The organism is Sinorhizobium saheli (genome assembly GCF_001651875.1).
In the GTDB taxonomy this organism is placed as follows: Bacteria; Pseudomonadota; Alphaproteobacteria; order Rhizobiales; family Rhizobiaceae; genus Sinorhizobium; species Sinorhizobium saheli.
Genome location: NZ_LNQB01000061.1, coordinates 1 through 57671, shown reverse-complemented (window position 1 = coordinate 57671; position 57671 = coordinate 1). Strand labels below are relative to the sequence as shown.

At 60.2% G+C, this 57671-nt stretch carries 52 protein-coding genes and 1 riboswitch (1 of these 53 running past the window's edge); of the genes, 35 read left to right on the top strand and 17 right to left on the bottom strand.

The window, feature by feature from the left end; genetic code table 11:
• On the bottom strand, positions 1-1228 hold the 5' end (the start) of the coding sequence (gene gyrA / locus ATB98_RS06215; protein WP_066870640.1) for a DNA gyrase subunit A. Its footprint begins 1574 nt before the window's first position; 1228 of the gene's 2802 nt are visible here — the first part of the coding sequence; it begins with the start codon at positions 1226-1228; its stop codon lies beyond the left edge, outside the window.
• Here gyrA and ATB98_RS28795 point away from each other — a divergent pair.
• Together ATB98_RS28795 and ATB98_RS06210 are read left to right on the top strand one after the other, a co-directional pair.
• A complete protein-coding gene (locus tag ATB98_RS28795; RefSeq protein WP_153435776.1) occupies positions 1228-1395 on the top strand; it encodes a hypothetical protein in 168 nt (55 codons plus the stop codon). The genes gyrA and ATB98_RS28795 overlap by 1 nt on opposite strands.
• Positions 1396-1625: 230 nt before the next feature.
• Positions 1626-2255 (top strand): MarC family protein, encoded by a 630-nt coding sequence (locus ATB98_RS06210; RefSeq protein ID WP_066870637.1) that lies wholly within the window; start codon positions 1626-1628, stop codon positions 2253-2255.
• 375 nt (positions 2256-2630) lie between these two features.
• Here the strand turns inward: ATB98_RS06210 and ATB98_RS06205 are convergent, their stop codons facing one another.
• A complete protein-coding gene (locus ATB98_RS06205; RefSeq protein WP_066870634.1) occupies positions 2631-3146 on the bottom strand; it encodes a single-stranded DNA-binding protein in 516 nt (171 codons plus the stop codon).
• Positions 3147-3433: 287 nt separating this feature from the next.
• Between ATB98_RS06205 and uvrA the strand changes: the two genes are divergently transcribed.
• From uvrA to ATB98_RS06160, 9 genes are all read left to right on the top strand, one after another.
• The gene (gene uvrA, locus ATB98_RS06200; protein ID WP_066870631.1) at positions 3434-6355 is read left to right on the top strand and encodes an excinuclease ABC subunit UvrA; all 2922 of its coding nucleotides are present in this window, start codon (positions 3434-3436) and stop codon (positions 6353-6355) included.
• Between the two features lie 229 nt (positions 6356-6584).
• Complete coding sequence (locus tag ATB98_RS06195) at positions 6585-7388, top strand: DUF72 domain-containing protein (RefSeq protein ID WP_066870731.1); 804 nt, start codon at positions 6585-6587, stop codon at positions 7386-7388.
• Between the two features lie 870 nt (positions 7389-8258).
• Entirely contained in the window at positions 8259-12044 is a 3786-nt protein-coding gene (locus ATB98_RS06190; RefSeq protein WP_066870628.1) for a vitamin B12-dependent ribonucleotide reductase, read from the top strand.
• Positions 12045-12329: 285 nt separating this feature from the next.
• Positions 12330-13628, top strand: coding sequence for a nucleotidyltransferase domain-containing protein (locus tag ATB98_RS06185; protein ID WP_202879851.1), 1299 nt, complete (start codon positions 12330-12332; stop codon positions 13626-13628).
• Entirely contained in the window at positions 13625-15340 is a 1716-nt protein-coding gene (locus ATB98_RS06180; protein WP_066870622.1) for a ThiF family adenylyltransferase, read from the top strand. The genes ATB98_RS06185 and ATB98_RS06180 overlap by 4 nt, the downstream gene beginning before the upstream one ends.
• Positions 15337-15804, top strand: a complete 468-nt coding sequence (locus ATB98_RS06175) for a Mov34/MPN/PAD-1 family protein (RefSeq protein ID WP_202879850.1) — start codon at positions 15337-15339, stop codon at positions 15802-15804. The genes ATB98_RS06180 and ATB98_RS06175 overlap by 4 nt, the downstream gene beginning before the upstream one ends.
• A 5-nt stretch (positions 15805-15809) precedes the next feature.
• Positions 15810-16889: an SAVED domain-containing protein gene (locus tag ATB98_RS06170; RefSeq protein ID WP_066870616.1), complete on the top strand. Its 1080-nt coding sequence runs from the start codon at positions 15810-15812 to the stop codon at positions 16887-16889.
• Between the two features lie 594 nt (positions 16890-17483).
• Positions 17484-19217 carry an ATP-dependent nuclease gene (locus ATB98_RS06165; RefSeq protein ID WP_066870613.1) on the top strand — a complete coding sequence of 578 codons (1734 nt, stop codon included), beginning with the start codon at positions 17484-17486 and terminating at the stop codon, positions 19215-19217.
• Positions 19210-20643 carry a UvrD-helicase domain-containing protein gene (locus ATB98_RS06160; RefSeq protein WP_066870610.1) on the top strand — a complete coding sequence of 478 codons (1434 nt, stop codon included), beginning with the start codon at positions 19210-19212 and terminating at the stop codon, positions 20641-20643. The genes ATB98_RS06165 and ATB98_RS06160 overlap by 8 nt, the downstream gene beginning before the upstream one ends.
• 45 nt (positions 20644-20688) lie before the next feature.
• On the opposite strand, the gene ATB98_RS06155 is transcribed toward ATB98_RS06160, so the two are convergent.
• Complete coding sequence (locus ATB98_RS06155; RefSeq protein WP_234781871.1) at positions 20689-21483, bottom strand: DUF429 domain-containing protein; 795 nt, start codon at positions 21481-21483, stop codon at positions 20689-20691.
• A 222-nt stretch (positions 21484-21705) separates the two neighbouring features.
• Here ATB98_RS06155 and ATB98_RS29645 point away from each other — a divergent pair, with 222 nt between their 5' ends.
• The gene (locus ATB98_RS29645; protein WP_066870607.1) at positions 21706-22146 is read left to right on the top strand and encodes a hypothetical protein; all 441 of its coding nucleotides are present in this window, start codon (positions 21706-21708) and stop codon (positions 22144-22146) included.
• A gap of 56 nt (positions 22147-22202) precedes the next feature.
• Positions 22203-22874 (top strand): hypothetical protein, encoded by a 672-nt coding sequence (locus tag ATB98_RS06145; RefSeq protein WP_066870604.1) that lies wholly within the window; start codon positions 22203-22205, stop codon positions 22872-22874.
• 42 nt (positions 22875-22916) lie between these two features.
• On the opposite strand, the gene ATB98_RS06140 is transcribed toward ATB98_RS06145, so the two are convergent.
• The 5 genes from ATB98_RS06140 to ATB98_RS06130 all read right to left on the bottom strand — a co-directional run bounded on the left by ATB98_RS06140 (position 22917) and on the right by ATB98_RS06130 (position 26197).
• On the bottom strand, positions 22917-24236 hold the full coding sequence (locus ATB98_RS06140; RefSeq protein ID WP_153435775.1) for a hypothetical protein: 1320 nt from the start codon (positions 24234-24236) through the stop codon (positions 22917-22919).
• Positions 24237-24504: 268 nt separating this feature from the next.
• On the bottom strand, positions 24505-24681 hold the full coding sequence (locus ATB98_RS28785) for a hypothetical protein (protein WP_153435774.1): 177 nt from the start codon (positions 24679-24681) through the stop codon (positions 24505-24507).
• Positions 24681-25028, bottom strand: coding sequence for a beta/alpha barrel domain-containing protein (locus ATB98_RS06135; protein WP_066870599.1), 348 nt, complete (start codon positions 25026-25028; stop codon positions 24681-24683). The genes ATB98_RS28785 and ATB98_RS06135 overlap by 1 nt, the downstream gene beginning before the upstream one ends.
• Before the next feature lie 19 nt (positions 25029-25047).
• Positions 25048-25182, bottom strand: a complete 135-nt coding sequence (locus tag ATB98_RS30330; protein ID WP_268801777.1) for a hypothetical protein — start codon at positions 25180-25182, stop codon at positions 25048-25050.
• Positions 25183-25333: 151 nt separating this feature from the next.
• Positions 25334-26197 (bottom strand): hypothetical protein, encoded by an 864-nt coding sequence (locus ATB98_RS06130; RefSeq protein ID WP_066870596.1) that lies wholly within the window; start codon positions 26195-26197, stop codon positions 25334-25336.
• A gap of 183 nt (positions 26198-26380) precedes the next feature.
• Here ATB98_RS06130 and ATB98_RS06125 point away from each other — a divergent pair, with 183 nt between their 5' ends.
• From ATB98_RS06125 to ATB98_RS06120, 3 genes are all read left to right on the top strand, one after another.
• Positions 26381-27121: a metallophosphoesterase gene (locus ATB98_RS06125; protein ID WP_066870594.1), complete on the top strand. Its 741-nt coding sequence runs from the start codon at positions 26381-26383 to the stop codon at positions 27119-27121.
• 69 nt (positions 27122-27190) lie between these two features.
• A complete protein-coding gene (locus tag ATB98_RS27840; protein WP_084435321.1) occupies positions 27191-27769 on the top strand; it encodes a papain-like cysteine protease family protein in 579 nt (192 codons plus the stop codon).
• A gap of 36 nt (positions 27770-27805) precedes the next feature.
• The gene (locus ATB98_RS06120; RefSeq protein ID WP_066870590.1) at positions 27806-28354 is read left to right on the top strand and encodes a hypothetical protein; all 549 of its coding nucleotides are present in this window, start codon (positions 27806-27808) and stop codon (positions 28352-28354) included.
• A gap of 327 nt (positions 28355-28681) precedes the next feature.
• On the opposite strand, the gene ATB98_RS06115 is transcribed toward ATB98_RS06120, so the two are convergent.
• Positions 28682-29137 (bottom strand): very short patch repair endonuclease, encoded by a 456-nt coding sequence (locus ATB98_RS06115; RefSeq protein WP_066870587.1) that lies wholly within the window; start codon positions 29135-29137, stop codon positions 28682-28684.
• 68 nt (positions 29138-29205) lie between these two features.
• On the opposite strand from ATB98_RS06115, the gene ATB98_RS06110 reads away from it, so the two are divergent.
• The 3 genes from ATB98_RS06110 (at position 29206) to ATB98_RS06100 (ending at position 34177) form a co-directional block, all read left to right on the top strand.
• Positions 29206-30735, top strand: a complete 1530-nt coding sequence (locus ATB98_RS06110) for a DNA cytosine methyltransferase (protein WP_066870730.1) — start codon at positions 29206-29208, stop codon at positions 30733-30735.
• Positions 30736-30809: 74 nt separating this feature from the next.
• Positions 30810-32303 (top strand): ATP-binding protein, encoded by a 1494-nt coding sequence (locus ATB98_RS06105; RefSeq protein ID WP_066870584.1) that lies wholly within the window; start codon positions 30810-30812, stop codon positions 32301-32303.
• Positions 32300-34177: an AAA family ATPase gene (locus tag ATB98_RS06100; RefSeq protein ID WP_234781870.1), complete on the top strand. Its 1878-nt coding sequence runs from the start codon at positions 32300-32302 to the stop codon at positions 34175-34177. Before ATB98_RS06105 ends, ATB98_RS06100 begins: the two co-directional genes overlap by 4 nt.
• A gap of 69 nt (positions 34178-34246) precedes the next feature.
• On the opposite strand, the gene ATB98_RS06095 is transcribed toward ATB98_RS06100, so the two are convergent.
• Positions 34247-34873, bottom strand: a complete 627-nt coding sequence (locus ATB98_RS06095; protein WP_066870581.1) for a hypothetical protein — start codon at positions 34871-34873, stop codon at positions 34247-34249.
• 171 nt (positions 34874-35044) lie between these two features.
• Here ATB98_RS06095 and ATB98_RS06090 point away from each other — a divergent pair, with 171 nt between their 5' ends.
• From ATB98_RS06090 to ATB98_RS06080, 3 genes are all read left to right on the top strand, one after another.
• On the top strand, positions 35045-35563 hold the full coding sequence (locus ATB98_RS06090; RefSeq protein ID WP_066870578.1) for a 2'-5' RNA ligase family protein: 519 nt from the start codon (positions 35045-35047) through the stop codon (positions 35561-35563).
• Positions 35564-35686: 123 nt separating this feature from the next.
• Positions 35687-36103 carry a MerR family transcriptional regulator gene (locus ATB98_RS06085; RefSeq protein ID WP_066870575.1) on the top strand — a complete coding sequence of 139 codons (417 nt, stop codon included), beginning with the start codon at positions 35687-35689 and terminating at the stop codon, positions 36101-36103.
• 7 nt (positions 36104-36110) lie between these two features.
• Positions 36111-37013: a hypothetical protein gene (locus ATB98_RS06080; protein ID WP_066870572.1), complete on the top strand. Its 903-nt coding sequence runs from the start codon at positions 36111-36113 to the stop codon at positions 37011-37013.
• A 421-nt stretch (positions 37014-37434) separates the two neighbouring features.
• Here ATB98_RS06080 and ATB98_RS06075 read toward each other — a convergent pair whose 3' ends face one another.
• Positions 37435-37623 carry a hypothetical protein gene (locus tag ATB98_RS06075; RefSeq protein WP_064842674.1) on the bottom strand — a complete coding sequence of 63 codons (189 nt, stop codon included), beginning with the start codon at positions 37621-37623 and terminating at the stop codon, positions 37435-37437.
• Between the two features lie 105 nt (positions 37624-37728).
• Between ATB98_RS06075 and ATB98_RS06070 the strand changes: the two genes are divergently transcribed.
• Complete coding sequence (locus tag ATB98_RS06070) at positions 37729-38292, top strand: PIN domain-containing protein (RefSeq protein WP_066870569.1); 564 nt, start codon at positions 37729-37731, stop codon at positions 38290-38292.
• A gap of 7 nt (positions 38293-38299) precedes the next feature.
• On the opposite strand, the gene ATB98_RS06065 is transcribed toward ATB98_RS06070, so the two are convergent.
• A complete protein-coding gene (locus tag ATB98_RS06065) occupies positions 38300-38980 on the bottom strand; it encodes a hypothetical protein (protein WP_066870566.1) in 681 nt (226 codons plus the stop codon).
• A gap of 789 nt (positions 38981-39769) precedes the next feature.
• Here ATB98_RS06065 and ATB98_RS06060 point away from each other — a divergent pair.
• The 6 genes from ATB98_RS06060 (at position 39770) to ATB98_RS06040 (ending at position 46226) form a co-directional block, all read left to right on the top strand.
• Entirely contained in the window at positions 39770-40177 is a 408-nt protein-coding gene (locus ATB98_RS06060) for a hypothetical protein (RefSeq protein WP_066870563.1), read from the top strand.
• A 12-nt stretch (positions 40178-40189) separates the two neighbouring features.
• Complete coding sequence (locus tag ATB98_RS28780; RefSeq protein WP_153435773.1) at positions 40190-40351, top strand: hypothetical protein; 162 nt, start codon at positions 40190-40192, stop codon at positions 40349-40351.
• A 64-nt stretch (positions 40352-40415) separates the two neighbouring features.
• Entirely contained in the window at positions 40416-41033 is a 618-nt protein-coding gene (locus ATB98_RS06055) for a hypothetical protein (protein ID WP_153435772.1), read from the top strand.
• On the top strand, positions 41030-43300 hold the full coding sequence (locus tag ATB98_RS06050) for a Mu transposase C-terminal domain-containing protein (RefSeq protein ID WP_066870557.1): 2271 nt from the start codon (positions 41030-41032) through the stop codon (positions 43298-43300). The genes ATB98_RS06055 and ATB98_RS06050 overlap by 4 nt, the downstream gene beginning before the upstream one ends.
• An 11-nt stretch (positions 43301-43311) precedes the next feature.
• Positions 43312-44343: a TniB family NTP-binding protein gene (locus ATB98_RS06045; RefSeq protein ID WP_167354057.1), complete on the top strand. Its 1032-nt coding sequence runs from the start codon at positions 43312-43314 to the stop codon at positions 44341-44343.
• Positions 44343-46226: a TniQ family protein gene (locus ATB98_RS06040; RefSeq protein ID WP_066870550.1), complete on the top strand. Its 1884-nt coding sequence runs from the start codon at positions 44343-44345 to the stop codon at positions 46224-46226. Before ATB98_RS06045 ends, ATB98_RS06040 begins: the two co-directional genes overlap by 1 nt.
• A gap of 178 nt (positions 46227-46404) precedes the next feature.
• Here the strand turns inward: ATB98_RS06040 and ATB98_RS06035 are convergent, their stop codons facing one another.
• Positions 46405-47097, bottom strand: coding sequence for a hypothetical protein (locus tag ATB98_RS06035; RefSeq protein ID WP_066870547.1), 693 nt, complete (start codon positions 47095-47097; stop codon positions 46405-46407).
• A 12-nt stretch (positions 47098-47109) separates the two neighbouring features.
• On the bottom strand, positions 47110-47979 hold the full coding sequence (locus ATB98_RS06030; protein WP_153435771.1) for an endonuclease/exonuclease/phosphatase family protein: 870 nt from the start codon (positions 47977-47979) through the stop codon (positions 47110-47112).
• A gap of 472 nt (positions 47980-48451) precedes the next feature.
• Between ATB98_RS06030 and ATB98_RS06025 the strand changes: the two genes are divergently transcribed.
• Positions 48452-48880, top strand: a complete 429-nt coding sequence (locus ATB98_RS06025) for a GNAT family N-acetyltransferase (protein ID WP_167354056.1) — start codon at positions 48452-48454, stop codon at positions 48878-48880.
• A gap of 48 nt (positions 48881-48928) precedes the next feature.
• On the opposite strand, the gene ATB98_RS06020 is transcribed toward ATB98_RS06025, so the two are convergent.
• Entirely contained in the window at positions 48929-49147 is a 219-nt protein-coding gene (locus ATB98_RS06020; RefSeq protein WP_066870538.1) for a GcrA cell cycle regulator, read from the bottom strand.
• Positions 49148-49475: 328 nt separating this feature from the next.
• On the opposite strand from ATB98_RS06020, the gene ATB98_RS28775 reads away from it, so the two are divergent.
• Both ATB98_RS28775 and ATB98_RS06015 read left to right on the top strand, forming a co-directional pair.
• On the top strand, positions 49476-49637 hold the full coding sequence (locus ATB98_RS28775) for a hypothetical protein (RefSeq protein WP_153435770.1): 162 nt from the start codon (positions 49476-49478) through the stop codon (positions 49635-49637).
• A 1276-nt stretch (positions 49638-50913) separates the two neighbouring features.
• Positions 50914-51303, top strand: a complete 390-nt coding sequence (locus ATB98_RS06015) for a hypothetical protein (RefSeq protein ID WP_066870535.1) — start codon at positions 50914-50916, stop codon at positions 51301-51303.
• 63 nt (positions 51304-51366) lie between these two features.
• Here the strand turns inward: ATB98_RS06015 and ATB98_RS06010 are convergent, their stop codons facing one another.
• Together ATB98_RS06010 and ATB98_RS06005 are read right to left on the bottom strand one after the other, a co-directional pair.
• Complete coding sequence (locus tag ATB98_RS06010; RefSeq protein ID WP_066870532.1) at positions 51367-52335, bottom strand: DUF1775 domain-containing protein; 969 nt, start codon at positions 52333-52335, stop codon at positions 51367-51369.
• 97 nt (positions 52336-52432) lie between these two features.
• Complete coding sequence (locus tag ATB98_RS06005; RefSeq protein WP_066870529.1) at positions 52433-52825, bottom strand: hypothetical protein; 393 nt, start codon at positions 52823-52825, stop codon at positions 52433-52435.
• A gap of 161 nt (positions 52826-52986) precedes the next feature.
• Positions 52987-53074, top strand: a riboswitch (glycine riboswitch).
• Positions 53075-53217: 143 nt separating this feature from the next.
• Between ATB98_RS06005 and gcvT the strand changes: the two genes are divergently transcribed.
• The 3 genes from gcvT to gcvP are packed head-to-tail and all read left to right on the top strand — an operon-like array spanning position 53218 to position 57599.
• A complete protein-coding gene (gcvT, locus tag ATB98_RS06000; protein ID WP_066870526.1) occupies positions 53218-54357 on the top strand; it encodes a glycine cleavage system aminomethyltransferase GcvT in 1140 nt (379 codons plus the stop codon).
• 15 nt (positions 54358-54372) lie between these two features.
• Positions 54373-54735: a glycine cleavage system protein GcvH gene (gene gcvH, locus ATB98_RS05995; RefSeq protein WP_066870522.1), complete on the top strand. Its 363-nt coding sequence runs from the start codon at positions 54373-54375 to the stop codon at positions 54733-54735.
• Positions 54735-57599, top strand: a complete 2865-nt coding sequence (gene gcvP / locus ATB98_RS05990; protein WP_066870518.1) for an aminomethyl-transferring glycine dehydrogenase — start codon at positions 54735-54737, stop codon at positions 57597-57599. The genes gcvH and gcvP overlap by 1 nt, the downstream gene beginning before the upstream one ends.
• Positions 57600-57671: the final 72 nt, after the last annotated feature.

Sequence of the window (57671 nt, the reverse complement as noted above, 5' to 3'; positions counted from 1 at the left end):
GGTCCGGCGCCTGGCGGATCAGCTTGATCACCTCGTCGATATTGGCGACGGCGATGGCAAGGCCGACCAAGACATGCGCCCGCTCGCGCGCCTTGCGCAGGAGGTATTTCGTTCTCCGGCTAACGACTTCCTCGCGGAACGAGACGAAGGCGCGCAGCATGTCGAGCAGCGTCATCTGCTCCGGCTTGCCGCCGTTCAGCGCCACCATGTTGCAGCCGAAGGAGGTCTGCAGCGGCGTGTAGCGGTAGAGCTGGTTGAGGATGACCTCGGCATTGGCGTCGCGCTTCAGCTCGATGACGACGCGATAGCCCTGGCGGTCGGATTCGTCGCGCAGGTCCGAGATGCCCTCGATGCGCTTCTCGCGCACGAGCTCGGCCATCTTCTCGATCATCGTCGCCTTGTTCACCTGGTAGGGAATTTCGGTGATGATGATCTGCTCGCGGTCGCCGCGCATCGGCTCGATATGGGCGCGCCCGCGCATGATGATCGAGCCGCGGCCGGTCTCGTAGGCCTGGCGGATGCCGGAGCGGCCGAGGATCAGCGCGCCGGTCGGGAAATCCGGCCCCGGAATGACTTGCATCAGCTCCGGCAGTTCGATCGCCGGATTGTCGATTAGCGCGATGCAGCCGTCGATGACCTCGCCGAGATTGTGCGGCGGGATATTGGTCGCCATGCCGACGGCGATGCCGCCGGCGCCGTTGACCAGGAGGTTGGGAAACTTCGCAGGTACGACGACCGGCTCCTGCAGGGTGCCGTCGTAGTTGTCGCGGAAGTCGACGGTTTCCTTGTCGAGGTCGTCGAGCAGCGAATGCGCCGCCTTCTGCAGCCGGCACTCGGTGTAGCGTTCGGCCGCCGGCGGGTCGCCGTCGACGGAGCCGAAATTGCCCTGGCCGTCAATGAGCGGAAGCCGCAGCGACCAGTCCTGAGCCATGCGCGCCAGCGCATCGTAAATCGCCATGTTGCCGTGCGGATGGTATTTACCCATCACGTCACCGGTGACGCGGGCGCACTTGACGTATTTCTTGTTCCAGTCGATGCCGAGCTCGCTCATCCCGTAGAGGATGCGCCGGTGAACCGGTTTCAGGCCGTCGCGCACATCGGGAAGCGCGCGGGAGACGATCACGCTCATGGCGTAATCGAGATAGGACCGCTGCATTTCCTCGATGATGGAAATCGGCTCGATGCCTGGCGGAGTTTTTCCGCCGCCTGGAGTGCTTTGCTCAGTCAATGTCGATCACGATCTTTGTTAAGAATCAGTCGGTTTTTTATAGCCGAATGCCGCTTGGTGCGCCAATTTCGGCCGGTGGTTTTGAACAGTCTTTTGCCGCCGGAGCGGGCCTTTACTACAGCGCCGCGCGTCCCATCAAACGCGCGAAGGTCGCTGCAGCACTTTGAACTACGGCATGTCTTTGTCCGCAAATCGAGGTCGATTTAAGGAGACATGCAGTGGGCGGCTGCCCGCGGTATCGCGACGTCTTCGCAAGGCTCGATCAGGCCTCGGGCTGACCCGGTTTAAGCCATCGCGCGGCGCTTGGCTACCCGCCCCTTTCCAAGCCCGCATCACTTGCCTAACAATGACGCGACACAACCGGGAATACCGGACAAAATCCGCAAGGGGACTAGGGATGTTCAACCTCGATCTCTTGGTCAACGCGCTGACGACGCTGCTCGTCACGCTTGATCCGCCCGGTCTGGCGCCGATCTTTCTGAGCCTGACCGTGGGCATGAGCCGACAGGACCGTCTTCAGGTCGCGACCCGCGGCTCGCTGATCGCCTTCTTCATCCTCGCCGCCTTCGCGCTCTTCGGCGACGGCATTCTCGGCCTGCTCGGCATCTCGATCGGCGCCTTCCGCATCGCCGGCGGCCTGCTTCTGTTCTGGATTTCCTTCGAGATGATCTTCGAGAAGCGCCAGGAGCGGAAGGAGAAGACCGGCGAAACCGCGATCACCAGGGACCATCTCCACAACATCGCCGTCTTCCCGCTCGCCCTGCCGCTGATCGCCGGCCCAGGGGCGATTTCCGCCACCATCCTCCTCGGCAGTTCCTTTCCCGCGGTCATCGACCGGGCGCAGCTTCTCGCCGTCATCGCGGTCTCGATGGCCCTGCTGTTCCTGGCGTTGATGATCGCCGAGCGGATCGATCGTTTCCTCGGCGCCACCGGGCGAGCGATCCTCACCCGTCTCCTGGGCGTCATCCTCGCGGCGCTTGCCGTGCAATTCGTCGTGGACGGCGTGCGCTCGGCCTTTCAGGTTTAGTTCTGCTGTTTGTTCGTGCCGGCTGCCACCCCCTCTGCCCTGCCGGGCATCTCCCCCATGAGGTCCCACAAGGGGGGGGGAGATCGGCAGCAGCGGCGTATCGCTCGCGCCGATAGAGCATTTTGCAGTCAGGTGGAATCACCTGAAGTCGCACAAATGCGGCAAAAACAAAAAGATAGAGCGGTGGCGCGAGCGCATGTGAGTGCATCTCGCTCTAAGTCTTGAGTCGTTTATTACGCTTAGGCTTCGCAATGCCGGCATTTGTGTCGGGCGGGATCTCGCGCCGAGCGCGCCCCCTTCGTGCGGGAGACGCCCGGCAAGGCAGAGGGGGTGAGGCGGTTCCCCCGTCCATCAACCGTCGCTTCCCACCGGAAATCAGAACGGGATGTCGTCGTCGAGATCGCGCGAGAAGTTGCCGCCGCCCTGGTTCGACTGGCCACCGGAGCGTCCGCCGGAAGATTGCCGCGGCTGATCGTAATCGTCGTAGCCACCGCCACCGCCGAAGTCGCTGCTGCCACGCCCTGCCCCACCGCCTTCGCCGCGGCCGTCGAGCATGGTCAGCGTCGAGTTGAAGCCCTGCAGGACGACCTCGGTCGTGTAGCGGTCATTGCCGTTCTGATCCTGCCATTTGCGGGTCTGCAACTGTCCTTCGACATAAAGCTTGGCGCCCTTCTTCACATATTGCTCGACGACCTTGCAGAGGCCTTCGTTGAAGACGACGACATTGTGCCATTCGGTCTTCTCGCGGCGCTCGCCGCTGTTGCGGTCGCGCCATGTCTCCGAAGTGGCTATCCTCAGATTTGCGATCGGCCGGCCGTCCTGCGTGCGCCGGATTTCCGGGTCCGCCCCGACATTTCCGATCAAGATTACCTTGTTGACGCTACCAGCCATATCGCTTTTCCCATGTTTGCCGCCGGACCGCCGGTCCGACTTTCCAATCTCTCAAGAGCGCGCATCTTAACGACCCGCCATCGACGTTACGCCCTGCGTTACACATAATCCACAGCTCATTTGGCGAACCGCCGCTCATGTTTGTTCTTTCTTTGTTCTAGTATTGCCCTATTATCCTGTCAACCGAATCGCAATTGATCCGCCTCTTTGGCGATTGCGCCTCGACATGGGCGTTGTCGTCATTACATAGGAGGCTTTCAAACCGACATGCAAAAGCTGGCCTTCCGATGAGCGAACTCAAGACCATCTCCATTCGCGGCGCGCGCGAGCACAATCTCAAGGGCATCGATCTTGAACTGCCGCGCAACAAGCTGATCGTGATGACCGGTCTTTCGGGCTCGGGCAAATCCTCGCTCGCCTTCGACACGATCTATGCCGAGGGCCAGCGCCGCTATGTCGAGAGCCTCTCGGCCTATGCCCGCCAGTTCCTGGAGATGATGCAGAAGCCGGATGTCGACCAGATCGACGGGCTGTCGCCGGCGATCTCGATCGAGCAGAAGACGACCTCGCGCAACCCGCGCTCGACGGTCGGTACGGTCACGGAGATCTACGATTACCTGCGCCTGCTCTTCGCCCGCGTCGGCGTACCCTATTCGCCGGCGACCGGGCTGCCGATTGAAAGCCAGACCGTCAGCCAGATGGTCGACCGGGTGCTGGAATTCGGCGAAGGCACACGGCTCTACATCCTTGCTCCGCTCGTTCGCGGCCGCAAGGGCGAGTACAAGAAGGAACTCGCCGAGCTGATGAAGAGGGGTTTCCAGCGCGTCAAGGTCGACGGCCAGTTCTATGAGATCGCCGACGTGCCGACGCTCGACAAGAAGTACAAGCACGACATCGATGTCGTCGTCGACCGTGTGGTCGTCAGGCCGGACCTCGCCACGCGGCTGGCCGACAGCCTCGAGACCTGCCTGACGCTTGCCGACGGTCTGGCGGTTGCCGAATTCGCCGACAAGCCGCTGCCGCCGGAAGAAACGGCGGCCGGCGGTTCGGCCAACAAGTCGTTGAACGAGACGCATGAGCGCGTGCTGTTCTCCGAGAAGTTCGCGTGCCCGGTCTCGGGCTTCACCATTCCAGAAATCGAGCCGCGGCTTTTCTCCTTCAACAACCCGTTCGGCGCATGCACGACCTGCGACGGTCTCGGCAGCCAGCAGAAGATCGACGAGGCGCTGATTGTCCCGGAGCCCAACCGGACGCTCCGCGACGGTGCGATTGCGCCCTGGGCGAAGTCTACCTCACCCTATTACAACCAGACCCTCGAGGCGCTGGGCAAGGTCTTCGGCTTCAAGCTCGGCAGCCGCTGGAGCGAGCTTTCCGATGAAGCGCAGAGGGCGATCCTCCACGGCACGGAGGAGAAGATCACCTTCCACTATCAGGACGGCGCCCGCTCCTATAATACGACGAAGACCTTCGAGGGCATCGTGCCCAATCTGGAGCGCCGCTGGAAGGAGACCGACAGCGCCTGGGCGCGTGAGGAGATCGAGCGCTTCATGTCGGCGGCGCCCTGCCCGGCCTGCGCCGGCTACCGGCTGAAGCCGGAGGCGCTCGCGGTCAAGATCAACCGGCTGCATATCGGCGAAGTCACCGAGATGTCGATCCGCGCCGCCCGGGACTGGTTCGAGGCGCTGCCCGGGCATCTCTCCGTCAAGCAGAACGAGATCGCCGTTCGCATCCTCAAGGAGATCCGTGAGCGGCTGCGCTTCCTGAACGACGTCGGCCTCGAATATCTGAGCCTGTCGCGCAATTCCGGCACGCTTTCCGGCGGCGAAAGCCAGCGCATCCGGCTCGCCTCGCAGATCGGCTCGGGACTCACCGGCGTGCTCTATGTCCTCGACGAGCCGTCGATCGGGCTGCACCAGCGCGACAATGCCCGCCTGCTCGACACGCTGAGGCACCTGCGCGACATCGGCAACACGGTCATCGTCGTCGAGCATGACGAGGATGCGATCCTGACGGCCGACCACGTTGTCGACATAGGCCCGGCCGCCGGCATTCATGGCGGCGAGATCGTCGCCGAAGGCACGCCGTCGGACATCATGTCCAATCCGAAATCGCTGACCGGGCGGTATCTCTCGGGCGAACTCTCCGTGGCCGTCCCGAGCGAGCGGCGGAAGCCAAAAAAGAAGAAGGAAATCACCGTCGTAGGGGCGCGGGCTAACAATCTGAAGAATGTCACCGCGTCGATCCCGCTCGGCATCTTCACCGCGGTTACCGGCGTCTCGGGCGGCGGCAAGTCCACCTTCCTCATCGAAACGCTCTACAAGGCTGCCGCGCGCCGCATCATGGGTGCGCGGGAGAATCCGGCCGATCACGACCGCATCGACGGCTTCGAGCACATCGACAAGGTGATCGACATCGACCAGTCGCCGATCGGCCGCACGCCGCGCTCGAACCCGGCGACCTATACCGGCGCCTTCACGCCGATCCGCGACTGGTTCGCCGGCCTGCCGGAGGCGAAGGCGCGTGGTTACCAGCCGGGCCGCTTCTCCTTCAACGTCAAGGGCGGGCGCTGCGAGGCCTGCCAGGGCGACGGCGTCATCAAGATCGAGATGCACTTCCTGCCGGACGTCTACGTCACCTGCGACGTCTGCCACGGCAAGCGCTACAATCGCGAAACGCTCGACGTGCATTTCAAGGGCAAGTCGATCGCCGACGTGCTCGACATGACCGTGGAGGAAGGCGTCGACTTCTTCTCCGCCGTGCCGGCAGTGCGCGACAAGCTGGTGACGCTGAACCAGGTGGGCCTCGGCTACATCAAGATCGGCCAGCAGGCGAACACGCTTTCGGGCGGCGAGGCCCAGCGCGTGAAGCTTGCCAAGGAACTGTCGAAGCGCTCCACCGGACGCACGCTCTACATCCTGGACGAGCCGACGACCGGCTTGCATTTCCATGACGTAGCCAAGCTTCTTGAAGTACTGCATGAGCTCGTCCACCAGGGCAATTCGGTGGTCGTCATCGAGCACAATCTCGAAGTCATCAAGACGGCCGACTGGATCCTCGATTTCGGCCCGGAGGGCGGCGACGGCGGCGGCGAGGTGATCGCGAAAGGAACGCCGGAAGACGTGGTCAAGGAACCGCGCTCCTATACCGGCCAGTTCCTGAAGGAGCTGCTGGAGCGCCGCCCGGTCAAGAAGATTGAGGCTGCGGAATAATCATGCGGCGCGCGCGACTTGCCCCTTCTCCCCGTCATGACGGGGAGAAGGTCGCGGCAGCGGGATGAGGGGCTGCGCAGGATGGAATCGCGGCCACCTGGTTCCCGTGTTGTAGCGCTGACCACTGCTACCAGCGCAGCGGCTTCTGTCGAAAGCGGGTGGCGGCTCTCCGGTCCGCAGAGCAAACGAACCGGCACGACCCATGCGTAGGGACATCAAGGAGGAGATGATGGCAGCATCCGGAAAAATCCGCGTCGGCATCGGCGGCTGGAGCTTCGAGCCGTGGGAGGGCAGCTTCTACCCTGCCGACCTCGCGAAAAAGCGGCAGCTCGAATTTGCCGGCAAAGAACTGCGCACGATCGAGGTCAACGGCACCTATTACAGCTCGCAGAAGCCGGAAACCTTCGCCAAATGGGCGGCGGAGGTGCCGGACGGTTTCGTCTTCTCGCTGAAAGCCAGCCGCTTCGTGACCAACCGCAGGGTCCTTTCCGAAGCCGGTGAATCCATGGAGCGCTTCTTGACCCAGGGACTGACGGAGTTGGGCGACCGGCTCGGCCCCATTCTCTGGCAGTTTGCGCCGACCAAGAAATTCGATCCGGAGGATTTCGAGGGTTTTCTGAAGCTGCTGCCTGAAAAGCAGGACGGTGTGAAACTGCGTCACGTGGTCGAGGTCCGCAATCCTTCCTTCCAGACCCCGGAGTTCGTGACGCTGCTCGACAAATACAAGGTGGCCGTCGTTCTGGCCGAGCACGCGGATTATCCGATGATCGCCGATATCACCGCCGATTTCGTCTATACGCGGCTGCAGAAGGGCAGCGACGAGGTGAAGACCTGCTATCCGCCGAAGGAACTCGATCACTGGGCCGAGCGACTGAAGACCCTTGCCGCCGGCGGCGAGCCGGACGACCTCGAGAAAAGCGCGCCCGAGCGCAAGCCCGAAAAAGCCCCGCGCGACGTCTTCGCCTTCTTCATCACCTCTGGCAAGGTCAATGCGCCGAACGGCGCGCGGGAATTGCAGAAGCGCGTGGATTAGCGGTGCGGGGTCTTGCGGCGGCGCTGAAGCCACTTCGAAAGCGCCGCTGATCGCCCTCTGGGCTGCCGGCCATCTCCCCCACCAAGGCCCACAAGGGGGGAAACAGATGTGACACGCTTTACCTCGATGCGACCGTTCTGCTTGCAAAAACGATTCGGTGGAGCGAGTGGCCCCCGCGCGTATTCTCACCCCTTGTGGACCCCTTGTGGGGGAGATGGCCGGCAGGCCAGAGGGGGTCACGCCGCCTCCTCCCGACTCCCGGCCCGTACCGCGGCCGAATCACGGCGAGGACGTCACATCGCTGTGCCGTTCGCAATCGCGAGTAGCCTCGCGGCACGATTTGTACCCGCTTTTTCATCCATAAAAATTTTGATTTTCGGCCTGCCGCTACGGCGCCTTTCGAGGCAAGCGCTCGAAGTCCCTGATTTTCAAGGGCTTGCTCGATGTCCCCGTTTTCCACAGTCCGCGGACACAAGATATAGCGCTCGAACTTCGGTCACAAACCACCCCTTGACGCCCCAAGGCGATTCACGGTTAATGGATTTCACGTTGCGACGGCGGCGGACCGGAAAGTTGAGAGGCCGGTTCACACCCCCAAATCGTCGGTTCTGACAAGCGGCCAAGGCGGATGATCCCGATCGGCTGCAATGGCGGAATTTTGTGCGAATTTTGGGCTGCCGGAGTGGCATTCAGGGCTGGCATAAAGAACTTGTTAATACTATATTTAGTGTTTGCAGCCAGCATCACCACAAGATAAAGGGCGACCCAGAACTGGGTTTCCTCACATCGATGAAGCCGAAGCTGGCTGCGGGATCCTCGCGGCCGGTTGGGTTAACTGCGCCCTGGCGCATGGCAACAAAGGACGGGACAATGAAGATCGAGCGTCGTTTCACGAAGGCAGGGCAATCCGCCTATGCCGAGATAGAATTCCGCAAGGCGACGAGTGAGATCAAGAATCCGGATGGGTCGATCGTCTTCCGCCTGGAGAACATCGACGTGCCGGCGCAGTTTTCGCAGGTTGCCGCCGATATTCTCGCGCAGAAATATTTCCGCAAGGCGGGCGTGCCGGCGAAGCTGAAGCGCGTCGAAGAGAATGACGTCCCCTCCTTCCTCTGGCGCTCCGTTCCCGACACGGAGGCGCTGAAGGCGCTGCCGAAGGAAGAGCAGTACGGCTCCGAAACCGATGCCCGCCAGGTCTTCGATCGCCTGGCCGGCACCTGGACCTACTGGGGCTGGAAGGGCGGCTATTTCGACACCGAGGAAGATGCGTCCGCCTTCCGTGACGAACTCGCCTACATGCTCGCCACCCAGCGCGTCGCGCCGAACTCGCCGCAATGGTTCAACACCGGGCTCCACTGGGCCTATGGCATCGACGGCCCCGGCCAGGGCCACTTCTATGTCGACCCCTTCACCGGCAAGCTGACGAAGTCGAAGTCCGCCTACGAGCATCCGCAGCCGCATGCCTGCTTTATCCAGTCGGTCGGCGACGACCTCGTCAACGAGGGCGGCATCATGGACCTGTGGGTGCGCGAGGCGCGCCTGTTCAAATACGGCTCGGGCACCGGCTCCAACTTCTCGCACCTGCGCGCCGAAGGCGAAAAGCTCTCGGGCGGCGGCAAGTCCTCCGGCCTGATGAGCTTCCTGAAGATCGGCGACCGCGCCGCCGGCGCCATCAAGTCCGGAGGCACGACGCGGCGCGCCGCCAAGATGGTCGTCGTCGACATCGACCATCCGGACATCGAGGAATACATCAACTGGAAGGTCAAGGAAGAGCAGAAGGTTGCCGCTCTCGTCACCGGCTCCAAGATCGTCGCCAAGCACCTGAAGGCGATCATGAAGGCCTGCATCAATTGCGAAGGCAGCGACGATGCCTGCTTCGACCCCAAGCAGAACCCGGCGCTGAAGCGCGAGATCCGCGCCGCCAAGCAGGCGCTGGTTCCGGAAAACTACGTCAAGCGCGTCATCCAGTTCGCGCGCCAGGGCTACAAGGACATCGAGTTCAAGACCTATGACACGGACTGGGATTCGGAAGCCTACCTCACCGTCTCCGGCCAGAACTCCAACAATTCAGTCTCGATCAAGGACGACTTCCTGCGCGCCGTCGAAGCGGATGGCGAATGGCGCCTGACCGCCCGCAAGGATGGCCGGGTGATGAAGACGCTCAAGGCCCGCGACCTCTGGGAGTCGATCTCCTATGCCGCCTGGGCTTCCGCCGATCCCGGCCTGCACTTCAACACGACGATGAACGACTGGCACACCTGCCCGGCCGCGGGTCCGATCCGTGCGTCGAACCCGTGCTCGGAATACATGTTCCTCGATGACACGGCCTGCAATCTCGCCTCGCTCAACCTGATGCAGTTCAAGGACGCGGCGACCAAGCGGATCAATATCGGCGACTACGAGCACGCCGTTCGCCTGTGGACGGTCGTCCTCGAGGTCTCGGTGATGATGGCGCAGTTCCCGTCGCGCGAGATCGCCGAGCTCTCCTATGAATACCGCACGCTCGGCCTCGGTTACGCCAATATCGGCGGCCTCCTGATGTCGTCCGGCATTCCCTATGATTCGCCGGAAGGCCGCGCCATCGCCGGCGCGCTGACCGCGATCATGACCGGCGTCGCCTATGCCACCTCGGCCGAGGTCGCCGCCAAGCTCGGCCCCTTCCCCGGCTTCGCGCCGAACCGCGACAACATGCTGCGCGTCATGCGCAACCATCGCCGCGCGGCGTATGGCGAGACCACGGGCTATGAGGGCCTGTCGGTCAACCCCGTCGCGCTCGTCCATGCCGATTGCCCCGACCAGGATCTGGTCGTCCACGCCAAGAGCGCCTGGGACAAGGCGGTCGAGCTCGGCGAGAAGCACGGCTATCGCAACGCCCAGGCGACCGTGATCGCGCCGACCGGCACGATCGGCCTCGTCATGGACTGCGACACCACCGGCATCGAGCCCGATTTCGCTCTGGTCAAGTTCAAGAAGCTCGCCGGCGGCGGCTACTTCAAGATCATCAACCGCGCCGTGCCGGAGGCGCTGCGCACGCTCGGCTATTCCGAAAGCCAGATTGCCGAGATCGAGGCCTATGCGGTCGGCCACGGCAACCTCAACCAGGCGCCGGCCATCAACCCGTCGACGCTCAAGGCCAAGGGCTTCACCGACGAGAAGATCGACGCGGTCAATGCGGCGCTGAAGTCCGCCTTCGACATCAAGTTCGTCTTCAACCAGTGGACGCTCGGCGCGGACTTCCTCAAGAACACGCTGAAGGTCAGCGACGAGCAGCTCGCCTCGATGGACTTCAACCTGCTCGAGCACCTGGGCTTCTCCAGGAAGGACATCGAAGCGGCGAACATCCATGTCTGCGGCGCGATGACGCTCGAAGGCGCGCCCTTCCTGAAGGCGGAGCACCTGCCGGTCTTCGATTGCGCCAATCCCTGCGGCAAGATCGGCAAGCGCTATCTCTCGGTCGAAAGCCACATCCGCATGATGGCGGCCGCCCAGCCCTTCATCTCGGGTGCCATCTCGAAGACGATCAACATGCCGAACGAGGCGACGGTCGAGGACTGCAAGAACGCCTATATGCTCTCCTGGAAGCTGGCACTGAAGGCGAACGCCCTCTATCGCGACGGTTCCAAGCTGTCGCAGCCGCTCAACGCCTCGCTGATCGAGGACGAGGAGGAAGAGGAGGCGATCGAGGAGCTGATGCAGGCGCCGGCCGCAGCCCAGGCCGTTGCCGTCACCGAAAAAATCGTCGAGCGCGTCATCGAGAAGGTGGTGCGCGCCCGCGAGAAGCTGCCGAACCGCCGCCAGGGCTATACCCAGAAGGCGATCGTCGGCGGGCACAAGGTCTACTTGCGCACCGGCGAATTCGGCGACGGCCGTCTCGGCGAGATATTCATCGACATGCACAAGGAAGGCGCCGCCTTCCGGGCGATGATGAACAACTTCGCCATCGCCATTTCGCTCGGCCTGCAATATGGCGTGCCGCTCGAGGAATATGTGGAGGCCTTCACCTTCACCAAGTTCGAGCCGGCCGGCATGGTCCAGGGCAACGACGCGATCAAGAACGCGACGTCGATCCTCGACTATGTCTTCCGCGAGCTCGCCGTCTCCTATCTCGGCCGTCACGACCTCGCCCATGTCGACACGTCCGACTTCAGCAACACCGCGCTCGGCCGCGGCATCCAGGAAGGCAAGACCAACCTCGTCTCGACCGGCTGGACCCGCGGCTACAAGCCGACCATCGTCGGCGGTGCGGGCGAGCGCTCGGAGCCGAAGGGTGCCGCAACCGCCGCCCCGGCCCGCGCCTCCGGCGGCGCCACGGTCACCTCGATCGCCGGCAATGCCGTGCGCAAGCTGGAACCGGCAACCGCCACCTCGGAAGTCGTCGCCTTCAAGCGCGACTATGAGGAGCGCGCCGCCGAGCTTGCCGAGGAGATCGCCGGCGAAGTCGAACAGGAGGTCACCGCCCTCTTCTCCGACAAGGCGGCGGCCGAAGCGGCTTCCGCCAAGTCGGAGGCCAAGAAGGTCGAAGCCGAACGCCGCGCCCGCTCGATCATGCAGGGCTACACCGGCAACATGTGCTCCGAGTGCCAGAATTTCACGATGGTGCGGAACGGTACGTGCGAGAAGTGCGATACTTGCGGTGCTACGAGCGGGTGCAGCTGAGTAGGAGAACCGGCTATTATTGTGCCGCGCCACTAGGTTTGTCACTGCGCCATTGGAATGTCATTAAATCAGCGATTTAGACCGCTGATCAAGAAGTCTCCCGGCAGCTTCGGTTATCGCGTCCGGTCTGAATATCGACAGGCAGTTATTGGTTGGATTCTTCCGGCCAATAGCCGCCCACGAGGCAAGAAACGAAGGTCTTAAAGGCGCATCTGCCTGCTGAGAAACCTTCGATGATAGCAGAAGAAATGACTTTCAGGCGGCTTGCCCGCCTGAAAGTGGTAAGTGGAACAAAACACGAAACAAGCGCATGGGTTGGAATCACCCGAACAGTTCACGCGTAGTAGCGAGGTCGAAGTCATGAACGTGCATGTCAATACGATCGAAGCATTTCTCGAAGCGGTGATCGCCGAGCTCGAGATACCCGAGCACCGCTACGAACAGGCGGACCGAAGCTTCAAGTCTTTCGGCGAATGGCTGCATCGCGAGGAGAGTTCGGTTCGTCTCTTCGACCCTCAAGTCTATTGCCAAGGATCCTTCAGGCTCGGAACGGCCATTCGCCCACTCACTGAAGACGAGGAATACGACGTCGATTCGGTTTGCGAGTTCCGCCTTCTCACCAAGGAACACCTATCGCAGTTCGCGCTAAAGCAAATGCTAGACGCTGAGGTAAGGTCCTATCATGACGCCAAGGGCATGACGAAGCCGGTGCGCGAGGGAAACCGCTGCTGGATCCTCGACTATGCGGACGGCGCGCAATTTCACATGGACATCGTCCCAGCTCTGCCAAATGCCGCCGAGCAGAAACGCCTGCTCAACGCCATCATGCACGACGCTCGCTGGTCCGAGACGGCCATCTCGATTACCGACCGCCGTCTCCCGAACTATAAGGAGAGGACGGATTTCTGGCCACGATCGAACCCGAAGGGCTACTCGAACTGGTTCGCGTCTCGACAGGCCGAGGTTCTCGTTCGCCGTAAGCGGGCGAAAGCCGAAGCCCTCAATCGTCAGGGTTTCCGAGCGAGCGTGGAAGACATCCCCGACTTCAAGGTGAAGACACCTCTGCAATCGGCGATCATGATCCTGAAGCGGCACAGGGACAACATGTTCGCACGCGAGCCTGACACCCGTCCGATCTCCGTCATCATCACCACACTGGCCGCACATGCTTACGAAGGTCAGGAAACGATTTCCGGCGCGCTGTTTGCGATCCTCCAGCGCATGGATCAGTTCATCCGGCATGACGGACAGAAATACGTCATCGCCAATCCTACCGACCCCTATGAAAACTTTGCCGACAAGTGGCAGGCGGAACCCGAAAAGGCGGAGGCATTTTTCAGGTGGCTCCACACCGCCCGAGCCGACTTCAACGCAGCAGCTCAGGCGGTTTCCTTCCAGGAAATGGCGGATGCTCTAACTCCTCGAATGGGCTACCGGCTTTCGACAAAGGCGGTGGATCGCCTGACGGGCGGTAATCGTCTTCTCCGCGCTGCAAGCGGGGCTTCGGCCGGCGCGGCGGGGACAACGGCGCCAAGCTTCGCGAATGCAGCCCGGCAGCCGACGAAGCCTCAGGGGTACGCATGATCTGGTGGCTGATCGACGAGGCACGCGCCCGACTGGAAAAGGCTTCGCTTGTCGCTCTCCAGGAGGAGAACGACTGGCTTACAAGCGTGCGCGTTCGCTTTCTCGACAACCTGCAGCTCTGCGTCGACGTCGAGGTGGCGCACCGTGGGGAGAAGTTCCCGCTTGCCGTCATCTATCCGATCAACTTCCCGGACACCCCTCCGATCGTCATGCCCCACGACGAACGTCGGCTATCGGACCACCAATATGGCGCAGGCGGGGAGCTTTGCCTCCAGTGGCGGCCTGACAATTGGGACGCGGCGGTCACCGGTGCGATGATGGTGGAGAGTGCTTACGGACTCATCGCCGCCGAGCGCCCACCGGATGGCAGGACGGGTGCCGTGCCGTCGGATCACCGGACTTCTCTTGCAGCCGAACTAAGGTTTGAAACCTGGCGTCTTATGGTGCCGAAAGGCGCCTGGGCCTCGCTTGAGGGGCACCTTTCCGAAATGGTGGTCAAGATCTCTCTGGCGATGACCGCACGGCATACCAACCGAGTTGCACATCTTACGACGATCGGTGCGCCTGGCAACGAACTGTGGGTCTCGCCGCAACCAGTACTTAAAAACGCAGGAACGCGGACGGGATATCTCCTGCGCACCCGCCAGGACATGAGCGCGCTGGCACAACATGGCGGAGGCGAGATCGACGACCTGTCGAAGTTGCTTCCGGACCTGGCGCCGCTGATCGGGAATCAGGAACTTCCTTTCCTGATTGTCTTGGAAGAAGGTGGGCGGCACACGGCCTACGACATTCAATGGAGCAGAAACGGATTGCCGCTTCTGGTCCCTTATCGGATTATCGAAGAAGGCGAGCTCGCAAAGCGGTCTGCCTCGAGTAGGGACGAGATCTCCACCAAAAGCGTGGCGATCGTCGGGTGTGGATCGATCGGGTCCAAGATCGGCGCGTCGCTCGCCCGATCAGGCGTACGAAGGTTTTTGCTCGTCGACGAAGACGTGTTCCTCACGGGCAACCTCGTGCGCAACGAACTCGACGCCCTGGCCATCGGATGGCATAAGGTCGATGCGCTCTCCGACAGGATCCAGCAGATCGTAGCGGATGCCGACGTCGTGACTCGCAAGGTGGCCCTCGGTGGCCAGACTTCCGCCATAGCCATGGACGCCACCATCGAGCTGATCGGAGACTGCGATCTTATCATCGATGCCACTGCGGATCCTACGTCGTTCAATCTTTGCGCCGGCGCGTCGAAGCGAAATCGCAAGCCGATGGTTTGGGCCGAGGTGTTCGGCGGAGGCATCGGCGGGATCGTGGCACGGGTTAGACCCGAAACCGATCCGCCACCATTGGAAGCTCGAAACCAGATTTCGACGTGGTGCGAGGATCACAACAAGCCTTGGGAAGCCGCTCCAAAAGGTCGGTATGAGGCAAACCCGGACGAAGGGCCGCCCTTCGTCGCGGACGACGCCGACGTGGCCGTAATCGCGGCTCATGCGACTCGCTTCGCGATCGATATTCTCGAAGGCGGGGAAACCGCGTTTCCTTTCTCCGCCTACGTCATCGGTTTGAAGAAGGCCTGGATATTCGAAGCGCCGTTCGACACATGGCCAATCCACCTTCGCACCCTGGGCCCGTGGGAAGTCGACACAGGCTCGGCATCGAGCGACGTCATCGGCGGACTCATGGCGGAGCTCGCGGGCGAGGACGTCCGGTGACTGTACAACTGGTTCTTCCTAAACCCATCCGGCTCAGGATGATGAGCGCTCTCGCCCGAGCGGAACAGCGCGAAATCGGCGGAGTCCTGATGGCTCGCCAGATCGAACCGGGGATCTTCAAGGTTGTTGATTTCTCGATCGACGAGGTCTCAGGAGAGCGGGCGCATTTCGTTCGTGATCACACATATCACAACGCGTTCCTGCAGGCGTTCTTCGAGCGAACAGGACGTGACTACGAGACCTACAACTACGTCGGCGAATGGCATTCGCATCCGCGTCTTCCAATCCTTCCCAGCATCACCGATCTGGAATCGATGGAGGAACTCGTAAATGGCGAGCGCGATATTTCCTTCGCGGTCCTCCTGGTCGTGCGCTCGGATTCGCCGATGGAGTTTGTCGCAACGTCTACCTTCCATCAGCGCGGGTGCGCTCCCGAACCCGTAAAGATCAGAGCGGAGGACTGAAAAGCATGTACCGAGAGACTGCGGATTGGGCCTTGCGCGAATTCATAAGATACCTCTTCAGGCCGAATGGATTCGAGGTCAGATTTGCCGGCTTTTGCTCTGCTGTTCTCGTGGCCTTGCTCGGTGGAAACTGGCTTGTGAAGGCGACACTTCGCGGCGAATACTCCTTAGAGATCGGCTCGACCAACATCATTCCCGAGTGGGCTCAGTGGTCGTTGGTAACGATCTTCAGCGTGATGATCATCCTCTGCTTCGTGGTCGGATGGAAGCGTTTCACCCGTGAGAACGAGCTCCGGAATCGGAAGAAGGTCATCGTCATAGAAGGCCGCGGTCTCCGCGAGGACGATGGCTCGCCGCTTACGGCCGCAGTGCCGGCTGACATCGTCGGTCACCGCCTCGGCGTCTCGTTGGATCTCCGCCAGAAGAGAGATGGCTTCATCATCGACCCAGAAGCGCTTCTGCCTGAGGTCGACGCCGCGCGCCGGACGGTCCAGCAGTACGCACGACAGAACGATCGGCAAGACGTCACAATGGTCTACGGCGGCCTGACGCCAGTCCCGATGACTTTTCTGACGGGCGTCGCCTTCGATGACGAAGGCAGCATTGTCGTGATGGACTGGGACAGGACACGCGAGTCCTGGCGAGCTCTCGACAGCCACGACGACGGTCAGCGTTTCATCGTTGAAGGCCTCGACGCCGTGCAGGGTTCGCCAGAGGTCGTGCTCGCTGTTTCGGTATCCTATCAGGTCAGGGACGAGAACATCGGCACCACATTCGACCTGCCGGTCGTCCGTATGTCGCTTCCGGCCCTGAACTCATCCCACTGGTCCCAGGCGAAGCAGAGCGCACTCGCGCAGCAACTTCTCGACACAGCGAAGCTTCTCGAGGCGAAGGGGGTCACCACCATCCATCTCCTTCTGGCCTGCCAGAACAGCGTCGCATTCAATCTCGGTCGGCGATACGACAAGCGCAATCTGCCCGGCGTCGTCGTCTATCAGTACGAGGCGAACGGCGCGAAGAAGTTTCCCTGGGGCGTCCGCATGCCCGTTGCCGGCGTTGCGGCACCTTCGATCGTCAGGACGTGAGAGGACGGAATGAACAAGGTTCAGATCCGGGCGTTGTTTGGCGCCCTGATACTTGCATCGGGAATTGTCTGGCATTTGGCGGTATCTGCTCCATACATGGAACGACAAGCGTCCATACACAAATCAGGTCGCGTTTTCCGTCTCTGCTGAAGTACAGGCAGCGGGATGGTCGGATGACCTGGTTTGAAAGCTTATCAGAACGAGACGGGCAAGCACGTGGCTGTACTGGTACGAAGCCTGGAGGGTGAGCAACATCTGGTTCGGTCCAGCACGGCACGAAGGAGAAGAAGGCGATGCAGGAGGAATCTAGCAAGATCCGCCTGCTTACCCCATTCCGTAGGGTCCGGATCGACAGCGCGCCTGAAGCAATCCTCGCAGCTATTCTGGAAAAGCGTCGATCTGTAGTAACGGCTGTATTCGTCGATCGATGACTAGACGGCGCTTTCAAGCTTCCCGAGGAGCCCGGTGCACGTGCCGGATATTTCCTCAGAAGAAGCCACTCTGCGTTGTGGGCGGAGACATACCCTTGCTTGCCGACCCTCGGGCAGCCGTGAATTACTCTCTTCGAGTGCATGTGATTCCCGAGGCATATGAATGGCAACTATACGATTGGTCGAGATTGAGAACTTCCGCTGCATTAGGCACCTCCAATGGTATCCGACGCCCGGTATCAACTGCCTGATCGGACCGGGAGACAGCGGCAAATCCACGATCCTTGATGCCATCGATCTGGCGCTGGGTGCGCGAAGGACTGCTCAGTTCACCGATGCCGACTTCCACAACCTCGACATCAAAGATCCGATCCAGATCACTCTCACCCTTGGAAACCTCGGGCCAGAATTGAAGTCCATCGAGACCTACGGCCTGTATCTCCGTGGATACGACGCAGCGGCGAAGAAGATCGAAGACGAACCCGGCAGCGGCCTGGAGACCGTGCTCTGTCTCAACCTCGCCGTGGAGAGTGATCTGGAGCCGACTTGGTCGCTCATCTCCGATCGCGCGCGCGCCGCAGGTCAGACGCGCAACCTGTCATGGTCGGATCGCGAGAGGCTGGCTCCCGTGCGGATCGGCGCTCTTTCGGACCATAATCTGTCCTGGAAGCGAGGCTCTGTCCTCAACCGCCTTTCGGACGAGACCGCCGACGCTTCGACCGCGCTCCTGGCGGCGGCACGGGAGGCGAGGAAGTCCTTCGGCAAGGATGCAGACGCAATGCTGGGCGACGCACTCGAGATCGTGACCGAAGTCGCGGGCAGCCTCGGCATAGATGTCGGGGCAAAAGCCAAAGCCGAGCTCGAGGCCCACTCCGTCTCAGTGACTGCTGGTACAATCTCTCTACACGACGAGAATGGCATCCCTCTCCGTCGGCTCGGGATCGGCTCGACACGCCTCATGATATCGGGGCTCCAGCAGAAGAACGCAGCGGAGACCGCAATCCTGCTTGTCGACGAACTCGAGCACGGGCTTGAGCCTCATCGCATTGTACGTTTCCTCGACAACCTGGGCGCCAAGCAGAAGGAACCGTCCCTGCAGGTGTTCCTGACCAGCCATTCTCCTGTGGCCGTCCGAGAGCTTGCCGCGGAGCAGATCTCCATTGTGCGACGGGTCGGAAATCGACACGAAGTGAGATGGGTTGGCGATCATCCTGACCTTCAGGGAACGATACGTCTCTATCCGGAAGCATTCCTCGCCCATTCCGTCCTTGTCTGCGAGGGAGCAAGCGAGGTCGGCTTCATGCGCGGCGTGGACCAGTACCTCTCCGACAAGGGAAACGGCAAGTCGCTCTTCGCGGCCGGAACCGCGCTTGTCAGTGCCAATGGGTACACGAACATCATGTCGCGTGCAGAGGCGTTCCGATCGATGGGCTACCGAACGGCCACATTCCGCGACGACGACTATCAACCACCAATAGCCGAAGAGACCAGCTTCGAGCTGGGCGGCGGCTCCATCTTCAAGTGGCGCAAGGGCCACAAGCTTGAAGTCGAGCTGTTCGTGACGCTGCCGGCGGATGCTGTTGGCGCGCTCCTGGACCGTGCCCTTGAAGATCGTTCCGAGGAGGAGGCGGATTCCCAGCTCAGGAGCCATTCGACGAACGCCGTGACGCTCGCGCGGGTGCGAGACGAATTGGCCAAGGGAGCTCTGTCGACGGAGGCGCGGGTGGCGTTGGGAAATGCCGCCGGTGGCAACAAGGACAACAAGAAGGCTTGGTTCAAATCCGTTGGAGAGATGGAGGAAGTCGCCCGCGACTTCGTGATGCCTTCGTTCATCGAAACGGACAAGGAGTTCAAATTGGTCCTCGCCTCTCTCAGAAAATGGTGCCTGAATGGCTGAAGGGGACATCGATCTTCTGGCTATCCGGCGAGGATCGGTCACGGCTCCCGCCGGGTGCGGAAAGACCCAGCTCATTGTGGATTCTCTCATCAGGCACTCGGACAGGAAGCCGATACTGATCCTCACCCACACTAACGCGGGCGTATCGGTTCTGCGGTCGCGGCTGGAGCGTGCGGGAGTTCCGAGCCGTTCGTATCGATTGGCGACGCTCGACGGGTGGGCGCTTCGAACTCTCAACACCTTTCCGACCCGCTCGGGCATCGATATCAGACATCTCGCCCTGGATGACCCCCGCAACGACTACCCCGCGATCAAGCTGGCCGCCGCGGCGCTCTTCGAGGGAAAGCATCTCGATGACATCATGGATGCGAGCTACAGCCGCGTGATCGTCGACGAGTATCAGGACTGCGGCCATGAACAGCATCGCATGGTCAGCCATCTCTCGACCGTAATTCCAACTGTTGTCCTCGGCGATCCCATGCAGGAGATATTCAGTTGGCAGGGCCCGCACCCGCATTGGGACCATGATGTCTGCTCAACATTCTCGTCGGCGGGAGAACTGACGAAGCCGTGGCGCTGGATCCGAGCGGGCGCGCCGGCTTTCGGCGAGTGGCTTCTGGAAGCCCGCGCGATCCTTGTCGCGGGTGGCCGGATCGATCTCCGAACAGCGCCGCCCGAGGTCGAATGGGTCGAACTGGACGGCAGCGACGATGAAACCCGCCAGCGCAAGGCCTGCAACGTCCGCCCTCCGAACCCCGACGGCAAGGTTCTTATAATGGCGGCGGGCATGAACCGGGCACTCCAGCGCAGGGTAGCAAAGCAAACCCCGGGAGCAGTCACGGTCGAGGCCGTGGATCTCACCGATGTCATCACGTTCGCAGGAAGCGTCGATCTCGACCAGCCGGGCGATCTGGACACCGTCCTGGAGTTCGCGTCCGAAGTGACGACGAACGTGGACAAGCGCGGCCTGCGTTCGCGGATCGCGATCATCGAGCGAGGATCCTCACGGAAGGACGCCACCGCCGTCGAACTGGCGGCCCTCGACTACAAGGCGGACGGATCTGCCGAAAACCTCGTCAGGCTGCTCCTCGCCCTTGAGAACAATCAAGGTGCAAGAACCTTCCGCCCCGAAATCCTCGGCGCATGCGTGCAGGCGCTTCGATCCTGTACTCCCGGCATCCCTGACGCGTTCCTCAATGCGGCGGTCCGGATCCGCGAGCAAAGCAGGATGATCGGAAGGCGCGTCCCGAGAAGAGCCGTCGGCAGCCCGCTCCTCCTGAAGGGGCTCGAAGCAGATGTTGCCGTCATTCTGGATGCCGAGCAGTTCGACAGCAACCGAACCCGCAACACGAAGAACCTCTATGTCGCACTCACAAGAGGATCACGGAAACTGGTCGTCTGCTCTTCGAGTCCGATGGTTGGGTAGCGGTTTGGCAGGAGGCGCTGCGACGACGATCCAGTGCAATCGATACTATTGGCAGGGACTATCGCGAACTGCTGCGCACCGGTGGTCCCGACGACGGGATTCCATGATGCCCACCGCGCGGGATGGCTGTAAGGTCGAAGAAGAAACAGGAACCCAGATTGCTGAGTCTTTGTCGCCGTACGCCCTCGCCCGCCCGGTCAATGCGCAGGCTCCGACCCATGCGCAGACCACGGCATCGAGTGCATCTTCGAAGGCCTTCAACTCGTACCCTCGCGCATCCATTGGCGGCAACGGCAGCGCGTCCTTCACACCGCAAATTTCGGCATTTAACAGCCCCACAATATCGCTCCAGGTCCGCAGCAGGTTCGCCCGTCGAGCAACAGGGCTCTCGTCTGGCCAATACTTCCTGATCTTCGATTGCTTGTAAGGCAGTCGCCGATCCGCTGCCGCGAGTTCGATGAGAGCGGGATGCGGATAGACCTCCAGAAGCGCCGGCGGATAAAGTTCCGAGACAGCAAGCGGATATCCCTCGCCTTCAAAGGCTACCCGGAGTTCGTCGCTCAACTTGCCCGGACGCGTTGCGCTTGGCGTATGCGTGCTTGCGTGTCGAGCACCATACATAGACGAGATCATGTTGTCGGAGACCCTTCGGCCGACAATCGGGGTCAGCGAAAGAGGCATGTCGACAGCGACGACATCGACTATTGCGCCGGCCTTTTCCTTTGCTGTGGCTGTTAGGGATCCGGCATCCGGAACCGATCCTCGATGGCGCAAGATCGGGGCGGCATCTCCCCCTGCCCCAAGGAAGGCGGCATACGAGGCCGCGGCTTCGATAAGCACCCAGCAGGATCCCTTGTCTGCAATCAGCGCGACGCCGCTGGGCTCCTGCTGTGTCCACGCAGCGTCAATGCCTAGGACTACTCTCAAGCTAGCTCCCGTGTGCCTCTGCACTCGTCCAGCCCATCAGCGTGGTCTTCAACCTCGGACGATGCTACGACAAGAGGAACCTGCCTGGCGTGATCGCACACATCAATATGAGGCAAGCGGCGAAAAGAAGGTTCCATGGGCGTCAGGATGCCGAGGTTTTTGCCTGCGAAGGACCTCCACGAGGATTCGATAACCTTCTCGCCGTCCGAGCAATATACAAAGGTGCTCTTCGAGCCGTTCATCGGCATCTCCCCTCGTCGTTACCGCGACATCTTCGAGAAGAGGAAGCGCAAGGGCTTTGACGGTAAGGCGATCCAACGGGCCGAGAGGAAACCGGTCCCCAGGATTGAAGACAGGAGCCCTTCTTACATCGCGAACGAAGAGCCGGCCATCTCGCTTGTTGTGGAAAACATCCTCAGCCTTTCGAAGGCCTCAGTCTTGGTGGTGCCGGCAGCAGTGAAGACTCCCTCGAGACGAGGTCGTAAACCTAAGGATCAGCCGCCGACTAGCATCCACAAACCGAAAATGTGGAAGTCTTCGCCGTCTAATCTTCAGCGTCTCTGGCCATTGTGCTAGCGATACCAAAACATGTGATTCAGCGCCCAGATCAGGGCAGATCGTCAGAGAGCAAGATGCAGGACACGAATTCCCCGTTGCAAGATCAGATTGCGATGATGAGGGAGGTGATTGCTCATCTTCCAGCCACGTGCCGGCTGGCGGAAGTTACCGACGCCCAGATCGTCGAGGCGGCGGAAGAGCTTTCCAGGAACGCCGACAGCGAGTGGAAGCAGCTTCCTGACCAGGTCATAGGGCCACAGCGCGAGGGCGTGCTCGGAATGGTGCTGGTGCGAAAGCGCCGACAGCTCGCGTATTCCCTGAAACTTTCGAATCTTGCGCGCGATCCATTTCAATCCATTCCCCCCGTACTCTTAAGCGTTGCAGGCGGAAGCGCCCTTCCAAGCCTCGTCGCGGCACCGCCAGTGACATTTCCCAGCTTCCTACTTGCTATCGCCCTGTCATGGCTCCGGGTATTCGCGCAACCCATCGGCTACGGCGAGGCGGCACTCTTGCACCACATGAACCAGATAGAAGCTGTGAAAGGCAAGGTAATGCAAGATGACCTTACCGAAGCCGGCCGCGTCTTGGTGGAGGTGTATGGATACGTCAAAGGGCAGAACGGCAACGAGATTTCTGCTCTGTTGACCTCGCTGAAGGCCTGGAAGGCCATCGAGGAATTCGATGGCGGGTACCGAGTCACGGAAACCGTGCCTTTCGGTCTGGGGCCGATCGAGTATGTTCGATAACCGTACCGTCGGCATGCTCAGGAGACGTGGCGATCGTACACATCAGCGGCAGCCGGTCAGAAGATTCCGTGTGTATTCGTAAAGGCCCTCGTCCAGTCTGATCATGGTTTCAGGGTCGAACCGTGTGAAGTCAAAACGGCTGTTGGGAAGCAAGTAGATCTCTCCGTTCGAATCGAACATTGGCGGGATGACACCCACGTAGGACTGCGCCTGCAGGGGGCCAAACGTCGGACCCTTTTTTCTTCCCATGGCAACTCCAAGGCCGAGCTCGAGCATGTAGTTTTCAGCATCGTCGAGATGGGTTGCCCGACTGCCGGGCTTCTGCATTGCGATTGCCTCGAGTGCCCGGTCCAGGATCGATCGTCGCCCGGGCAGTCCGCTTTGCTTCAAAGCAGCGTCGATCCACGTGTCTTTATTGTTCCCGTCCTGCCAATGGCCGAGATTTGAACAGATAACTGCGAACGCGAAGGCACGGTTCTCCCGTTCTTTGAAGGATGGGAAGAGTGCTGACCACGGAGCCATTATATCAGGAAGTAAAATGTCTCTGAACTGACGTTCGCAAAGGTTGAGACACACGTGTGCTATGGTAGCCGCCAGGTCGTAGGCCAGCGCTGCGTCGCTGATCCGGGCGAAGTGCGCGAGGAGATGCACCGGAGCGGAATATAGCGTGAGCGACGGTTCATAAAGCCGGGATAGAAGGCCAGCGTGAATTCCCTCACCGACCTCCTTCTGTTTGGGTGCAGGCACCTTGCCTAACAGGATCGCGCGCAAAGTGTCGTATTCGGACGCAACTGCGATGGTCTCGAGGAGAGCACCGACCGTCATCGGCTGGCGGATGAGGCGGTCGCCAGTCCTGTTGTCGTGAAAGCAGACGAAGAGGATTGGCCTGCTGGGATCCAGTCTGCCGTACGCGTCTATCTCCTGGCCTGCGGAAAACGATATCTGCCACGGGTGCCTGGCACTGTGCGTCTCCTTGGATTCGAAGACGGTCTGGTAGTACTTCGGAAAGGTCAGGCGACGTGTTTCGTCATGAAGGTCGATGAATGAGGCGAAGTCGCTCTCTTTTGGAGGACTGTCCTTTGTCGGCAGTTGCCTGAATCCCTTATATATGCGCTTCAGGTACGCGCGTCCCCAGATCGTTCCCACGACATCCGCCCAATGCGCCATCTCGTGGCTTATGGTTGCCATGATTTCGGCGACTTTGCCGTGATCCTCAGCCACCAATGCTTTCGGCAGGTCGTCCTTCTCGTATTGATCCAGCGTCACCATCTGCGTCTGCGGCGAGAAGTGGGCCATGGCGACAGTGTTCGGAAACCTGTTCTCTCGTCGGTCGACCATCCATTTCTTCACTGCATACGACATCTGCGCCATCCCCTCGAATTTGGATCACACCGGTACTCACCAAATGATGTCATGTCGAGAGGGCGCATACGTAGCCTCCACGCGCTAGTCCGCAGCATGTGCCAGTCCTCGGAACGCCTCGTCGCCGACGCGTTGTCACCGCTCGACGCGCTCGACAGTCGAGACGGATAGCGGTGTGGTCAGGAGGTCTTGATAGCGCTGGCTTCGAATATCTGGCCTATCGTTTTCGCAAGCGCCGAGTCGAACTCAGTGTCGTTCATGCTCACCCTCAGGTCTTCCGCGAGTGGAGAGAGAAGCTGGCGATCATACCGTGATTATGCTCCAGCTTGCGGCAGGCCTCGTCCCTGGTGTAGCCGCCTGAAAGAGCGACGACGCGAAGGACTGATGGGTGCTTGACCAGCGGCTCGTAGAAATCCGCGACTTCGAGGATGGAGACCTTGATCATCACCTTCTGATCGTGATCGAGTCCTGCAAGCTCCCCAAGGATTCCTCGAGAAGGATTGCCTCAGCTCTCTCCTTCGTCTGGCTCTTGATCAGAACTTCGGGATCGATGATCGGGACGAGGCCGCGCTGCAGGATCTGCCGTCCGATCGCGAACTGCTGCTTTACGACAGCCGCAATGCCGACGGGGTCGGCGTTGGCGATCATCAATCGCATCTTGGTTCCAAAGATTCCCTTTTCTGCCGCTCGCGCTAGCAAGGGATCGAAATCGGGAATCGGCTTGAGCAACTGGACGCCGTCCTTCTCCCCCTCCAGGCCCTTGTCGAGGAATAGACGATCCCGAACCGACATTGGTCTAGCTGGCGCGCGCCTAAATGGGCGGGATCGAGATGGTATGGCCGAGAATCGAAACGGTGACCAACAGCACGCACATCACCCCGATGGCGGCGGTCACGGCGATAGCGACCGAATGTTTGTATTCCATATCCTCGAAATGGGGATGCATGGCGATTGCAGTAACGTCCTCTCGCCGCGGCGTCCGGAAACCTCTCGCGAGCGCGTATTTTCCGCTAACCAAGGTTATTGGTTGCTGTGGAAGATGGTCACCACCTTACCCGGCAAGCTGGCGGTCCGGTCGTCGATCCACCTGTCGACGTTCAGCCAGCACCAGTTACGCGCCCGACGGGCTGGAGCATGGCATCGCGCTCGTAGGATGCTCGCATCGTGTACTCGGGCCTGGGCTCGTAGGGAACGCCGAGCGCTTCCGGCTCTGTCCCGTCCATCCAGAGCTTCCCGATCTCGCGGGCTTGGTCATATGAGAGACCCAGACCATGTCCGAGATCGACGGCGGTGTCGAAGCGTCTGACCCTGGCGAGATTCGACCAGGGCTGCACGGTCATTTCCGAGATCCGCACGATCCATTCGCCGACATCGTCTGCCTGAAAGAGATGGAGCTCCCTCTCCGGCAGGTCGTATCCACATTCGGTGTCGGAGACAAACCTCCAGCGATAGTCCGGCCCGCAGTTGATCTCCCACCGCCGTGGCCCTTGCAGAGCCGGGAGTTTTTCCTGTGGCCCATCGAACCACCCTCCGAGCGGCTCGCCCGGCACAACGACTTGGGCAGGCCACTCTCCGGTCTCAGCCACGTGCTGAATGTGAGGCAAATGCGCCTCAAGGACCGCATGGAGATCGCCGTCATTTTCGGGCGCGCGAAAGACGTAGTGCTCGTTCTGTGCGAACCGGGTGGACAGCGCGTAACTGACCATGCCCGACACCATTGCACAGCGGCGAGTGCCTGCCTGGGGAAGCTCGAGAGTCCAGATCGCAGTCCACGGCTTCCGGTCGAAAAACCACCAGGCATCGTCTCGTCTGCTGATCTCGCTCACCAGTTCCCTCAACTCTTCGGTCGTGTCGGCGTCGCTGCCGGCGACGACCCAGTACCACCCGTGCACGCTGCGGAGTACCGTGACCCCGAACTTCTCTTCCGTGTGCCGCGCGTGCTCGCCCGTCTTGATCTTCATGTCCGCTCCACCTGTTTTCTCCTACCTATCCCGCAAGAACTAATGGACGCCAAAACGGAGCCCGCAAATGCATCCGGAAGGATTCACCTCCCGTCAACCGTCCTGAGGCCCGACGGATTTCCGTAAAGGTTTCGCCAAGAACCTGCATGCGAGGTCTTACCCGCAACAGGAGACCTCACGATCTTGACCAGCACCCATACCTTCGCGATCGGCGACGTTCACGGCCGCGCCGATCTCCTTCGCAGCCTTCTCGACGGTATTTCGGACCGGGCCGGACGGATTGGGTGCGCGCACCGTATTGTATTCCTTGGCGACATCATCGACCGTGGTCCCAACAGCCGCGAAGCGATGAACCTCGTCTCGTCGACACTCAAGGAGATCCCCGATTCCCGGCTGGTTCTCGGAAACCACGATTCATTCATCCTCCGCATTCTCGATGAACAGGATTCGGGCCGGAAACAGGCGCTTCTTCTTCACTGGATCGCCAAGATGGGAGGACGAGCCACCCTTGCCTCCTACGGTTTCGATTTTTCTAATGCCGACCTGGATCGGATCCTCGACGTAGTTGATGTAGTTGATGTCGACCACGTTGCCATCCTGCGTGGAGCCGAGAAGTACGTTGAACTTGATGACCACATTCTCGTCCACGCCGGCGTCGAGCCGGGTGTTCCGCTCACTCGGCAGGATCCGTACAAGCTCATGTGGATCCGGGAGCCCTTCCTGAGCTTCTCAGAATCCTTCGGAAAGGCCGTCGTCCACGGACACACACCGACATCGTCGTTGATGGTGGAGCGTTTTCACCGCCGGATAGCGATCGACACGGGTGCACACGACAGGAGCATACTCTCTGCCCTTCACATTCCCCCTCGCGGCAGCGAGAAGGTTCTTCAGGCGGTCGCTCCTCTACAGGGCGCGGTCAGGTGATCGATGGCGGGTTTCTGGATCTGGGCGGCGGGCAGGTAGCTGGCCACCTGCACGGTGGGTTCGCGAAGAATGCGTGAGGGATTCAGGTTCGTCAGCTCGGTATTCGATTGGATCAGCAGCCTCTATCGACTTCCAGAGCGCGTCAGATATCCAAATCAATTGCACCTGACCTTCGAAATGCAAACGCAGAAATGGAGCAACTGGTGCTGGGCGGCAACGGCCTCGAGCATTTCGCAATACTACGACTGCGAGAACTATGTTTCTCAGGACGAGATCGTCGGGCGAGCACTTGGCCTTCCGCCGCCATGGGTGTCCGAAGAGTCGTGGAACCGAGAGGAAACGATGCTAACGGGGCTTCGGATCGTGGGTTGCGACAGCTCGACTTATCCTGGATCTGCCGAACTTCGACAAGCCATGCGGCAACTGGACAGGAGAAATCCCATTTGCGTTCAGATCAAATGGCCATCGAAGGGAGGACATGCAGTTGTGATCCACGGCTGCTGGCTCGACGAGAATGGAGAGGATCACTACCTGATAGGGGATCCGTGTTTTGATTATTCTTTCCCGGTACCGGGGAGCGAGCTTCGAAACGATTACCTGGAGTACGGGGGGCGCTGGGTTCAGACCTACCATGTTCGTGCGCCGTGAAAATGATATACAGGATCTGAGGCATGGAGAGATAGAATGACAATCGCGATGCTTGGAGCACCGAGTTCCGTCGGCGAGAAATTCAATCGGGCAATGGGCATCCTGGCCGCCATGCCTGGGCGAAACCGTGCGAACACCGAGTATCGCCACGTCGGTCCATTCCCCAAGAGGGTGCTTGGAGCCGTACCGCGCTCAGAAGCCGACCTCGCCTCCCCCTACACTATGGGGTGGCAATACCTTGTCCGTGATGACGATGGATTTGGTGTTCTGGACATCAGCAGTCGTGAAAATGGATCCTATAGTTCGTTTCGACGAGGCAGCTTCGCGCTTGCCTACAACGATGCACTCGAAGCCGCAGAAGCCGAAGCCTCAAGCACCCAGGACATATACGAACTTGAGATCGTGGAAATCCCCGCCGCCTTCACGCTCATGATCATCATGAAGTCGAAGGAAGTGAAGCTTTATCCTGCGTTCTTCCAGGGAAGGCGTCTGCTTCCTGAGGCAAGAACGTTCGACGAACTTCAAGGGCTCGCGGTCGAGGGGCGTCATCCCGACGGCTCGCAGCCGTCACCTTCACCTTTTTGATGTCCGGGCTTCGGTGATTTTCTTCTCGGCGTAGGTATTCTAGTGGAGTGCGACCGAGGATGGCGCGTTCACCGATGTCGCCAGCACCCCGACGTATGTGGCGATGAGCACCATCGCGACATCGTCGACCGAACGGTAGCCCTCCCGGTACATCCTCATAGCGGCAAGCAACCATGCTCGGGTGTGTTATTGAACTGGAATGCGCGTTCACAAGCGAACGCGCGATTGATCGGCGCAGAGACGGCATTAATTCCATCGTGGTCTGCGCCGACAAAGATGGCAACAAAGCCCTGTTCCGCGAGTGCCTTCCCATCGATCTGGGATCGACTAAACCTCACCCTCTCCGATTTCTATCTCTTTTGAAGCGGTCGGCAGCCATTCCGACAACTGCCTAGCCGCCGCTTCAATTAGGTTCTGCTTTCGCAACGCACATTCCCAAACCGTCGCTACCCGCCAGCCTATATCGAGCAACGCGCGCTTGACGGCGTCGTCGCGGGCAAGGTTGGCGGCAAACTTGGCTTGCCAAAACTCCGGTCGGGTAGACGGCGTTGTCGCATAACGGCAGCGAAAGTGCCGGTGCCAGAAACAGCCATGTACGAATACTGCCGCCTTGTATTTTGGAAGGACGATGTCAGGCGCACCCGTGATTTTCGTGCTGTGCAAGCGGAAACGCAGCCCTTGTGCATGGAGCGCACGGCGAAGCACAAGCTCGGGTTTCGTGTTCTTTCCCCTGATTCCCGCCATCATTCGCGATCGTGTCGTAGGGTCGACAATATCAGTCATTTGTATCCTGGCAATTGCAGCTACACATAGTATACACCGACAAAAACATATTCGATCAGGAGTCGTTCTTGCCTGCCACTTTCGGTATCATTGATCTCTTCGCTGGGCCGGGTGGATTAGGTGAAGGGTTCTCATCTCTGTCGGTTGACCAACATGATCCATTTAGTATCGGCATTTCCGTAGAAAAGGATGCGTCCGCGCATAAAACCTTGCGGCTGCGCGCCTTCTTGAGAGCATTTCGCGCCGAGCATGGGAAACTCCCGGCCGAGTTCGTCAACTTTCATGCGGGCGCGGTGGGAGAGCCGGATTGGGCCCTGGTTGGCAACGGCGCCTGGGATCACGCATCGAGAGAAGCCAGACAGCTCGAACTTGGAACGACCGCCGCGTCCGAAGCGATAGATGAGGCGATCGCCGGACTTCAGAAGTTTGATGACACCATTCTCATTGGTGGGCCGCCTTGCCAAGCATATTCGCTGGTTGGACGAGCTCGAGCGAACGGCAAACGCGACTATGTACCGGAACAAGACGAGCGTCATTACCTTTTCCGGGAATACATACGGGTCCTGGAACGCCTGAGACCATCGGCGTTCGTGATGGAAAACGTGAAGGGCATGCTGTCGTCCACCGTAGAGAGTCGCCGCGTTTTCGAAATGCTGATGGAAGACCTGTCCTCGTTGGGTACAAGGCACGGCCATATCTACGAGCTCTTCGCCGTACGTGTGGAGAACGGTCAAGCAACTCTTCGTCAAGCGAGGAAACCGTCCGACTTTGTAGTGAAAGCAGAGGAGTTTGGCGTACCGCAGCGACGGCATCGAGTGATCATCATCGGCATCCGAGCTGACCTGGCTTCCCGCGCTTCAGCCGCGAGCGTTCCAGTCAGCGAAAAACGCAGAACGGTCGAGGACGCCATCAGCACCCTGGGGCGCCTTCGCAGTGGGATCAGCGAGTCCGGAGACAGCTTCGAGAGATGGAGCGACTACTTATTCGACTCCGCCAAGATGTTGGCCTCCAGTTCTGACGTTGCCCTGGAACAACCCCTCCGTGGTCTGATGGACCAATTCCAGCAGATGTTGCCGTTGGCTCGCTCGTCGGCCACTCTCCCAAGCGGCTACGGAAGATCCAACGACGAATTGCTCCGATGGCTTGAGCGTCCGGAACTTCTTTCTGTTGCTCAGCATGCCACGCGCGGTCACATGGCATCGGATCTTTGTCGATACCTGTTTGCCGCCGTATTCGGAAAGGTGCATGGTTACAGCCCGAAGGCCTCGAAATTCCCTGAGGTCCTTCGGCCAAACCACCGCAATTGGGAAAGCGGAATCTTCGCCGACCGTTTCCGAGTCCAGCTCTCCAACGAAGCATCGACGACTGTGACAAGCCATATTTCGAAAGACGGCCACTATTTCATCCATCCCGATCCAGCTCAGTGCCGCAGTCTGACTGTGCGGGAAGCAGCTCGCCTTCAGACCTTTCCGGACGACTACTTTTTCATGGGAAATCGCACCCAGCAATACGTCCAAGTCGGGAATGCCGTGCCGCCCTTCCTTGCCCGACAAATCGCACATCTTGTTTACGCATCGCTTACTTACACGAACTCATAGTATTACCCTAAGTCTATATTGCCGTCGTCAACGTTTCGCGCGATGGTGGTTCAAGGACTCGTTGGGATTCGTGAATGCGGCAAGGACTCGTGGCTAGAAGGGCAGACGCGACACCGCATGCTGCAGCATTGATCGAAGGCTTGCGAGACATCGGCTATTCGCTTGAAACCGCGATCTCGGATATTGTTGACAACTCAATCACCGCAAGCGCCCGCCGGATCCAGATACTGACGGAAACATTTTCGGAAGAGCCGTTCATCGCGATCGCTGATGACGGCATGGGAATGACCGAGGACGAGCTGGTGGCGGCCATGCGTCCCGGTAGCCGGAATCCTCTCGATACGCGGGAAAAACTCGATCTTGGACGCTTTGGCCTTGGCCTGAAAAGCGCAAGTTTCTCGCAATGCCGCAGGTTGACGGTTGTTACGCGCACAAACGGGATCACGTCTGCAGCCGTCTGGGACCTGGATGATGTCGCTCGCCGCAACGATTGGTCCGTTCAGCTTCTGGACGATATCGCGGCAATCCCATGTGCTGACCAGCTCGGCAAGAGCGGAACCTTGGTGCTATGGGAAAAGCTTGACCGCTTGAGCGGCGGCTACAAGCTGAACGTCGCGAAACGAGCGGAGGTAATAAACCAGCGCCTGGCGGAAACCGAGCGTCACCTGCGATTGGTATTCCACCGTTTCTTGGAAGATCCAAAGCCAATCAGGATCCTTCTGAACGGTCGGCAGCTTCGCCCACTGGATCCATTCGCACGCAAGAACTCGGCTACCATTGCCGATCCTGAGGAAATCATCACCCTTCCGCAGGGCGACGTGGAAATCCAGAGCTTCACAATTCCTCACCACAAACAAATGAGCACTTCGGACTGGGATGACCTCGGCGGACCTGAGGGGCATCTGAAATCTCAGGGCTTTTACCTGTACCGAGGCGAACGACTGATATTGCATGGCACCTGGTTCGGTCTTTGCCGCCAGTCCGAACTCACGAAGTTGTCGCGAGTAAGGATCGACATTTCCAACAGCATGGACAGTGACTGGAAAATCGATGTCAAAAAGTCTTCGGCTCAGCTTCCTTCGGCGGTTCGCGACCGATTGAAGAAGGTGATTGAACGCATTCAGGAAGGTTCCAAACGCACCTACCGGAAACGTGGGCAGAAGCTCGTCGATCACAACCGATTGCCTCTGTGGCACAGAATTCAGTCTGATGGACAGATCCGCTACAGGCCGAACACCGACCATCCAATCTTCGCAGAGTATGCCGAAGAACTCCCGGAACACCTTCGCCGAGGTTTCTTCAATTGCATCAGTCTCGTTGGCGCTTCGCTGCCAGTCGAGACCTTACATGCGGATATGGCGGCTGTCGCCGAGGACATCGTGCCAGACCGCGTGGATGAGGACACACTCACTCAAGCTGTGCAGGCGACCCTCTCCGTCCTTCTCGCAGCGAAGAAACAACTCAAGGATATCGTCGCCTTGATGAAAGAGGTCGATCCATTTCGGACCGCATGGTCTGACACCCAACGAATCATAGACGCCATCGTCGAGGCAAATCGAGCTAAATGAACCAGATACTGAGCAGCCTCGAAGGCATGACCGCAATGTTCATGGCTTCGCAACCGAGCCCCCATACGGCGCAATCGATCAGAGACATCATTGCGCAACTCAGGGAAACCCCGATGTTTTCCGGAAAGGTGAGCGCTGATGAAGCTGAAGAGCTTGCGCGCCTCACCACTTCCGGCTTCAAGAAGGAAGTCAATTCAGACGACGCACTGAAGGCCCTCTCGAATTCGACGGCCGTCATCGTACTCGTAGCGAGTGATGCGGACGTGCCCGATGAGGTGAAGGTCGCCGTCGAGCGCATTGAGGAAGTCAGCGCCGTCAAACCTTATCACCTGATCCTTGCCGCGAAAGCTGCGATGGGCATTGTGGTCAGCAGGGAGCAGGCGACAGCGCTTGCCTCGTATTCCCTGCCACTCGTGTTCTCCGCGATCAGGAGGTCTCGACCCATCGAAGTCTCGCTTGAAAAGCTCGCCGCGTCGTCGCGGGTCAGGAAGCCCGTCATCTGGGAGCCGCGGATCGAGCAACTTGCGGGTTACGGGGCCGCCACGCGATGGGCGCTGGATCTGGTGGATGACCTCGAGGCATGGCGCAACGGAACCATTGCCTGGAGCGATGTTGATGCTGGCTTGCTCCTGAGCGGACCTCCCGGCTGCGGCAAGACCCTGTTCGCAAGCGCGCTCGCCCGGACTTGCGGCGCGAACTTCGTGGCCGCTTCAAGCGCACAGTGGCAGTCGCGGGGCCACCTCGGCGACATGCTGGGAGCAATGCGAAAGACCTTCAGGGAGGCGATCAAGGCAGCTCCCTCCATCCTCTTCCTCGACGAGTTTGATTCCTTCGGCTCCCGGCAAAACCTCAGGGGCGACAGCGCCGCCTACGGACTGCAAGTGATCAACGCGCTACTTGAGCACCTCGATGGTGCATCCGGACGAGAAGGGGTCGTGGTCATCGCCGCGACGAACAGGCCGGACGACATCGATGAGGCGCTGCGAAGACCGGGAAGGCTCGACCGCCATATCCAGATTGAATTGCCGGATCTGGAGGCGCGCGAGCAGATCCTGTCGGCACATGTCGGTCTGCCTCTTCCCTCGGACGAGATGCGAACGATTGCGCTTGCGACCAGTGGCTATTCCGGCGCTGCAATCCAGCAGCTTGCCCGTGGCGCGCGCCGCATTGCGCGAAAGAGCAGAAGACCCGTCTGTGGTGCGGATTTCCTTTCGATCGTGCCGCCTGTGGCCGCGCTCGAAGACAACGAGCGGTGGCCGATCTGCGTGCACGAGGCAGGGCACGCAATTGTCGGGCTCACCCTTGGGACAGGCGAGATCGAGGCCATCGTCGTTGCCAGACAGGCAGGACATCGTGATGAGAACTTCGGGTACGTCAAGTGGCGCAGGGCGGTGGTGCGCAAAAGGACCCTCCAGATGTACCGCAATGAAATCGCAATGGTCCTGGCCGGAAGGGCGGCGGAACAGGTGATCCTGTGCGAGACCTATGATGGTTCCGGAGGAGCGGAAGGATCCGACCTTCATCGAGCAGCCGACATCGCTACCGTCCTGGTTGGCGGCCACGGCGTGTACGGCCTTGGATACACCCGCATCTCCCGTTCCCGAGATCTCGACCAGCTTCGCGCCGGCGATCCCGTTCTAAGAAGGCGCGTGGAGCGACTGCTTTCCGAGGAACTGGCGCGTGCGGAGGAGATCATCCGGGAGCGCCGCGAGGATGCTCTGCACCGAATAGTGGGAAATCCCGGCGGCCACGAGGACCATCTTCACCGCCCGCTGGTACTTCTCCATGTCGGCGCCAGGTGGAAGCAGAAGCCCCACCGCTCTGTCGCCCTTCTTCAGGAAGATCCCACAACGACGCAAGGGAACCCGAAGTGAGTTGGCATAGGTCGTCACTTCGAGCACATCCTTGCGCTCGTCCGATTTTGGCCACTTCATAGTTCGCTCCTATGACCGGGCGCGGCGGACGATGGTGTCCGGATCGAGCAGCTTCTCGTCGAGATCGACCTCGAGCATTCCCCGAAGGATCAGGTTTGCGACTGAGCCCATCGGAGCGCCATCCCTCACGGCTCCGAGGCATTCGGCGAGTGTGAGGGATCCCATCTCGTCGAGACCGGCGAGGATGCGGATGCGATCCCCAAGCGCCGCCTCACGTCCGCCATAGCGGACAAGATCGCGCGCATTCTGAATTCGGGTCGGGTTGAGGTCGAAGATCGAGATCGGGTGGTACGTGTAGCCGAGACGCTCGGCGACGCCCGGCAGCCACGTGATGATTTCGGGAGTTCCGCGCCAGATGTCCACCAGGAGCGTTTCGTCCCCCTTCTGCACCGCAAAATCGACGTAGCGGTGACGGGGCTTGCGCGCGGGCGAGTGGTTGACAAACGGCTGCGTGATGCAGCGCCATGAGATCACATCGGGGTCAAGTTCGAGAAGGCAGGCGTAATCGCTTGCTTCCTGTGAGCGGTACAGCGTGCGTCCGAGGCATTTCAACGTGGCGCTCGGAAAGCGGGAATTGTAGAAATCAGGGAGATCGCAAGCTTCATCGCCTGCGGCATGAGCAGTAAAGGTCGTCATGACCTACCCTCCGATTAACAGGATGATACGGCGATCCGGGATCCGTCCCGGGATCGGTCAACCTATTCGGAAAATAAGGGCGCTGAAGTTGCTCATGACAGAACAAGTAGAGAACGCTTTTTCCGACGTCAAGCGGTTTAATTCGCATTTTGCATAACCTAGATTGAGTAGATGTCGCAGCCTCCCCTGATCGTGACCGCGCATGTCGACAACGACGATCTGCAATTTTTCGACGCGCTCCGAACGCGCTTCTTTCCGCCGGAGCTCAATTTCCTGCGCGCGCATGTCACCATGTTCCACAAGCTCCCGCCGGAGCATCGTCTACATATAGATGATGTCCTCCGACAGGCAGCGCAGATGACGGGAACGGTCGAGGTTGAAGTCACCGGCGTCCGTAATATGGGCAACGGCGTTTCCTTCGTTCTCGAAAGTGAAAATCTTGCCCGCGTGAGGGAGAATTTGAAAACGGCGTTCAAGTCGTGGCTCGGACCGCAGGATCGCCAGCCCTGGCGGCCGCATGTCACCGTGCAGAACAAAGTGCACTGGCAGAAGGCGGATGCCCTCTATGACATGTTGTCGTCGGAATTTGCCAGAAGGACCCTCCGGGTGAAAGGCTTCGATGTATGGTCGTACATACAGGGTCCATGGCGGCATGAGCGCTATTTCCGCAGCGGGCAGAGCGTGGACTAGCCACGTTGAATCCTACGGCTGTTGTAGCGGCTCGTCTGATTCTGCGACTTGATTTGCAGATAAAATTCCCTGAATTTGGCGACCAGCAGCGTGTGGCTTGACGTGGCACAGCCGGAGGATTCGATGCTTACGATCGGAGAACTTGCCAAGGCAACGGGAACGAACGTCTCAACCATCCGATATTGGGAACAGACAGGATTGCTCGCCCCTTCCGGAAGATCGGAAGGAAACCAGCGGCGCTACACCGAAGACGAGCAGGATCGTCTCGCCTTCATCCGGCATGCCCGTGATCTCGGCCTGAGCGTCGATGCAATCCGGGATTTAATCGACTTGAGCCACCGTCCGGACATGCCTGACACAGAGGCGGACCGCATCGCGTCCGAGCAACTCGCAGAGATCCGCGAAAAGATCGATCGCCTGAAGAAGCTCGAAAACGAGCTGGTCCAAATGTCCACTCGCAGGGTACCATTGGACGGGAACAAATCTCGGGTCATCCAGGCACTTGCGCGCTTCGAGCGGCCTAGCACCGAAACCGAGTGATTGCTCGATGACGCTGTTCGAGGAGAAGGACCGCACACGAAGGACGCCCCGCCGCGCTGGAGAGCCATGCTTCGACTTCTATGACAGCTCCGGCCGGGATCCTTACATTGTGTACCGCGACCTGGTGAACGGTTGGATTGGGGAGTTCCCTTCGGGCGAGCAGCTCGATCTGGTGAGCCGCATGAAGAACCGCAACGACGCCCAGTACGAGCAGGCTCTTGCGGAGATCGTGACATACGTCGCGTTGAGGCGCCTTGGCCATGAAGTGGAAATCCATCCTGCCTGCCCCCATCCGACGAACAGGCCGGACTTCTTGGTGAGGAGCGGCTCTGGTGAAATCCTCGCCTTCGTCGAAGTGACGTCCTTCGGACCGGATGTGCGGACGGTCGCCCGCGACAACCGCGAGGCCGCGATCTACAATGGGTTGGAAACAGTGAACCTACCGCCGGGGTGGCTCCTGGGTTACGAGGTGCGGACGCATGGCCAGTCCGCGCCGAGCGTGGCCAAGCTGAAATCCGAGGTTGAGCAATGGGCGCGCAATGAATGTGGCGACGATCCGAGAGTGTCGCCCAGACGGACATTCGGGGCTCAGGATTGGGAGTTCGACCTCACGCTTCTCGGCGGCTTCAACAAGGAAAAAAGCTACGAGCGGAAGATCGGGGCCGCGATGACTGGCCTCCGGTCGGTGTCTCCACATCTCGATCTGCGCGTCGCGCTGGAGAACAAGGGCCGAAAATATGGAATTCAGGAGACCCCGTATCTTATCGTCGTCGCCGACTGCAAGGGGTCCATCCCAGTTGGCGACCATGTGGAGGATGCCCTGATCGATGGCCTTTTCGGCAGCCCTAGCGTCAGGTTCCGGCGACTTGCCGATGGGCAGCATGGAGACCTACGACGATCGGACGGCTGACGGCTTCTGGGGGAGGTACGGCGACGCCCGCAACACCAACGTCAGCGCCGTCGCCCTGCTGCCCGAACCGAACCTGTGGAAGCTCCGCGACGAGCGTTGGCACCCAATCATCGCATACAATCCGTTCGCCGCTAACCCGTTACCCCGGTGTCTTGCCGCTTCCCGGCTTCGGCCCGCTCGATAACAACGGCGAATACGGGCACATCGAAGGCAGTTTGCTGGCCGACCTGATCGGCCTCCCTGGCGAGTGGCCGCCGGAGGATGAGTGACCGCAAAACGTGATTTTGTCGCGCTTCAGGAAAAAATATGATCTGATTCGTCAAGACCGTAGCTACAACAGCTACAGATTTTTCTGCAACCCATCTTGTTGCGCATGCAATCACCGGCTACGGTCCGGACCAGTCAAACATACATTTCAGCATTAGAGGTCGCCTTCGCGGAGAGGACCTGGTTTGGAGAACAGCTTCTCCAGGCCTTGCTTTCGCCGTGTGAAGACGATCGCGTAGGTACCGTCCCGGTCGATGACCGTCTGGGAGCCATGGGTCTTGGCAGCGTCCAGCACTTCCCGGATGCGCGCCTCGGCTTCGTCTCGCTGCCAGGTTTTCGTCATTTGCAATCTCTCTCGGGATGTCTGTCGGATGTGAACAAAGCCGCTCGGCGCGACGCTGCCTTCACATCAAACATTTGAAGCAAGCTCGAGCAAGCAGGACCCGCAATGACCGAACCTCCGCTTTTGCTAGACACCGACATTGTCAGCCTTTCGGGAAGAACGCGTCCCCCACCGGGCCTAAGATCCTGGCTCCTCCAGGTTGGGATTCACCGCCTCAACATCTGCTATCCCGTCATAACAGAATTGATGCGTGGCGCCCATTTAAAGCAGCGCGATGACCCCGTGCGAGCCTCCCGCATCATGGCGTGGGTCAACGACATCCTGACCACCGACTTTCCTATGCCGGAGATGAACACTGAGGTTGCCTACGTCTATGCTCAGATGACGTCGGTGCCATGCCTCAGAGAGATGTGGACAGTCCAACGCGGCGAAAGGGCGACGCGTATGGGCCATGACCTTATGATCGCTTCGGTCGCAATCACCCACGGCATGCCGATTGTGACTGGAAATGTCCGGGACTATCTGAAGATCCATCAATTGTTCCCCCTGCCCGGAGTTTATCAACCGATAGAATCACAGTGGCACGTGCCTGCCGAGACAGATTTCTTTCTCCCTCGGATCGACGAGATTGAGGATTGCCATGACGATGAACTGCTACCGACGCTGTAAGACAGTCTCATCTAAAGGAAGGTCTGTCGCGGCGGGTCCCAAGCTTCTCCGTGAATTTTTCGTTGAACCAGATCGGGGGTTCACCGCCGGTCTCCATTTCCTTCACAAACCATTCGTCCAGTCCGGCTCCGCGGATCATGCCGGTGGAATCGAACCAGACCGAGCGCAGAGGCGTTCGCATCAGAAGATCTCTGTGGAATCCGGTTGTCATGTGGGTGACCACCCCCTTCGTTCCCACGTGGAATTCGACGGTGCTGTCCGCGTAGTCGGCGTGGAACGTGACAGGCCCCACTCTCGTGAAACCATTGTCCCTTGCCCACCGCATTGCAAGCGCCGCTGTCGATGGCTTCTCGACAGGGATGGGGACGCTCACGGCATGACGGTAGACCGCGCGGCGAAAGTTGTCCGGGAACCATTTCGGCGCGGGGCTGCCCGACTTCATCGCACAAATGAAGAAGTCATCAAGACCCGCGCCTCTGAGCATCCCATGGCGATCCGTCCGCACCTGGTCGAAACTGAAGCTGGCGAGATCGCGCTTGCGGCTGAACTTGTGCGCCGAGGTGCAGCCTCTCCCCACGAGCAAAGCCACTCGCACCTTGTATCCGCCGTAGCCACTTTCATAGGTGCCGCTACTGACCATATTGAATCCACGGGCGAGCAGCCATTGACTGATTGTTTTGTTGTCCATGCCTCGATCCTCCGACAGGAGGTTCGGTGCAGGCGGTGCAAGCGACAAGGAGCGCTTAGTCGCCGCGAGAAACCAGAGAACACCACAAGAAACGCGCATTGCACGCTCAGCTAATACACCGAATATATACTTAGATTATCCTAAATTCGTCGTGCTTACGAACAATAACTTCTGTATTGATAACACGGAAATGCCGCATATCTATGTATAAAATAATATTTATACAACGGACTCATCATACCGCAGCAAAACTACTTGAAGTCGATAAAACAACGTGAATGTTCCGGATGAGTTCCGGGATTGGATAAAATCTTAGGGATCGGATTAACTTGGGCGATAACCATGTAACCATCTGATTTTGCTAGCTTTATTGTATTGTCAACCGATGCAGCCTCTTTTATATGTTCAGCGCGTTGATGGCATGGTGCCGTCATCACCAAGGAAAGAAGTCATGGCCTTTTCAGCCATATCGATAGCCAGGCGGGACGGCCGCCTCATAGCCATCTAGGGCATCGGCATGGTTTGCCGCTGCCCACGTGGCGCGGCCGTCCCTCTTCGTAACTGAAACGAAACCGGGGACATCAATGACTTCCACCTCCTCCTCCCTTCCTCCCTCCTGCAGGCGTCATGACGGCGCGGCCGACACGATCTCCGCCAGGGCATCCCGCCCCGCGAGCCATCTTGTCGGCCTTTCCAGCGGTTCTCGCTGATCTCCCTTCACTCCAGCCTTCTTTACGGCACGCGCATGCGCACCGTTGTCAACTCTTGCCCGACAGAAAGGGGCCTGCAATGAACTACCTTCCGTCCACCACCATCAGCCTGTCCGCCAAACTCGTGGACCTGTGCGGCGCCTACAAGGCATACCTTGAGGAGATCGATGCGGCGAATGCCCTCCGCGTCTACCAGGGTGAAAGCCTGATCCCGTATCCCACGTTCGAGGAATTCGTGGCCGACTGCACGGCGGCAGCGTCCATCCCGAATTACAAGTTCTCGGCCCGCCTCGACGAGCTCATTGCCATGACACTCGTCTTCGATGAAGGCGATCCGGATGATGGCCTCGACCTGGACAAGCTGCTTCCGCTCCCTGCGTTCGGCTTGTTGTCCGAGGACGAGGAAGCATCGGCCGCCGATGAAACCATGGCCCCGTGGGAAACCGAATTCGGCTCGTTCGTCTTCGGCAGCTCCGTCAAACACTAAGGGAGAGCAACGATGAACGCACGCATGCTGATCGAAACGTACCACTCCCTCCGCCACGGCTTCGACCCCTTCAAGGGGTCGGATGTCGTGACGACCTACGCCGAGGTGGACGACGTCTATATCGGAGGCATCATCACAACTTCGGAAAGAGACGCGGAAATATCTGTCGCCTGAGGAGGCAGCCGGCTTCGAAGTGACATGGTGCATGATGCCGTCCCCCGCGGACCGCGCCTTCTCCATGAAGTCGACCAGCTCCTGTCGTTTGGTTGCCGCCTATCCGGGGCGCAACACGTACCTCTACTTCGAGAGCCTGTTTGAATTCGAGTGCGCTCAGTACTTCTGGTCTCGCCTCGACGTCGTGGATGTGCAGACGCAGTACAGGGTCACCTACGTCGATGAAAACGGCGCACAAGAGCATTTCTTCGATCTTCGTGTTGTGTTCGCGAACGGAGAGATCGTCCTGTTCGCGTGCCGACCGAAGGATCGCGACCGTTCGGGAGAACTTGACCGCACCCTGCAGAACATTCGTAACCAAACTCTGCGTTTCCATGCGGATCGTTGCGAAATGCTCACGGAGGAGACGATCCCTGAAGCACTTGTTTACCGGGCGCGTGAAATTCTCCGCGCACGGAAGTTCTGCAACAGCGCCAACTGCACGCGGATCTTCAAGCTCCTGAAAGATATCGGAAATCCCGTCCGGGTCTTCCGCCTCCTTGAAGAATTCGGCGATGAAGGCGCCGGCTGGAACGCAATGTGGAACCTCATTGGCGACGGTCGGATCGAACACCTTGCGCCCGACGACAACAGCACACTGACCCACACGTCGTGGATCAGGCATGTGGAGTACGATGCATGAGCGAAGATGAAGTCCATTACACGACCTTCGGGTTCAGTGAGGACGATCGGGTTCGCATTTACGGCAAACCTTACCGCGTGAAGCCGAGGCCCGATGGCCTCGGCTACATCTTCACTGCAGTCGGCGGGAAGGAAAACGTCGGTCAGGAGGCGGATGTATTCCAACCCGAGCACCTCCAGATTTCCCGGATGGTGCACGAGCGCACGCTGAAGGTCGACCGGGACTGGTTCGCTGACGATAACTCCCTCAAGCGAGCAGAAGCCGCCGACAAGGAGGACCTGCCACCCTATGCCGCCAATCGGTATCTGATGGTCACGAAGTTCTTGGAGGGTTACCGCGGCGGGACATGGAAGAAGACAGAGGATAGCGCCGCAGAATTCTACAAGGCCTGGGATGCAATGTGGAAGAAGAAACGTGGCGGCACGCCCAAGGACGATTGGGATCCTCTGGTGCGGGTCACACCGCGCCAGTTCCTCCGTCACGTGGAGCGCTTCGAGCTGTGCAGCAAAAACCCATTCTCACTGGTCCGGAACTACAGAGGCAAATCGCTTCACAAGCCCACGTTCGACGAGGACGTCCGCCAGATCGCCTACGACTACATGGCCCAGATTCCCAGCGCGAAGCGGCCGGAGGCGTCGGACTACTACGAAAAATTCGTCCAGGATCCACGCATCTCTCCGCTCCCCCCAGAAAAGGTGCCGTCTCTGCGCACATTCCAGCGGTGGGCGGAGAAGCGCCTTGCGGACCTGCATCTGGCAATTGCCCACAAGGGATTGGACGTCGCCAAGGACGAGTTCCAGATGACGGGCGCGGGCCAACGGCGATACAAGCCGCTTGAGCGCATCGAAATCGATGAGACTAAACTCGATGTGATGAAGCTACTCGAAGGCACGCGGCTCGATGGCATGCTGGACGAGGGAACCAAGAAAAAGATCAGGGCCATGCGATTCTGGGCATCTGTGGCCATCGACGTGGGCACGAAGAGTATCCTCGCGCTGCGGCTCCTGGACTCTGATCCCGGCGGTCGCTCCGGCCTCGCCACCCTCGCCATGGCGGTGTCTCCGAAAGATGGGGTCGCACTATTCGCGGGAAGTGAGTCCCCATGGCCACAGGCGGGCGTGCCCGAAACCGTAGCAACGGACTCCGGAGCTGCCTTCAACCAGCGCGACTTCCATATGGCGGTGGTTGCTCTTTGTGGCACTCATCTGATCCCTCCAGTCAGAAATGCCCGGCTTCGCGGAACGGTCGAGCGATACTTCCGAACACAGAACCAGAGATACATGCATCTCTTCAGCGGCCGGACCTTTGGGAACCCGATCGCGCGCGGCGCCTACGATTCTGAAGGGAACGCCGCCCTGAATTTTGAGGAGTTCGCCCGCCTGCTCGTCAGGCTCATCGTGGATGCCTACCACAATACGCCGCACGAGGGTCTCAACAATATGACTCCCTTGCAAGCATGGACAGTAATGACCAGGAAGTACGAGGTCCTTCAGATTTCGGAGGAGCAGGAACGGATCTTCGATGTGACTGTCAGAAACCAAAAGATCGGACGTCACGGGGTGAAATTTCTTGGGATCCCCTATTTCGACAGAAAGCTTCAAAAGATCGTCGGCAACTACAGGAACGGCAGGGTCAACTTTCGGGTCAACCCTTGGGATCTGAGCTACATCCGTATCGAGACTGCAGACGGCGGCGGCTACTTCACTTTGAAAACCCCGATTCCCGGGTTCACGGGCGTGTCGGTCACGCACTGGCAGACGGCCAAGCGGTGGATGGATGCGAGGTTCTCTGCGGAGAGGCAGAATGACCTCGCGATTGTCAGGAGAGCCCTCCGGGAGACTGAGCACGACATCAAGGTTGCCGAGGAGAGGAACAACGTCGCCTCCCACAACGTCACAGAGGAGGATCTTCTGCAGGCGAACCGGACCTTGTTCAAAAACCACCTCTTTCAACCGAAGGCCAACCAGGACTGGGGAGGCTACGTTCCGGCCGAAGTCGATGACACCCCCTCCGATGTTCTGCCCATGCCGATCCCGCGGAGCCCGCAGAACATTCTCGGCCCCAGCACGACAGCCCCTCTCGATCCTGATCGATTTGCGAAGGCGCGTCGAGAGGACAACGGGGACGGCGGCAGACAGCGGCCTGCCCGGAAGCGAGTTTCGCGTCCGCATAAGCCCGAAGCTGGCGAGCAGGACGCGCCCGCCGAGTTCAAGCCAGCGCAACGCAAGCGGTTGTTCAATCCGGACTGGAAGGTGGACGAGAAATGAGGGACCTCGGCATGGATGACTTCGCCAACAGCGGCCCGAAAGGGGCAAAGGCGCTGGATCCGAAGAACCAGCGCATCTTCGACCTCATGGCGCGAGTGCGCAGCACCTACTTCAAGACGAAGAACGACGACGAACTGCTAGTGAAGCTGCGGCGCATCGAACGCGGCATCCAGGATGGCCGCGAGCCCGGCCACGCACTCATCGTCATGGGCGAATCCGGCGCCGGCAAGAGCACGATCGTGGAGAAGGCGCTCAAATCGCTTGCCACTCTCAAGGACTATGACGACGGCTACGGCAATGAGATGCGTCCGATCCTCTACGTGATCGCCCCGCCTTCGTGCACCATGACTGACCTCGCCGCGGAAATCCTGGAGCGCCTCGGATATGAGAGCGCCTCCATCGGTCGAGGTGCATCGGTCTACCACAAGCTCCAGCGTAGCCTGAAGAACTACGGCGTTCGCCTGCTTGTCATCGATGAGTTCCAGCATGTCCTGGAGGCCCCAAAGATCAAGGGACCCGCCTACGTCACCAATACCATGAAGAACATGCTGCAGGACAAATCATGGCCGGTCCACCTCGTGCTGGTTGGCTTGCCGGAAATCGAAGCCGTAGTTGATCGGGATCCCGCAGAGCAGATGGAGCGACGAACGGACCCCTTAACGTTGGCAAATCTCAGCTTCAAGGAAGATGGCGAATACGTGGAGTGGATCGTGAATACGCTCGTCGAGGATCGGGCGGGATTGCGGATGTCGTCCGATCAGCCTCACGAATTCGTCGAACGGCTCATGCATGGGGCGCGGAGCCGCTTCGGCCTCATCATGCATCTCATTACCTACGCGATCGAAGATGCCCTCGAGGCGGGACACGACGAAGTCTCTACCGAGAACTGGATCGAGGCCTACGCGCGCTTGGCAAAAAGCAAAGGAACCGATGACAACGTCTTCGCGGAACCCGCTTGGCGCAGCATCATTCGTCCGGTCAACCGAGATGGCAGTCTCGGTCCAGTTGCGCCCATCAAATCGCCAAAAAAGGGACGGAAGTGATGCGGCTCTTTAACGTGCCGTTGATGGAGGACGAGAGCCTGACAAGCTTCACCTCTCGGTTCGCCTGGGCAAATGCCAGGACGGCGATGGAGTTCTGCCAGGACTTCGGTTTTTCCTTCAGGTCGGTTATCGCAGGGAACGACGACGCGATCACGAGACTGTCCGAGCTTTCGGGCATCGAGCTTGGATCGCTCGGTGCCGCCGCGGTGAAGCGCTGCGGCGAGAAGACAGTATGGGTCGCGGGCGAAGAGACCCCTTTCATGTTCTACATGCGCGGGGTGCTAAAGTTCTGCCCGGCGTGCTTTGCCGAGGACGAGCTGCGCCACGACATCAAGCCCCGGTCGAGGAAGTATATCAGGAAGTCGTGGTATTCGCGTTTCATTAGGACCTGCCCTGTTCATTGCCTGTCTCTGGCATCTGCGGGAACGCACGGTCAGCCGGACCATATTCATGATCTGTGCTGGTCGCTCGACTATCTCAGGCGCGAGGTCGCAGTGGCGAGCCGGGAAGTCGTGGAGCAGTCATTCACCGAATTCGAGGAGTACGTGATAGGAAGGCTGCGTGGCGGCAAACCGGGAAACGACTTTCTCGACCCGCTACCTTTGTTCGTTGCCGGGGACGTATGCGAGCTTGCGGGTATGGTCGCGCTCCACGGCAAAGACGTGACGATCTCGGACAAATCCGACCGCCAACGCTGGGAAGCGGGAGCGAAGGGTTTCGAAATCTTCAAGGTCGGAACCGCCGGACTGCACCGCTTCATCGATGATCTCTATCGTCAGCACGACAGCGTGCGAGCCAGTCACGGCGGCAACGAGCTGTTCGGCAAGTTCCATGAGATCCTGGCGAACAAGAAAGCTGACCCCGCCTACGAGCCTGTGAAGGATGCGGTCAGATCCTATGCATTCGAGAACCTACCGCTGACCGACACCACCATCCTTTTCGGCAAAGGCGGCGATGCCAAGTTCATCAGCTTGAATTCGATCCACAAGCGATATGGCGTTCCGGATCGGCTTCTCAGGAAGTATCTGATGACAACCGGAGGCATCAGCACCCTCCCCGGCACCGACGTTCCCGCAATCGCGGCAGCGGATGTCGAAAGGCTTGTCGCCCTCCTGAACGACCTTGTCCGCGCCACCGAGGCTGCAAAGATGCTCGGTGTCACCATCTCCGCGTTCAACCTTCTCGTCGGCAATGGACTCGTCTCAGTAGCCGTCCCCAAGGATGAAGACGCCGAGATGTCGGAGAGATATTCCCGACGTGCTTTAGATGAGTTCCGAGACTCGCTGCTGGCGAAGGCGAACACCACAGATGTCAACGGTCTCATGTCTATCAAGGCCGTCAGCCGTTCGCTGCGTGCGACACTGATCTCCATCCTCCACGCTCTCATCCGAGGAGACCTGAAATCCGTCGGGATCGACAGCACCAAGTCAGGGATCATGTCGTTGCTGCTTGCCGTCGACGAGGTTGAGACAGCGCTCACGCCAGCGAGATCGACAGAACCCGAAGAGGATCACCTCACGGTGATAGACCTGAGTACGCTGCTTCAAGCCTCTCCAAACTCGATCTACAAGTTCATCGCCAGGGGGCTGATTGAGACCGGAACCATTCGGAATGCCGTGACGAACATTCCCCAGCGAGTGATCGCGCCAGAGGTGGCCGGCGCGTTTCAGAAGCGGTACGTCAGTCTAGCTGAATGTTGCCGCCGCTCGGGACTCCACTCCGCCGCCGTCAGGCACATTTGCATGGCAGCCGGATTGGAACGGGCCTTCCCTCGGGAAGAACTAAGGGAGGTCTTCTACCTGAGGGTGGAGGCAGAGCTGGCTCTGAGCGGTGCCGTGCCCGAGTGGAATCGGAGCGAAGGTGCGCTATCCCAAGGTCATTGAAAGCTGACGCTCGGCAATGATCCTGACCGCACCCGCGGCGTAGCCGACGGCGACCCGCATGCCGCTATCACGGACGAGGACTGGATCCCCGGTAGCAGTGTCGTCTTCGGTTCTCCCGAGGCCTCATCGTGACCGACGCAGACAAGGGGCGGCTGGAGAGGACGATTGCGGCGACTCGCTAGTTTCCCTTCAGGCTTCTGGTTGCCTGGGCCACCAAAACGTCGAGTTCTTCCTTGGAAACGGTAGCTTTCACGGTCCCAACGAACGGCATCGTCACTACAAAGCGTTCATTCAGCGGCTCGACCACGCGCCTGTTCCGATCACGCAGATTCTCGAGCGTGGTATCGCTTATGTGACCGCTTATCCCAAACATGGAGACGCTCGAAACCTGTCCGTCCGGAGTATCGAAGACGGGACCAATTTCTATCGGTCTGGCGGGCTGCACCTGTGTTTCGCCTTCTGGACGAGCAACGGCGCCTGCTGCTATGGCCTCTTCGGCGAGTGTCCTAATCACTGACTTCGACGAAGGCTCGGCAAAAATCTTCTGCAACGCTTTCGTCAGAGTGGCTTTGGATTCACAGCGCTTCAGCCGCATGTCCCCAAGGTGATACGCCTCCACGGCTACCGGATAGCCTCCGTCAGCCGAGCGTATGATAAGGAACTCGTAGGCCTTGCTCGGCTGATCCACGGGTTCAATATAGAGCGACCAGGCGCGAGCGGGTCGAAATGACCGATCGCGCACTCGTCCGACAACCAATCCGCCCGTGATCGCGGCAAGCCCGAGGGCTTGAATTTCCAGGATCGTTTCGATCGCGTTTGGAGTTGAACCCGGCATCCCCGCCAAGAGATCGTTGGGCCAGAGATTTTCCATTTTTCCCGCCTCCTAGATTGCGAGTGAGATAGTTATAGGCAGGTGGTCTGAGAAGCGAGCGTCGATTCCCCCGCGAGATGTGAGCAGGTTGGAGGCACCTGCCATCGTCATTACCCGTGCCGACCCCGAAACGACACGATCGATAAGCTCAGGTCGGACCAACACCTGATCATACAGATGCCAGAAGATCGCGCTGTTGTCGTAACGTCTGTAGAACGAGCCAGGCTGCTGATCCGTACGTCGGCTTCCGAGTATCTCCCACATCGGATTGAAAAAGTAATTGTGCTTTTTGGCACGCACTGTGCGTGTCCCTCGCGCCGCAGTTCTACAGGCAGCAGCATTGAGCGTAGTGGGATCGATCATGCCCGGACTATAGGGCGGCATGTTGAAATCTCCGATAGCGATCGTGGCCGAGTTGGATCGCAGAATCTCCCGATCCTTGACAGCCTCGCGAAGCTCACGTGCCACCCCCGCCTGTAGCATCGATGCGTTGTCTGAATTGACGGGCGACATCAAATGGACAAACCACAACTCGTAGGGCGAGATCTCATTCTGACCGTTTACCCTGCTCACTGTCGTAGGGAGGCACCCGCAGGTCTCGCCTGAGAATGAAAGCGTTCCCTTATTGATGGTGCCCAAGGTTATAAACCGCCCGGACAGGGACTTTTCACACCACCATTGGTGCCCCGGGGCCTGAAGGTTTAGTTGCTGCTCCAACTGATTTCTATCAAGGGGACCCGGCTCACCCAGGCAAAGAAGGACGTCGCCGTCGGGACCTGATAGATTCTGGTCCCCAGCGAGAGCCGCCGCGAGCGCCACGACGCCTTGCATAACATCTGCGCCGCGCGCTTGATGAACATTCCAAAAGGCAATTGCCAGCATCCGACTCGATGATCCCACCACCCACTTGGGCAAGATATATCGCTATAGTTGCAACACAAAGTTAATCCGCTCGCATGACCGGAATGGGAACTAAGGCGCATCACAAAATCCTCCTCAGCGTCCGTGGGCATAATCAGCCACTCCGCGTTTGGGGTACTTCTTTCTCCTTCCTATCAACTGGTGACATTCCCAGTGGCGCAGTGACATTTCCAATGGCGCGACTGAGATTCTGCGGCGCTGGATTCGTTTATTTATTAGGAAATATCAATGTAAAACCTAGTGGCGCGGCACAATTATTGCTGCCGCCGCCGTTGATAACGACGCTGTGGAATTTTCGAAAGCCCAAGGGTCACACCTTGGGCTTTCGTCGTCCTCAGTAATGAGGATAAGGTTCGAAGCTCCCGGAAATACCAAAGCCGAGGTGATGGCGGGCACGCAGGTCCCGCCATGTTCCCGCAGATTTGGAGTGCCCGTGCCCACCCCTGTTCTCGACATCATCCCGAACGAACCATCCGCCGACGACCTCCGTGCGATCGTGGCATCCCTGAACGTCTACAACGATGCCAACAGCGGCATGGCCGACCAGCCCGGCTTTGCGATCGTCATCCGCGATCCGGAAACGCTGGTGGCGGTCGGCGGGCTTTATGCCGTCGATGGCTATGGCTGGGCCTTCGTCCGCTATCTGGCAATCCCTGGACAGTATCGCGGGCTCGGGCTCGGCCGGCGGCTCATGGAAGAGGCGGAGAAGGTCGCCAGGGCGCGCGGCTATATCGGCATGTGGCTCGACACCTTCGAATTCCAGGCGCGGCCCTTCTATGAAAAGCTCGGTTTCGAGCTCTTCGGCGAACTGGAGGGCGGGCCCGGCGCTATCCCGCGCTATTTTCTAAAGAAACGTTTTTGACGGGGGCGCGTGGCTGCGCCGATCCGATGGGTCGCGCTCGCGGCAGGCTCAGCCATCCTCGTGGCCGCCTTTTTTCTGCAGCAGCCGCGCCTTGTGGTGGGGGCAATATTTCCCTTTCGTCTTGGCCGCGCAGAAAAGGTAGGGTCCGCCGCTGTTGATCGGCCAGATGCACTCGCCGGGTAAAAGTTCTTCCAGGCGCTTGGCGAAGGGCAGTCGCTCGGCGTCGTATTGCGTTCCTGGGACGAACTCTCTTTCCAACCTGGTCATCGCTTCCGCGTCCGCGAGCTCCGATCAGCCGGGAAGCAGCGTCACGATCATTATCGTCGAGACGACTGCCAGTGCAGCGACGAGCGCGATCAGTTCGATCATCAGGAAACGCTGAATATCGCGACGCATGGTTACTTCCTCCACGCTTTTGCGGGCAGAAAGGAAACGCTCCACGGCTCCAGAAGTTCAAAATCGCGGCAACACCCGCGCTTGCTTCGCGCTCCGGCGGGTCAGAGAAAAACGAAGCAGGCGGTCGTGAAAACGGATAGACTGGCGGCTTCCGATATCGCAAGTTGCGGCGATGTGAGAAAGTCGAATCGGAGAGCCCATGCCCCTCAAATGCCTGATCGCCGCCGCCTTGGCGGTTGCCGTTCTGTCGGGATGCACCAGCACCGGTGCCAACAACACGACCTATGCGCAATGGTACGGCCCGAACCCCGTTCCCGATTTCGGCGCGTCGAGCCCCGGCGGGGTGCGCGTCAGCTACTGAGCGCATCAAGGCCGGGTTTCGCTCTGCAGCATGTCTTCCGGACCGGCCTTGATTTTAAGGGTAAAGACAGGCAGCAATTAAGAACGGCAATTAAACTTTGCGCCCCAAATTGTCGTTGCGGACGCTTTTCTCGCCCTCGTCCCTGTGCTCGTCACAGGGAGCCAGCAGCGCCGTGTCTATGGCGCGGAGGGCCCTTTTTCGCCCAAGGACTTGGGCTTGCTGGATTCCTGTGCGAGCACAGGAATAGGGAGCCTTGACGCATAGGGGCGCGCCGTGGGTAAAGCCGGGGCCGGATCAGCTTGTTAAAGGCGACCTGTTGCAGCGCTTAAGATCGCAAGGAATGGCGCCGCTCCAAGCGACGGAGAATCAATGTGGGGCGACGATGCCCCGGTAGTAGTCCCCGTCCCCGCCGACATAGCGGGGTCCCGTTTGCGAGCACGCCGCAAGCGTTGCGAGTGCGAGCAACAATATGATTTTGCGCATGGGCCTCGTACCTGTTCCTGCTACCTGTCGCCTTGAATCGACCTCGATTTTAAGGCAAAAGGCATGCGGCAATTCAAAGTGTTACAGCGACCTGTGCGCGTCCGATAAGACGCGCGGCGCTGTAGCGGATTGACGATCATTGATATTCCGCCATTCGCGCAGGATCAATTCCTCTGACGGCGATTGCACCCGTCAGAGTTCGGAAGCGATCGCCCCCAAGCCACGAGTTCCATTTTCATTTGAGCGGGGCCTGCCCCAGCGATATCCGTTGCGGCTCATCTGCCTCGGGCGCGACCGGGCGGTATTCTCAGAACGGCGTCGGTGGCACGATGCCCGTATAATATTCCCCCTGGCCGGCATAGTAGCGATCGGCTACGGACCGGCTCGTTTGCGAGATGGGCGTCGCCGTTTGCGAGCAGGCGCAAAGAGCAGAGATCGCCAGCAACAATACGAACGCGCGCATAGACCTTCGTCCTTTCCCTGACTGAGGTTCCCCGATGCACTTGTATCGGCAGAGGACTGCGTCATTCCCCTTCATTGCCTCGGCAATTGTACATGGCGCTCAACCGTCGGCATACAAAATTACTTGTGATTGCGCGAAAATGCCGCGCGACCATCCGTTTACACTGCAGGTTGTTTTCGATCTACTTCTTTAGGTCAGCGATTTGTACCGCTTTCGCAGTATGGCCCGGCCCAAATGGTTAGTATTTGCCTAAAATCCGAGCTCCCGGTTTCACCCGGCCGCAAGCGAAATCTGGCACAGGAAGGGGTATCGTGATCCAGGGCAAAACGGATGACCCAGGTCGTTACCATTTCCGCCACGACGGCGGCCTATGCGGCGGAGGCGTTGAAGCCATCTGCCCGCGTGAGCGGCGTCGGCCCGGCCGACGAGGCGATCACGCTGCTGTCGGTCCGCCGGCAAGGGGAGGCTGTGGCCGCTCCGGCAGCGATCCCGAAAACAAGAAGCGGCACCCTGCCGGCCTCCCTGATGCTCATCAGCGCCGACCTTCGCCTGCCGCAGGAGACCGAGATCGAGACCCTGCGCCGCTATCTTGAATATATGCGCGACGAGGAGAGCGACGGGCAAAGGGAAGAACAGCAGGAGGAGCAGCCCGCCGAAGGTGGCCACGAAGAAAGCGGCGAGATCGCCGCGATGCTCGACCGGTTCATTCGGGGAGAGTGAGCCGGTCGAGGCGGTTCCAGGCGATGATCGGCTCCGCTGCCGCTGCGTTAGAGTGCCGGCTGCTTACTTGTGCTCGTGGCCGGCGGCGGCGCCGACCGGCAACACGTAATCGACCTTTCCGGCCTTCTCGAAAGTCAGCGTCACCGGCACGGCATCGCCCTCGGCAAAGGGCTTCTCCACCTCCATGAACATCAGGTGCAGGCCGCCGCTCGTCAATTCAACGGTTTCGCCGGCGGGAATCGCGATTCCGCCCTCGATCTTGCGCATCTTCATGACGTCGTTTTCCATGATCATGTCATGCAACTCGACGCGGCCGGCAGCCGGGCTTTCGACCGCAAGCAGCCGGTCGTCGGCGCTGCCGCCGTTTCTGACGACGAAGCCTCCGCCGCCGACCTCGGCGCCCGGAAGCATGGCCTTGACCGCTCCTCCGGAGATTTCCAGGTCGCCGAGTTTCACCGGGCCGGTCGCCTGCTCAACCGGCCCGCCAAGGCCGGCATGGGCGCCGCCGCTCGTTGCGGGCGTGACGGTGATGGTGGGCGCCGGGTTTTCCAGCGAATGGGGATCCTCGCCATCGGCCGGCACCTGGTCCCAGACGACGAAGCCATCGGTGCCGCAAAGCTGCGTCGTCGGGAAGGCGAGAACCGTTTCCTTTTCGAAGCCGGAGAGTTTGCCGCGGACGACGAAGGTGTCGTAGTGTTCGTCCGGCAGATTGCCGCCTTTCCAGCGGATCTCCACCGGGCCGGACGAGACCTTCGTTCCATGATTGTCGTAGGTTTTCTGGTACGCGCCCTCGATGATTTCGAGTTCCCAGCCGGGCTTCGGCTGCGGCTTGGCAAAGACGAAGCCTTCCGGCAGCTTCATCCGCACCTCCGTCGTCGCCTTGCCGTCGCAGCCGTGCGGCACCTGCAGGACGGCCTTGAAGGTCGTTTCCGCCGGGGCGCGATCGCTTTCGAACGTCGCATGCGCATGGGCGATGCCGGCGGCGGCGAGCGCGAAACCTGCGGTGATGAGGGGTCGTCTGATCTTGGTCATATCGTAATCTCCGGACCACGTGCCTTTGGTCAGCACCTTGGGCTATCGTGGTCAATGCCGCCTCGGCGGCGGATGAAAATTGGGTGATGTCAGAGAGTTACGACAGGAGCGGGGGACCGCGCGAAGGCGGCAACAGACGTGGCGGCTGAAGCGTTGCCGCGGCCTCGACGATCGGCGCCTTTGCCAGCCAGCGGCCGTTGCCGACAGGCAGGCTCGCGTCGGGCGGTGTCGGCAGGAGGATCGAGGCGGCCAGCCGGCAGGCTTCGCAGACGGGTGCGAGAGGTGCCTTGTCGCGACCCCTATCATGGTCGACCCCGTCGGTACCGAAGCAGATGTCGGCAAACGTCCCGTCGGGAAGACGGTAATCGGCGGCAATCGCCGGATTTGGCGATTTGGCAAGAACCGGCTTATGAGCGAAGGACAGCAAAACGAGTGCAAAGGCTGCGAGCAGCCGCACCGCAATAGTCCATTTTTTCCCACGCCCGATCATCGTCGCCTCGTTGCCTCATCCTGGTTACCCACAACCGGCGGCAATTGCAAAGGCCTAATTGCCGCAGCCGGCGGTCGCCGATGATGAAGCGACGGCGACAAAAATATGTTTGGCCGCGACATAGCCCCTTGCCAAAATCGGGGCTTCGCCGTTATCTGGAATCGACCTTGTTGGGAGAAACCGGTTCGATCCGGTGCCGAAGGAGCAACCGCCCCGGAAACTCTCAGGCCAAAGGACCAGCAAGGTGCCGGTAGGACTCTGGAGAGAAGCGCTCGCGCTCGCCGAAGGGATAACAATCTCAGGCAAACGGACAGAGGGGGCTCGAATTTGTCGGCGTTCTCACGCCGGTAGTGTGAGCCGGCGCGAGAATGCGCCAGACCTGGAGGCCGGACTTGGAAGACCTTTCCCATCTGAAGCACACGCCGCTGCACGCGCTGCACCTTTCGCTCGGTGCGCGCATGGTGCCCTTCGCGGGCTATGAAATGCCGGTCCAATATCCCGAAGGCGTGCTGAAGGAACACCTGCATACCCGCAACGCGGCCGGTCTTTTCGACGTCTCGCACATGGGGCAGATCGTCATTCGCCCGAAATCCGGAAGCGTTGCGGACGCGGCGCTGGCGCTCGAGCGGCTGGTGCCGGTCGACGTGCTCGGCCTTCAGGAAGGCCGTCAGCGCTATGGGCTGTTCACCAACGCCGAAGGCGGCATCCTCGACGACCTGATGATCGCCAATCGCGGCGACCACCTGTTCCTCGTCGTCAACGCCGCCTGCAAGGATGCCGATTTCGCGCATTTGAGGAACGGTCTCGGCGAGAGCTGCGACGTCATGATGCTCCCCGACCGCGCCCTGATCGCGCTGCAGGGGCCCCGCGCCGAAGCCGTGCTTTGCGAGCTTTGGGCCGATGTCGCCTCGATGCGCTTCATGGACGTGGCCGAAGCCGATCTCCACGACGTGACCTGCATCATCTCGCGCTCCGGCTACACCGGCGAGGACGGCTTCGAGATTTCCGTTCCCGCCGATTCGGCCGTCGATGTGGCGGAACGGCTTCTGGAGCACCCGGACGTGATGCCGATCGGGCTCGGCGCACGCGATTCGCTGCGCCTCGAGGCTGGGCTTTGTCTCTACGGCAACGACATCGATACGGGCACGACGCCGATCGAAGCCTCGCTCGAATGGGCAATCCAGAAGAGCCGCCGCGCCGGCGGCGATCGCGCCGGCGGCTTTCCGGGCGCCGATCGGATCCTCGCCGAGCTCGCCAATGGCGTCGCGCGACGTCGTGTCGGGCTGAGGCCGGAGGGCCGCGCGCCGGTGCGCGGCGGCGCCAGGCTCTTTGCCGATGCGGAAGGCAAGACGCCTGCTGGCACCGTTACTTCCGGCGGTTTCGGGCCGAGCGTCGATGGCCCCATCGCCATGGGCTATGTCGACGCCGCGCATGCGGAAAACGGCACCCGTCTTTTTGCGGAGGTGCGCGGCAAATACCTGCCGGTCGCCGCCTCCACCCTGCCCTTCGTCAAACAAACCTACAAACGCTGACCAGGAGAAGCGCGTATGCTGAAATTCACCGAAGAACACGAGTGGCTGAAGATCGAGGGCGACATCGCCACCGTCGGTATTACCGGACATGCGGCGGGCCAACTCGGCGATCTCGTCTTCGTGGAACTGCCGGAAGCCGGCGCCACCTTCTCCAAGGGCGACTCGGCCGCGACCGTCGAATCGGTCAAGGCGGCTTCCGACGTCTATTGTCCGCTCGACGGCGAGGTGGTCGAGGTCAACCAGGCGATCGTCGACGATCCCGCCCTCGTCAACAGCGATCCGCAGGGCGCCGCCTGGTTCTTCAAGCTCAAGCTCGCCGATCCCAGCGCCGCCAACGCGCTTCTCGACGAAGCGGCCTACAAGGAGCTTATCGGCTGATGAGCATGCCCAAGGATTTCACCTTCACCGACTACAAACCTTACGACTTCGCCAATCGAAGGCATATCGGCCCCTCGCCGTCCGAGATGGAGGAGATGCTGAAGGTCGTCGGCTATCCGAGCCTCGACGCGCTGATCGACGACACCGTGCCGCCATCGATCCGGCAGAGGACGCCGCTTGCCTGGGGCGTGCCGATGACGGAACGCGAAGCCCTCGACAAGCTGCGCGAGACGGCGAACCGTAACCAGAAGCTCGTCTCGCTGATCGGCCAGGGCTATTACGGAACCATCACGCCGCCCGTCATCCAGCGCAACATCCTGGAAAATCCCGCCTGGTACACGGCCTATACGCCCTATCAGCCGGAAATCAGCCAGGGCCGGCTCGAAGCGCTGCTCAACTACCAGACGATGGTCTGCGATCTGACCGGCCTCGACGTCGCGAACGCCTCGCTGCTCGACGAGGCGACGGCAGCGGCGGAAGCCATGGCCATGGCCGAGCGCGTCGCGAAATCCAAGGCAAGGACCTTCTTCGTCGACGAGAACTGCCATCCCCAGACGATCGCGCTCCTGAAGACCCGCGCAGCACCGCTCGACTGGCAGGTTGTCGTCGGCGATCCCTTCGAGGATCTGGATGCGGCAGGCGTCTTCGGGGCGATCTTCCAGTATCCCGGCACCTACGGCCATGTTCGCGACTTCTCGGGCGTGATCGCCAAGCTGCACGAACAGGGCGCGATCGCCGCCGTCGCCGCCGATCCGCTGGCGTTGGCGCTCCTCAAATCGCCCGGCGAAATGGGCGCCGACATCGCCGTCGGCTCGACCCAGCGCTTCGGCGTGCCGGTCGGCTATGGCGGCCCGCATGCCGCCTACATGGCCGTGAAGGATGCCTACAAGCGCTCGATGCCGGGGCGCCTCGTCGGCGTATCGGTCGATGCGCGCGGCAACCGCGCCTATCGCCTTTCGCTGCAGACGCGCGAACAGCACATCCGCCGCGAGAAGGCGACCTCCAACATCTGCACCGCGCAGGTGCTGCTCGCGGTGATGGCGTCGATGTATGCGGTCTTCCACGGGCCGCAGGGCATCAAGGCGATCGCCCAGAGCGTGCACCAGAAGACGGTGCGTCTCGCCATGGGCCTCGAACAACTCGGCTATACGGTCGAGCCGGACGTTTTCTTCGACACGATCACCGTCGAAGTCGGCAAGCTGCAGGGCATCATCCTCAAGGCGGCGGTCGCCGAAGAGGTCAACCTTCGCAAGATCGGCTCGACCAAGATCGGCATCAGCCTGGACGAGCGCTCCCGCCCCGTCACGCTCGAAGCCGTCTGGCGGGCCTTCGGCGGCGATTTCAAGGTGGAGGAATTCGAGCCGGGCTACCGGCTGCCGGAGACGCTGCTCAGGACCAGCGACTATCTCACCCATCCGATCTTCCACATGAACCGCGCCGAAAGCGAGATGACGCGCTACATGCGCCGCCTCGCCGACCGCGACCTGGCGCTCGACCGCGCCATGATCCCGCTCGGTTCCTGCACGATGAAGCTCAACGCCACGGCGGAGATGCTGCCGATCACCTGGCCGGAATTCTCGGAGATTCACCCCTTCGCGCCCGCCGACCAGGCGCTCGGCTATCGGCACATGATCGAGGATCTGTCGCAGAAGCTCTGCGCGATCACCGGCTATGACGCGATCTCGATGCAGCCGAACTCCGGTGCGCAGGGCGAATATGCCGGGCTGCTCGCCATTCGCGCCTATCACATCGCCAACGGCAACGGCCATCGCGATGTCTGCCTCATCCCGACCTCGGCGCACGGCACCAACCCGGCTTCGGCGCAAATGGCCGGCATGAAGGTCGTGGTGGTCAAGGTGAGCGATCTCGGCGAAATCGACATGGACGATTTCCGTGCCAAGGCCGAGCAGCATGCGGACACGCTTTCCTGCTGCATGATCACCTATCCCTCGACCCATGGCGTGTTCGAGGAAAATGTGCGCGAGCTCTGCGAGATCGTCCACAGGCATGGCGGCCAGGTCTACATGGACGGCGCCAACATGAACGCCATGGTCGGGCTTGCCCGTCCCGGCGACATCGGCTCGGACGTCAGCCACCTGAACCTGCACAAGACCTTCTGCATCCCGCATGGCGGCGGCGGTCCCGGCATGGGCCCGATCGGCGTCAAGGCGCATCTCGCCCCCTTCCTTCCAGGCCATCCGGAGGCGGACCGGCATGAAGGCGCGGTGTCCGCCGCTCCCTTCGGTTCCGCCTCGGTCCTGCCGATCTCCTGGAGCTACTGCCTGATGATGGGCGGCGAAGGCCTCACCCAGGCGACCAAGGTGGCGATCCTGAACGCCAACTACGTCGCCGCCCGCCTTGAGGGCGCATACGGCGTGCTCTACAAGTCGGCCAAGGGTCGGGTCGCGCACGAATGCATCATCGACACGCGTCCACTCGCCGAAAGCGCCGGCGTAACGGTTGACGATATCGCCAAGCGCCTGATCGACTGCGGCTTCCACGCTCCGACCATGAGCTGGCCGGCCGCCGGGACGCTGATGATCGAGCCGACGGAATCGGAAACAAAGGCCGAACTCGACCGCTTCTGCGATGCGATGCTGGCGATCCGCGAGGAGGCCCGCGCCATCGAGGAAGGCCGGATGGACAAGGTCAACAACCCGCTGAAGAATGCCCCGCATACGGTCGAGGATCTCGTCGGCGACTGGAACCGCCCCTATTCGCGCGAGCAGGCCTGCTTCCCGCCCGGTGCCTTCCGGGTCGACAAATACTGGTCGCCCGTCAACCGCGTCGACAATGTCTACGGCGACCGCCATCTCGTCTGCACCTGCCCGCCGATCGAAAGCTACGCGGAAGCGGCTGAGTAATGCGCAAGTCAAGCAGCTTTTTGAGTTGGATCGAAGGTTTGCCTGGTTCGGAGCATTGTCCACAGGACGGTG

Bases quoted from the DNA above. Each gene is read 5' to 3' on its own strand.
- ATB98_RS06105 (WP_066870584.1), top strand. From the start codon at position 30,810: ATGCGGCAAGGACTCGTGGCTAGAAGGGCAGACGCGACACCGCATGCT.
- ATB98_RS06050 (WP_066870557.1), top strand. From the start codon at position 41,030: ATGAGCGAAGATGAAGTCCATTACACGACCTTCGGGTTCAGTGAGGAC.
- ATB98_RS30330 (WP_268801777.1), bottom strand. From the start codon at position 25,182: ATGCATCCCCATTTCGAGGATATGGAATACAAACATTCGGTCGCTATC.
- ATB98_RS06115 (WP_066870587.1), bottom strand. From the start codon at position 29,137: ATGACTGATATTGTCGACCCTACGACACGATCGCGAATGATGGCGGGA.
- ATB98_RS06140 (WP_153435775.1), bottom strand. From the start codon at position 24,236: ATGTCGTATGCAGTGAAGAAATGGATGGTCGACCGACGAGAGAACAGG.
- ATB98_RS28785 (WP_153435774.1), bottom strand. From the start codon at position 24,681: ATGATCAAGGTCTCCATCCTCGAAGTCGCGGATTTCTACGAGCCGCTG.
- ATB98_RS06005 (WP_066870529.1), bottom strand. From the start codon at position 52,825: ATGATCGGGCGTGGGAAAAAATGGACTATTGCGGTGCGGCTGCTCGCA.
- ATB98_RS28780 (WP_153435773.1), top strand. From the start codon at position 40,190: ATGAACGCACGCATGCTGATCGAAACGTACCACTCCCTCCGCCACGGC.
- ATB98_RS06080 (WP_066870572.1), top strand. From the start codon at position 36,111: ATGACGCTGTTCGAGGAGAAGGACCGCACACGAAGGACGCCCCGCCGC.
- ATB98_RS06135 (WP_066870599.1), bottom strand. From the start codon at position 25,028: ATGTCGGTTCGGGATCGTCTATTCCTCGACAAGGGCCTGGAGGGGGAG.
- ATB98_RS28795 (WP_153435776.1), top strand. From the start codon at position 1,228: ATGTCGATCACGATCTTTGTTAAGAATCAGTCGGTTTTTTATAGCCGA.
- ATB98_RS06040 (WP_066870550.1), top strand. From the start codon at position 44,343: ATGCGGCTCTTTAACGTGCCGTTGATGGAGGACGAGAGCCTGACAAGC.
- ATB98_RS06170 (WP_066870616.1), top strand. From the start codon at position 15,810: ATGTACCGAGAGACTGCGGATTGGGCCTTGCGCGAATTCATAAGATAC.
- ATB98_RS06195 (WP_066870731.1), top strand. From the start codon at position 6,585: ATGGCAGCATCCGGAAAAATCCGCGTCGGCATCGGCGGCTGGAGCTTC.
- ATB98_RS29645 (WP_066870607.1), top strand. From the start codon at position 21,706: ATGGGCGTCAGGATGCCGAGGTTTTTGCCTGCGAAGGACCTCCACGAG.
- ATB98_RS06070 (WP_066870569.1), top strand. From the start codon at position 37,729: ATGACCGAACCTCCGCTTTTGCTAGACACCGACATTGTCAGCCTTTCG.
- gcvH (WP_066870522.1), top strand. From the start codon at position 54,373: ATGCTGAAATTCACCGAAGAACACGAGTGGCTGAAGATCGAGGGCGAC.
- ATB98_RS06030 (WP_153435771.1), bottom strand. From the start codon at position 47,979: ATGCTGGCAATTGCCTTTTGGAATGTTCATCAAGCGCGCGGCGCAGAT.
- ATB98_RS06020 (WP_066870538.1), bottom strand. From the start codon at position 49,147: ATGACCAGGTTGGAAAGAGAGTTCGTCCCAGGAACGCAATACGACGCC.
- ATB98_RS06130 (WP_066870596.1), bottom strand. From the start codon at position 26,197: ATGAAGATCAAGACGGGCGAGCACGCGCGGCACACGGAAGAGAAGTTC.
- ATB98_RS06015 (WP_066870535.1), top strand. From the start codon at position 50,914: ATGACCCAGGTCGTTACCATTTCCGCCACGACGGCGGCCTATGCGGCG.
- ATB98_RS06010 (WP_066870532.1), bottom strand. From the start codon at position 52,335: ATGACCAAGATCAGACGACCCCTCATCACCGCAGGTTTCGCGCTCGCC.
- ATB98_RS06065 (WP_066870566.1), bottom strand. From the start codon at position 38,980: ATGGACAACAAAACAATCAGTCAATGGCTGCTCGCCCGTGGATTCAAT.
- ATB98_RS06205 (WP_066870634.1), bottom strand. From the start codon at position 3,146: ATGGCTGGTAGCGTCAACAAGGTAATCTTGATCGGAAATGTCGGGGCG.
- ATB98_RS06060 (WP_066870563.1), top strand. From the start codon at position 39,770: ATGAACTACCTTCCGTCCACCACCATCAGCCTGTCCGCCAAACTCGTG.
- ATB98_RS06100 (WP_234781870.1), top strand. From the start codon at position 32,300: ATGAACCAGATACTGAGCAGCCTCGAAGGCATGACCGCAATGTTCATG.
- ATB98_RS28775 (WP_153435770.1), top strand. From the start codon at position 49,476: ATGCCCCTCAAATGCCTGATCGCCGCCGCCTTGGCGGTTGCCGTTCTG.
- ATB98_RS06120 (WP_066870590.1), top strand. From the start codon at position 27,806: ATGACAATCGCGATGCTTGGAGCACCGAGTTCCGTCGGCGAGAAATTC.
- ATB98_RS06055 (WP_153435772.1), top strand. From the start codon at position 40,416: ATGAAGTCGACCAGCTCCTGTCGTTTGGTTGCCGCCTATCCGGGGCGC.
- ATB98_RS06180 (WP_066870622.1), top strand. From the start codon at position 13,625: ATGATCTGGTGGCTGATCGACGAGGCACGCGCCCGACTGGAAAAGGCT.
- ATB98_RS06160 (WP_066870610.1), top strand. From the start codon at position 19,210: ATGGCTGAAGGGGACATCGATCTTCTGGCTATCCGGCGAGGATCGGTC.
- uvrA (WP_066870631.1), top strand. From the start codon at position 3,434: ATGAGCGAACTCAAGACCATCTCCATTCGCGGCGCGCGCGAGCACAAT.
- ATB98_RS06085 (WP_066870575.1), top strand. From the start codon at position 35,687: ATGCTTACGATCGGAGAACTTGCCAAGGCAACGGGAACGAACGTCTCA.
- ATB98_RS06035 (WP_066870547.1), bottom strand. From the start codon at position 47,097: ATGGAAAATCTCTGGCCCAACGATCTCTTGGCGGGGATGCCGGGTTCA.
- ATB98_RS06075 (WP_064842674.1), bottom strand. From the start codon at position 37,623: ATGACGAAAACCTGGCAGCGAGACGAAGCCGAGGCGCGCATCCGGGAA.
- ATB98_RS27840 (WP_084435321.1), top strand. From the start codon at position 27,191: ATGCGTGAGGGATTCAGGTTCGTCAGCTCGGTATTCGATTGGATCAGC.
- gcvP (WP_066870518.1), top strand. From the start codon at position 54,735: ATGAGCATGCCCAAGGATTTCACCTTCACCGACTACAAACCTTACGAC.
- ATB98_RS06190 (WP_066870628.1), top strand. From the start codon at position 8,259: ATGAAGATCGAGCGTCGTTTCACGAAGGCAGGGCAATCCGCCTATGCC.
- ATB98_RS06145 (WP_066870604.1), top strand. From the start codon at position 22,203: ATGCAGGACACGAATTCCCCGTTGCAAGATCAGATTGCGATGATGAGG.
- ATB98_RS06210 (WP_066870637.1), top strand. From the start codon at position 1,626: ATGTTCAACCTCGATCTCTTGGTCAACGCGCTGACGACGCTGCTCGTC.
- ATB98_RS06090 (WP_066870578.1), top strand. From the start codon at position 35,045: ATGTCGCAGCCTCCCCTGATCGTGACCGCGCATGTCGACAACGACGAT.
- ATB98_RS06045 (WP_167354057.1), top strand. From the start codon at position 43,312: ATGGATGACTTCGCCAACAGCGGCCCGAAAGGGGCAAAGGCGCTGGAT.
- ATB98_RS06095 (WP_066870581.1), bottom strand. From the start codon at position 34,873: ATGACGACCTTTACTGCTCATGCCGCAGGCGATGAAGCTTGCGATCTC.
- ATB98_RS06165 (WP_066870613.1), top strand. From the start codon at position 17,484: ATGGCAACTATACGATTGGTCGAGATTGAGAACTTCCGCTGCATTAGG.